Genomic DNA, 57,671 nt, shown 5'->3' with positions numbered 1-57,671 from the left:
CTGCAAAAAATATCTGACCAGTCAGAAACACAAGCTGCTCCGCTTAACAAGACGGCTCCGCTTCTTTCCGCTGCGCCATCCGATATCAAGGATTTTGCCGCTTCCCTGCGTAATGCTTTGTCTCAGAGTGGCTTGTTCTATGAGTCGCACCAGGCGCAATGGGTCGCCGGAGAAAGGCGACTGACAGATTTGATGCAGGAGCCGCAGGGCAAGCTTCCGGTTTTGATTCCAGGGTCGGGAGCTGAGGTTGCGCAGAAGAATGCTCCTGCATTGATGCAATCAGAGGGACTTCTTGCACAAAGCGCCTCCAGGATGCCCGTTCATGCCGAGGCCGTTACCCTGGTTCAGCAGCAGTTGCAAACGCTCGACTCCCGTCAGCTGATATGGCAGGGGCAGGTGTGGCAGGGACAGCCGATGGAGTGGCGGGTGGAAGAGCGGGGCGCACGCGAAGGGGGTGTTGGAGAGGCAGAAATGCCGCACTGGCAGACCAGTTTGCGCCTTCAACTACCTAGATTGGGCGATGTGCAGGCATCGCTGGCCTTTACCCAGCAGGGCTTGCGTGTCGAACTAAAGGCAGTAGATGCGGGTACAGCGGAAGCGATGAGAGGGGCGCAGGACAGGCTGCGTAACTCGATGGAGGCTGCCGGCCTGAATGTGCTGGCCATGTCGGTGGAGCGGCATGAAAAAACCTGATAGCCAGCAACTTGCTGTCGCGCTGGCTTACAGCGCCGGCAAGGCGGCGCCCCAGGTGGTGGCGAAGGGCCGGGGTTTGCTGGCCGAGGCGATTATCGAGCGTGCCCGGGATGCCGGCGTCTATGTGCACGAATCGCCCGAACTGGTTTCGTTGTTGATGCAGGTGGATCTGGATCAGCATATTCCGCCGGAGCTTTATTTCGCGGTGGCGGAACTACTTGCCTGGCTTTACCAGCTGGAGCATGGTGGCGTGGACAACAAGCCACCACCCATATAACAGACATCCTGTCATTCAGAATCCAGCAGTGTGGCACGCATGTTTTTTTCCAAAGACTTCAACGACCCGCCAGCAAAATAGCGGAAGCTTATCTGGATCACGTCGCCGGCTTTGACTTCCAACGGTTCGGCCAAGGGCAGCACAAGATGGCCGCCTAGCCAATCTATCGTGGTGTCTTGCTCAAGTACTACCGCCAGAATGTTTTTTGTCACGAAGCGCAGGGCGTTGACCGTCCCGTCCCTTTCCATGGAGAAAGTGCCTACCCATTGGATCTCTGGAGAAGTGGGCAGGGTGAAGTCGAGCGTGCTGTAAACCACTGGTGCCGCCATCTCAAGCGTACCGGGCAGGATGGCATGCGGTGACTGGAACTGAACGATGGGCGCGTGAAAGCCGAAAAAATCATAAGTTTGCTGTAGTGGCTGGACTGCCATGATGATGGCTTCCGGCACGAAAACAGGCAGTGGGGTGCCGAAGCGACGCTGGTAGCGATCCTTGAAAGCGTTGATGACCGCGACCTGTTTTTCCCGCAACATCGCCGAGTGGATCATTTCGCAGATCACCACGTCTACAGGCTCTGGGGGCAGGTAATGAAAGGCATCGGCGTGGATTACTTTCACTTTGTGCCCATCCGGATTGTGCGCCAGCAGACGTCGTGACTCCGCTACCAGATCAGGGTTGAATTCCACGCACCAGACCTTGCTCGCTTTGGATGCTGCAAAACAGGACAAGACGCCGGTTCCCCCTCCCAGCTCCAGGACCTTGGCGCCCTCAAAAACCGTGTGGTTGATAGCTGCCTTGAAACGACCCATGCGGTATTCGTCCATCAGCATGTTGTGGTGGTAGTGCAGGGGGATGAACTGCCCGAGGTAGTGGCACTCGTTTTCGTCCTCGCTTCCCTGGCTTCCGATGGCGATATTTTTAAAATAATTATTTTTCACAAGCATCGCGATTTTGTCTAGTGCCGCCATCGCCCTCGCGATGACGATGGCGGTATTGCGCCCACCGTCTGATGTCGCCTCGACGATGAGACGCGAGCTGACGCATAGTCGCAACGCGCTGACCAAGATACCGTTACGGTTGCCGCATGCAACCGGCTGTCCCAACTGGCAGCGTAATCTGGCACTATCATTGTTTATCCCGGCGTGTCCTGAGCCGGGATGGTTGGACAGGTCGGCTTGCAACAGTCGGTAGACCTGCGCTGTTTCTTCGCGGTTAAAAGGTTGCTTCCCGTCAGGGGTTTCGGGATGAAAGAGCAGGAACGGGAAGATCGTCGGGATATCATCCCAGCTTGATGCTTCGATCAAGGGGTGACGATCAAGCTCAGGAACGGGCAAGGGTTCGAAGGCCAGATCGCGCGTCAGTCGATCCTGGACAGCGCTGGCAAAAGCCTGGAGAAAGCCTGCGGCTTTTGACTCAGGCACCGAGCGAAATGCGCGCAACTCCTCCAAAGCCGCTTCCCAGCGCAACAGAAGCCCAAAATTGGCAACATTTTCGAGGTAACCCGCGGTGTCCCAGCCTTGAGGCCAATCTCCCTGGGTGGAATAGGCTCCCAGTGCGGGAGGGAAAGGCCGTTTCCGCAGCCGCAGCGCGACTGCCGGGGGGATGAGTAGCGCGCCGGAAAAGGTCGGGCCGGTCACGAATTTCGATCCAGTCAGCGCCACCATGAAATCATGTTTCAGATAGGCGAGCAGGGTAGAGGGGGCGATCCGGAACTGGCAGGCATCGACGAGGACATCCATTGTTCCCGGCAGCCTATGCTGTAGTCGCGAAACGCAGGCCGGACTGGGCGCGATCAGTCCGGTTTTGGAGACGTCGACAAGCACCAGGAGTACGCGTCTCCCCATTTCGGCCGCTCCGGTTACCAGGGATTCGAAGTCGGCGTCTACGTCAGTTGTCGCTCGTGGGGTACCATCATCATGGCGAATGGGCACGGTCACGACTTCAACTGTACTACCGCTAAAGATGGATGCCCCTTCGATGACCGATTCACCCAATGAGGCTCGGCTACTGAAGTGGCGACCGGCCAGTGCTGCCGGTACATAGCTGCCCGTCTCCGCAGCGTTCACCATGACGATGAGAGTGGGCATGGATTCGGTACCGCCAGCAAGCTGGGCGGCAATCAAGTGAAGATCAGTGCCTGATGAGGCAAAGACCACCTCGATACCGGCGAGGTCGGATACTCCGCACAAGCGAAGCAATTCCTGGCGAATCAGATTGAGTTCCCGGGTATAAGTGACTGCTTCGGACTCGGCTCCGGCTGTGAGGAAGATGCGATGACGCAGTTTGTCGGCTGCGGCGAAGCTCTCAGCAGAAATGACCGATGCTGTCGATGATCCGAAAGCGGCTAGATCTGGATCCGGGAATGGCTGGCAACCATATTTGTTCAAAACGTCGTCAGGTTCAAGCGCAATGCGCGCATCGCCGCCCTCCACCAGTAGCTGCTCTGTGGACGGGATATCTCCTGGGGAAGTGACAGGCTTCCTTCTCATGGTTGACGGCTTCTCTTAAGGATGGCTGCGCTGTATCGCATTTAACAGCATCTCGCGAAATGCAGAGAATACTTTTTTCATCTGAGGCTGTTTGTAGGGAAATACGTCGACCGGATCGATTGCGTGGACGATCATGCAGCTGTCAATCTCGAAAATCAGTAATTTTCCATCGGCGGTCTCGCCGCAGTCGATGCCGAGGTAATCGAGACCAACCCGCTCGTTGATGGCGCGGAAGGCCTGTTCGTGCCGGCGTGCGAAGCCGGTGTCGAAATCGGCCATGAAATGTGCTTCTTCATCTCGTTTTTCGGCGCTGTCGGCCATCCCTGCATTCAGGTAATGAATCATCCAGTGGTCAGAGATGCCCATATGACTGACAAACGGGCGGCCTTCGATGAGCACGATTCGGTATTTTCGGAACTGCCCATCCGGGCTTCGATAATCGACAAAACGCGCCACATAGAACTCGCTGTTCGGCGACTTATTCAGGTAGTCCGCAATGGCGGCCGGATACGCTATTTTATCCAGGCCTTGGCCTGCATGGGAGTCGACTGGCCGGACGATGATGGGGTAATCGCCATCTTCAAGGATGGCGGTGATCGATAGCGCTTCGCGGCCGATTTGTTCCAGAGTTTGTCTGGATATTCGTGCCGTGACCGGCATGACTACCTCTGGCACGGATTTTAGCAGCGCACAAGCGTCATCGCGCGACATCAAGCCAATTCGATCCGGCATATTGAGTACCGGGCGTGGCCAGGACTTTATGGCGCGCGTTGTTTCCTTTAACAGGGGAAGATTCTGGTCAGACTGGGCAATGGCAACGAACAACACGTCATGATCGGGCAAGGCCGGCGGCAAAGGCAGGCCCGGAGTAATATAGAGCAGGTCAAGCACAACATCGGCGTCTTCTAGCAGAAACTCCAGCGGCGAGTTTGACATCAAGTCCCCAGGCCCCATGATGGCGAGTAGATGGATGCCAGGTTTTTCGCTAGCTGTCGGCGGGCGATAAAGCTGCTGAATTGACAGTGCCTGGGCTTGTACGCCCAGTGCCATTTCGCGATTCCCCCTGAGCTGCAGTACCGTAGACAAATCCATCAACGCATTGGCATCGTTCGGATTGCGCTCTGCGCGAGCGATTAGCTGAGCTCCCAACGGCGCGAGGCCAACGCCGGAGTAGGCCATACGCATTAAGGCAGCCAGGCCGATGAGCGGCTCTTGCCCATTTTCATTAGACATGGCAGTTTCCTAGTCTTGCATGGGTTTGGCGTGAACCTGACCGAAGGCAATCGTTGCATTGATCAAGGCGTCGATGTCATCTGAGCAGGTGCGGTGATTGACGATGGCGGCTCGAATGGCGAGGTGCCCATCGATGGTGGTCGTTGACGGTGCGGCTATCCCCGACTCCTGCAGGGCAACAACAATGTTCGCATTCACCCGGTCGGCATCTTCGCTGCGGTAGCGAAAGCAGACGATGTTCAGCGAGACCGGTGCAAGGAGTTCAAGTTCCGGTGATGTCTCGATGCGCTGCTTCATGTATTGGGCAAGCGTGCAGGTGTTTGAAATCATTTGACCGAGCTTTTCAGCGCCATATACTTTAATCGTGAACCACGTTTTGAGAGCGCGGAAGCCACGCGAGAGATCGGGCCCAAAATCGCAAGGCCAGGGCGATCCAGCCGCCAATCCCCGGGTTTCACGTCGCAGGTAAGCAGCTGGTGAGGCGAAGGTGTCGTAATGCAGATGGCCATCTCTAACCAGGATAAAGCCGGCATCGTACGGAACTTGTCCCCACTTATGGAAATCCAGTGCGATGGAATCTGCTCGACCGATGCCTTTCAGGCGTGGTGCAATATCCGGTGCCAATATGCCCAGAGCACCGTAGGCGCCATCAACATGAAACCACAGCCCTTCCCTATGGGCGATATCGGCTAAGGCGGTGAGATTGTCGATCGCGCCGACATCGACCGTACCGGCGGTTCCGGCAATGAAGAATGGGCTAAATCCGGCGTTTCTGTCCGCTGCGATGGAACGTTCAAGCGCAGCAATATCCATCTGGTATTGATCGTTCATCGGAATGACTCGCAAGGCGTCGATTCCAAGACCGGAAAGATCCATCGCCTGCGCAATGCAACCGTGTGCACCCGCTGAGGTGTAGGCAGTCAATTGTTTGTCGCTGGCTGCGAGTCCTTCATGGCGCACGCCGGTGCCGAGGGCAGCGGTGCGGGCAACCAGAACACCGATCAGATTCGCCATGGAGGTGCCGGTTACAAACAGCCCGCTAGCACTTTCCGGAAAACTGAAGAGTTCGCGAACCCACTGCACCACCTGTTGCTCAACCTCAACCGGCATCTGGTCACGACCACCGAGATTCGCGTTCAGTCCGGCGGCCAGCATCTCCGCCAGCATGCCTACGGGTGTTCCTCCGCCATGGACCCAACCCATGAAGCCCGGATGGGCGTTGCCGACGGTGTAGGGTAGAACATCCTGCATGAAGGATTTATGGACTGCGGCAAGATCGCTTGGTTTCTGGGGAAGATTTTGCTGGAACAGGTTGCGCACATCCTGCGGGATCGGCTGCCAGACCGGACGCTCGCGGATATGCTCGAGGTAGTCCAGCATGTCGTCGAGCATGCGATGGCCTTGAGCCCGGAGGTCTTGCCAGTCGGAGGGATCAAGCGAGTCTGGAGATGTCACTCTAGCTCCTGCTTTCTTAAATTGAGTCTATATGAATCCGACATGACAAATTATCAGTGGGTTGCCTGTAATTGCTGCCGCAAATCGGCTTCGAGACGCAGCACTTCTTTCGGGTTTTCCAGTTCCGCACCGGTAATCAGGAAGGTATCCTCGGCGCGCTCACCCAGCGTTGCGATTTTTGCTGTATGCAAATGAATACGGTGCTTCAGAAGTACCTGGGCAATACGTGAAAGCAAGCCGGGACGGTCGCCTGCAACGATTGACAACACATGGTAGACCCTTTTTTCGTCAGGTTTGACTGAAATTTCCGGCGTAATCGGGAAATGCTTGAGGTGGCGGCTCAGGCGCCCTTGCAAGGGTGGTTCCGGTGCCTTGTCCGGGGTCAGTCGTTGTGATAATTCATATTCGATAAAACTCAGCAAATCGCGATAATGGGCAGCGCGGTTAGCCTCATCCAGGACCACGTAGCTGTCAAGGGCGTAGCCATGGCGGCTGGTGTGGATTTTGGCTTCGACGATGTTGAAGTCGTTGCGCTCGAAAAAACTGCAAATACGGGTGAATAGATCGTCCTTGTCCGGCGTGTAGATCATCACCTGGATGCCTTCCCCTGCGGGGCTTAAACGTGCCTTGACAACGGGTTGCCCGGAGTTGACCTTGGCATGGAGGTTGCGGACGTGCCAGGCAATTTCCTGTGCCTCATGCCGAAGGAAATAGCCCGATTCCAGTTGCGCCCATAACGCCTGGTGCGCGTCGTTAGCGAAGGCATAAAGGCGGAGAATGGACAGGGCTTCGGTTTGCCTTGTCTGAAGGTGCGTATCCAGCGGGGTGCTGCCACTCGCCAGGTAACGTTGTGTTGCCCTGAACAGATCCTCCAGCAGCTTTCCTTTCCAGCCATTCCAGACTTTCGGGCTGGTGCCTCGAATATCGGCGACGGTGAGTAAATAAAGTGCGACGAGGTGGCGTTGATCGCGAACCCGATTGGCGAAGGATTCGATTACTTCTGGGTCGCTGGTATCCTGTTTTTGAGCTGTGGCTGACATGACCAAGTGGTTCTCCACCAGCCAGGTAACCATGTCGGTGCTCTCCTCGCTCAGGCCATGCTGTCGGCAGAAGCGGCGCGCATCCACCGTGCCCAGCGTCGAGTGGTCACCCCCCCTTCCTTTGGCGATGTCGTGGAACAGGCCTGCCAGATAAAGCACTTCCGGGCGTTCGAAATTGTTGATGAGGCCACTGGCCAGCGGAAACTCATGGGCGAATTCCGGTACGGTAAAACGCCTCAGATTGCGCACCACCATCATGATGTGCTCGTCCACTGTGTAGACATGGAACAGGTCATGCTGCATCTGGCCGACAATCCGGCCAAAGGCTGGAATGTAGCGTCCCAGGATGCCAAGCTGGTTCATCAGGCGCAGTTCGTGGGTGAGCCCGCGCGGCTGCCGGATGATTTGCATGAACAGTGCCTGATTGCTGGGCTGGCGCCGGAAGGCGGCATTGATTTTTGGCGTCGAACGCCACAATGCGCGCAGCGTGGTCGCACTCATGCCGCTCAATTCAGGGTGTTGCTGCAGCAGTAGAAAACTTTCCAGGATGATGCTCGGTTCACGCTGAAATGCGTCTGTATCAGTGATTTCGAGCAGCCCATTGCGAGCCTGAAAGGTTTCGTTGATAGGGTCAACCTGCCTTAAGGCAGCAGGGGAGGTGCGCTCGCGCAGATTTTTTAGCAGGATTTCGTTGAGCAGGCTGACCGCCTTGGCGGTGCGGTAATAGCGCTGCATCAATTGTTCGCTGGCTCTGTGTTGGGCTTTGTCCGTATATCCGCATTGCTCGGCAAGCAGCGTCTGGTGGTCGAACAGGAGGCGGTCTTCGCGCCGCCGGGCGAGATAGTGAAGGCGAATGCGCAGATTTTCCAGAAAGCGTTCGTGGCTACGGATTTGACGGGCTTCCTGGACGGTAATGATGGATCCAAGCGCCAGCTTGTTCCAGTTATCCCCTAAACCCAGCGCACGGCTGACCCACAGGATATTTTGCAAATCCCGCAGGCCGCCCGGACTTTCCTTCAGGTTGGGTTCCAGGTTGTAGGCGGTATCGTGGAAGCGAGCATAGCGCCGCTGTTGTTCCAGCAGTTTCGCTTCGAAAAAATCCTGGGCATTCAGGTTTTCCTGTGCCGCAACAGTAAATCTTTGAAACAGCGTGCGGTTCCCGGCCAGGAAGCGCGCTTCGAGCAGATTGGTCTGGACCGTGATGTCCTTCGCTTCCTCCAGACATTCGGGCAGGGTACGCACGCTGTGGCCGACTTCCAGGCCGGTGTCCCATAGCAAACCGATGAGCTGTTCCAGTTTCTGCCCGAGCATCTCATCCGGGTTTGATGGGAGAAGGATCAGCAGATCGGTGTCTGAACCGGGAAAAAGTTGTTGGCGGCCGTAACCGCCAACGGCGATAAGCACGCTAGAGGAAGGTAAGGATAAGTGACGCCAGATGGTCTGAAGCAGCTTATCCACCAGCCTGCTGTGGCCGTGCAGGAGAGCAGCGGCATTACCGTTCTTCAGATAGGTATGCCGCAGCTTACTCCTGCCGATCTGGAGGGTTTCTCGCCACCGCTTCGTGTCCATGGAGGGAGGAACCATCTGGGTCAGCTGATGAAATCGGGTTTCTTGGGCGAACCGGCGGACAGCGTCAAGACTTCATAACCGGTTTCGGTGACCAGGATGGTATGTTCCCATTGTGCCGACAGGCTGTGATCTTTGGTCACGATGGACCAACCGTCACCAAGCTGGCGAATGTCGCGCCGACCGGCATTGATCATCGGTTCGACGGTGAAGATCATGCCGGGAACCAGTTCTACGCCGGTTCCAGCCTTGCCGTAGTGTACGACCTGGGGTTCTTCGTGGAAGTTTGCGCCGATACCGTGGCCGCAAAACTCGCGGACTACACTGTATCCATTGCTCTCGGCACGCTGCTGTATGACATTTCCAATGTCGCCCAGGCGGGCGCCGGGTTTGATAACGGCAATGCCGAGCCACATGCACTCGTAGGTGATTTCACACAGGCGCTTTGCCTGGATAGAGGGCTCGCCGACGTAGAACATGCGGCTGCTATCCCCATGATAGCCATCCTTGATGGTGGTGACGTCGATGTTAATGATGTCGCCGGATTTGAGTTTTTTATCGCTGGGAACGCCATGGCAAACCTGATGGTTGACGGACGTGCATATGGATTTCGGGTAAGGGTGGTGGCCGGAAGGCGCGTAATTCAGCGGGGCGGGTATGGCATGCTGCACATCTACGGTGTAATCGTGGCAGAGCTTGTCCAGGTCACCTGTGGTGACGCCTGCTTTGACGAATGGCCCGATATAGTCGAGCAGTTCGGCCGCCAGTTTGCCGACGATGCGCATTTTTTCAATTTCTTCCGGGGTTTTGATTATGATGGACATGGCGCCGCTGATAGAATTAAATTGCGGTCAGTATATCAAATTACTGTGAGTCCCAAGATTTGTTGGAGGAGGTCTTAATGAGCCTGATAAAAGCATTTTTGCTCTCTGCGCTGTTGCTGCAAGTGATTTTTCCAGCCCATGCCGGCGGATCTTCTGCAAAACCTGTTCACAAGGTGATTTTCCAGGTGAGCGACAACGAGCCTCAGAAATGGTATCTCACTCTCAGCAATGCAAAAAATGTGCAGTTAGAGTTAGGTATGAAAAATGTGCAAATCGAAGTGTTGGCCTATGGCCCGGGCTTGGACATGGTGCTGCTGGAAACCGAGATAGCCGAAAAAATCGATGAAGCTGTCCGTCGTGGCGTGAAAATCGTGGCCTGCGAAAATACCATGATCGGCCGCAAGCTGTCTCGTGAGGACATGTACCCGTCGGTTGGCTACGTCAAGACGGGAGTGGTGGAGCTGATGAAACGGCAGAGAGAGGGCTGGGCTTACATTCGTCCTTGAGGAAATCCTTGCAGGCATGTTAGAATTGCAAGTTAAGTTTTATGGCCAATGGCTTGAAAACTTAAAACTTCGCACATCCGCTTAACGTACAGGGTGCCCGGCTTGCCGGGTGGTATCGGGCGGGTGGAGGCATAACCCTTACTAGGAGCAGCAAAATGTCAGTGACCATGCGTCAGATGTTGGAAGCGGGCGTCCATTTCGGACACCAAACCCGTTACTGGAACCCCAAGATGGCGCCATATATTTTCGGCGACCGTAACAAGATTCACATTATCAACCTGGAAAAAACCCTGCCGATGTACCAGGATGCGATGAAGTTCATGCGCAAACTGGCTTCGAACAAGGGCAACATCCTGTTTGTCGGCACCAAGCGCCAAGCTCGTGAAATCCTTAAGGAAGAAGCAGAGCGCGCGGGTTGCCATTTCGTGAATTTCCGCTGGCTCGGCGGCATGCTGACCAACTTCAAGACGGTCAAGCAATCCATCAAGCGTCTTCAGGAAGTGCAGACCATGCTGTCGGAAGAAAATATCAGCAAGCTGGCCAAGAAAGAAGCTTTGCTTCTTCGTCGCGAACTGGACAAGCTGGAACGCAGCCTGGGCGGGATCAAGGACATGGGCGGCCTGCCGGATATGATTTTCGTGATCGACGTCGGCCACGAGAAGGGCGCGATCACTGAAGCCAACAAGCTGGGCATTCCGGTGGTTGGCGTGGTGGATACCAATAACTCCCCGATTGGCATCAATTACGTTATTCCCGGTAATGACGACTCTACTCAGGCCATCCGTTTGTACGTCAGGGGCGCTGCCGATGCAATTCTGGAAGGGCGTAGTCAGTCGCTGCAGGAGATCGTCGGCGAGGAGTTTGTCGAGGTTGAAGAGCAGGTGGCTGAGTAATCAGCCTGCAAAAAAGGGGCCTTTGAGCCCCTTTTTTATGTCTGAATTTGAATTTTAATGGCGCGCGTGCCGTAAAAAGCGCTAGCTGCGACAGCTTAAATATATCTTAGCAAGGAGTTTTAACATGGCGGAAATCACCGCAAGCATGGTCAAGGACCTGCGTGAATTGACCGGCCTCGGCATGATGGAGTGCAAGAAGGCACTGGTTGAGGCAAACGGCGATATCAAGGCAGCTGAAGATGCGATGCGCATCAAGAGCGGCGCCAAGGCTGGCAAGGCAGCCAGCCGCATTGCTGCGGAAGGCATGGTGGGCAGCTTTATCAGTGCCGACCGCAAGACTGGCGCCCTGATCGAAGTCAACTGCGAAACCGATTTCGTCGCCAAGAACGACGATTTCAACAACTTTGCCAAGGAATTGGCCCAGGTCGTGGCGCAGCAGAATCCAGCGGATGTTGCTGCTCTGTCCGCGATGAAGCTGGCTTCGGGCAGCACCATTGAGGAAGCACGCCAAGGTCTGGTGATGAAGCTGGGCGAAAATATTGCGGCGCGCCGTTTTGTTCGCTTCAGTTCGGCTGGCCAAATGGCGGCCTACCTGCATGGCACCAAGATCGGCGTTCTGGTGGATTACACCGGCGGCGAAGAGTCGCTGGGCAAGGATATCGCCATGCACATCGCTGCCAGCAAACCGGTTTGCGTTTCCAAGGAACAAGTACCTGCTGATCTGCTCGCCAAGGAACGTGAGATTTATACCGCCCAGGCAGCCGAAAGCGGCAAGCCTGCCAACATCGTCGAGAAGATGGTGGAAGGCCGGGTTACCAAGTATCTCGCCGAAGTGACCCTGGTTGGCCAGCCCTTCGTCAAGGACCCCGACATGACCGTGGAAAAATTGCTGGCTTCCAAAGGTGCCCAGGTCAATGCCTTCCAGATGTTCGTGGTGGGCGAGGGTATCGAGAAGCGTAGTACCGATTTTGCCGCGGAAGTGGCGGCTGCCGCAAAGGTGTAATGACTATGCCCACTCCCAAGTACAAACGCATTCTGATCAAGCTTTCTGGCGAAGCGCTGATGGGCGATGACAGCTACGGTATCAACCGCGATGTCATCGATCGCATCGTTTCCGAAATCGGCGATGTGATTCAACTTGGGGTGGAAGTCGCGGTAGTGGTCGGAGGCGGCAACATTTTCCGTGGTGTGGCACCCGCATCCGCGGGTATGGATCGCGCCACCGCCGACTATATGGGTATGCTGGCTACCGTGATGAACGCATTGGCGCTACAGGATGCCATGCGACGCGCAGGCCTCATCGCGCGAGTGCAATCGGCGCTGACTATTCAACAGGTAGCGGAACCTTATATTCGTGGCAAGGCATTGCGCTATCTGGAAGAAGGTAAAGTGGTGATTTTCGGTGCAGGAACCGGGAATCCCTTTTTTACCACCGACACCGCTGCTGCGCTGCGCGCCTCCGAGATGGCTGCGCAGGTAGTGCTCAAGGCGACCAAAGTGGATGGCGTTTACACTGCGGACCCGAAGACCGATCCGGAAGCAACACGCTATGACCGTCTCAGCTTCGACGAGGCAATTTCGAAAAACCTCAAAGTCATGGACGCTACCGCGCTAGCGTTGTGCCGCGATCAAAAAATGCCGCTGTGTGTTTTCAGCATTTTCAAGCATGGCGCGTTGAAACGTGTAGTGATGGGCGAAGATGAAGGAACGCTGGTTGAGTGTTGAAAGCTCACTAATAAAGTGGGTTGAGTCTGGACAGGAAGGATTCTTGACATGATTGCAGACGTAAAAAAATCAGCCGAGCAAAGAATGCAGAAGAGCATCGAGGCTCTGAAGTTGGATCTGGGCAAGGTGCGCACCGGGCGCGCTCATACCGGGATACTCGATCACGTGATGGTCGATTACTACGGTTCTCTAGTGCCGATCAGCACGGTTGCCAACATCAACTTGATCGATTCGCGCAACATCGGCGTGACACCATGGGAAAAGAAAATGGTGGGCGCTGTTGAGAAAGCGATCCGTGACTCCGATCTGGGTCTTAATCCATCCAGCCAGGGCGATCTGATCCGGGTGCCGACGCCGGCGCTGACAGAAGAGCGCCGCCGGGAATTGATCAAGGTCGTCAAGAACGAGGCTGAAAACGCCAAAGTGGCTGTGCGCAATGTGCGACGCGACGCCAATGCAACGCTCAAGGATCTGCTGAAAGATAAAGCGATCAGCGAGGATGATGAGCGTCGCTCCCAGGAAGAAATTCAGAAGCTGACTGACCGGTATATTGCTGAAGTCGATAAGGTCCTTCAAGCTAAAGAAACCGACCTGATGGCAATTTAGAGTCGCGAAAGTGGCCCTGTTTACCAGCTCCACTCGCAGCATTCCCGAAATCGGGGATGTGCCGCATCATATCGCCATCATTATGGATGGCAACGGCAGATGGGCCAAGAAGCGCTTCATGCCACGTATCGCCGGCCACAAGCGCGGTGTTGAAGTTGTCAGAACCACGGTAAAGGCCTGTTCCGAACTTGGGGTCAAATACCTGACACTGTTCGCTTTCAGCAGCGAAAATTGGCGCCGCCCGGCGGAGGAAGTGTCGTTTTTGATGCAGTTGTTCATGCTCGCACTAGAGCGGGAAGTCACTAAACTCCATAACAACAACATTCGGCTGAAAGTTATCGGCGACCGCTCCCGTTTTGAGGGCAAACTGGTCGAGATGATAGATCACGCTGAATCGCTCACGCAAAACAACACCGGGTTGAGCCTGACCATCGCCGCCAATTACGGTGGCCGATGGGACTTGGTTCAGGCAACACACAGGATGCTGGAGGCTAATCCTGACTGTGGCCAGACTTTCAAGGAAGAGGATCTGGAGCCCTATCTTTCCACCAGCTATGCACCGGAGCCGGATCTGTTTATACGCACAGGCGGGGAGAAGCGCATCAGTAACTTCATGCTTTGGCAGTTGGCCTATGCCGAGCTGTATTTTACCGACACCTTGTGGCCGGATTTCAATAGTACAGCCTTAAAACGCGCGATCGAATCCTTCCAGCAAAGAGAGCGCCGCTTCGGGCGCACCAGCGAGCAGCTTAAGTCAAATGCTTAAGACACGCGTTCTGACCGTTCTGTTGCTGTTACCTTTATTTTTAGCCGCACTGTTTCTTCTCCCGGAAATGGGTTGGGCGCTACTGATGCTGGGGGTGGTGCTGCTGATCGGCGCCCGTGAGTGGTCGAGAATTTCCGCCTTCTCGGATTTTCAGGGATGGGTTTATGTGCTGCTGACGCTGTTCATCGGTCTGGCACTGCTGGTCGAATCTTCTCGGTCAGTCAATTTCATGTTGTATGGCATTGCCTTCCTTTTCTGGGTGCTCCTGGTTCCGCTGTGGCTACGCAATCAATGGCGTGCCATGCACTGGACTATCCTGGCGTTGATCGGTTGGATTGTTTTGATTCCCACATGGCTTGCCCTGGTGGAACTGCGAAATTTCGGCCCCGGACTGCTTCTGGGTTTGCTGGCGGTGGTGTGGATCGCCGATACCGCCGCCTATTTTGCTGGTCGCAAATTTGGCCGGCACAAGCTTGCTCCGTCAATCAGCCCGGGTAAAACCTGGGAGGGCGTTGCAGGTGCTTTCCTGGGTGTTGGCTTGTATGGGTTGGCGTGGGGAATGTGGGACGATTCCGCCGTGCTGTTCAGTTCGGGTTTGTGGCTGGGAATACTGTTACTGTGGCTGCTGACACTGTTCAGTATCCTGGGAGATTTGTTCGAATCCTGGATGAAGCGCGTGGCCGGGCTTAAGGATAGTGGTCAGATTCTTCCCGGCCATGGCGGTGTGCTGGACCGCATTGACGCCCTGACTGCGGCGATGCCCATAGCCGCTTTCGGGTTGCTGCTCATCAAAAATTATAATGTATTAAACTGATGCCAAAAATTCAAAATATTACTGTGCTCGGTTCGACCGGGACAATCGGCATGAATACCCTGGATGTCGTTGCGCGCCATGCCGAGCTTTTCCGGGTGGTTGCGCTGACCGCGAATCGCCAGGTCGACCGCCTGTTTGAGCAATGCCGGCAATTTCAGCCCGATTATGCAGTCATGCTGGATCCGGATTGCGCAGAAGTGCTGCATGGCAAGATCAAACTGGCTGGCCTTGATGTTGAGGTGCTTAGCGGTATCGAGGCGCTGGAGAGGGTGGCATCCCTACCCCAGGTTGATAGCGTGATGGCGGCGATTGTCGGTAGTGCCGGATTGCGCCCTTCGCTGGCTGCGGCCAAGGCAGGCAAGCGTATTCTGCTTGCCAACAAGGAAACGCTGGTGATGTCGGGTAGCGTGTTCATGGATGCGGTCAGGCAGCACAAAGCCACGCTGTTGCCGATCGACAGTGAGCATAATGCGATTTTCCAGTCTCTGCCACGAGATTTTTCGGGTGATCTGGATGGTTCTGGGGTCAAGCGTATCCTGCTCACCGCGTCGGGCGGGCCTTTCCGTACCGTGCCGTTGAGCGACTTGGATAATGTAACGCCTCAGCAGGCTTGCGCCCATCCGAACTGGGTCATGGGGCGGAAAATCTCCGTTGATTCGGCAACCATGATGAACAAGGGCCTGGAAGTCATTGAGGCGCACTGGCTGTTTAACGCAGACGCGGACAAAATCCAGGTGGTGATTCATCCCCAGAGTGTGATTCATTCCATGGTGGAGTATATTGATGGCTCGGTGCTGGCGCAGCTAGGCAACCCTGACATGCGCACGCCGATTGCGTATGCGCTGGGTTTTCCAGAACGGATCGATGCAGGGGTCTCCTCGCTGGATCTGTTCAAGATCGCGCGTCTAGATTTCGAGGCGCCAGACATGGTGCGTTTTCCCTGTCTGGATCTGGCCTACCAGGCTTTGCGTCAGGGAGGCACCACTCCTGCTACATTGAATGCGGCGAACGAAGTGGCGGTAGATGCGTTTCTCGATGAACGCGTTCCCTTCAAACTGATCCCTGCCATGATCGAAAGCGTGCTACAAAAAAATAGTTCCAAACCGGTCGTGGCACTGGAAGATGTGATCGATGCAGATGCCGTGGCGCGTGAATCGGCACTCGAGTGGATGCGCGTGATGGGATACGCATGAGCCTGTTGTTTACCCTTGCGGCATTTGCCGTGACACTCGGGATTCTGATCGTCGTTCACGAATACGGCCATTACATCGTGGCACGCTGGTGTGGTGTCAGAGTGTTGCGTTTTTCTGTAGGCTTCGGTAAGCCGATGATAACCAAAAAATTTGCATCGGCCGGTACAGAATGGGTGTTGGCCGCTTTTCCGCTGGGCGGCTACGTCAAGATGCTGGACGAGCGGGAAGGGCCGATTGAGCCTGTCGACATGCCCTTTGCCTTCAATAGCCAATCCATTTACCGCCGCAGCGCTATCGTGCTGGCCGGGCCGGTAGCGAACCTTCTTCTTGCCGTGCTGTTGTACTGGTTCCTTTTCATTTACGGTGTGCCTGGTATCAAGCCGGTTCTGGGTGAGGTGCCGTTGGCCACTCCCGCTGCAGCTGCGACCTTTCATCGCGGCGATACTATTACCCAGGTCGGCAGCGAGCCGACTGCGACCTGGCAGGATGTGAACTGGATATTGCTGCAGCACGCTGTCCAGAAAGCCATTGTGGAAATTGAAACTCGCAACGAGCGTGGAGAAATCGCTACGCATCAGCTTGACTTGAGCGGCCTTTCATCCGACGAGTTGGACAAGGATTTCATGGGCAAGCTCGGGTTAATGCGCTTTCAGCCCGACTTGCCGGCCAAAATCGGCAGGATTCTGCCGGACGGGGTTGCGGCCAAGGCAGGGCTGAGGGTCGGGGATGAAATACTCTCCGTGAATCAGTCTCCGCTTGATCGCTGGGATGAGCTTGTGCAATGGGTCAGGCAGAATCCTGGTCTGCCCCTGACGCTGGACATAAAAAGAGGCGGCGAGTCTTTCCAGGTAAGAGCGACTCCCGATTCTGTAAAGGAAAATGGGAATTCCCCCGTAGGCAAGATCGGTGCGTCGCCGATGGTGGATCCAGCCTTGTTCGCAAAACTGGTTACGGAAGTGCGTTATCCTGTCGGCAGGGCATTTGTTCAGGCGCTGCGGAAAACCTGGGATACCTCATTGTTCAGTCTGAAAATGCTGGGCAAGATGGTCACTGGCCAGGTTTCCTGGAAAAATATCAGCGGCCCGATTACCATCGCCGATTATGCCGGTCAATCCGCACGCTTCGGCTGGGTTCCGTATATCAGCTTTCTGGCACTGATCAGCATCAGCCTCGGAGTGCTCAATTTATTGCCCATCCCCTTATTGGATGGGGGGCATTTGATGTATTATATGGTCGAAATGATCAAGGGGAGCCCGGTTTCCGAGAAGACCATGGAAATCGGGCAGCAGATTGGCATTGCGGTCCTGCTGACATTAATGCTTTTCGCTTTCTATAACGATATTAACCGTCTGGTTGTTGGCTAAACAATAATGAAATTAAAACTCCTGCCGATGTTGTTGATGAGCTTGTATGGTGCTTCCGCCTGGGCATTTCAACCGTTTGTCATCAAGGATATTCGGGTTGAGGGAATTCAGCGTACAGAGGCCGGGACTGTATTCAGCTACCTGCCGGTCAAAGTGGGCGAGAAACTTGACGACGAGAAAGCCGCTGTAGCCATCAAGGCATTGTATGGAACCGGTTTTTTCAAGGATGTTCGGCTGGAAGTTGAAGGTGAGGTGCTGATCGTCATGGTGCAGGAACGGCCGGCGATTTCCCAGATCGATTTCGTGGGGCTCAAGGAATTCGACAAAAAACAACTTATCGATGGTTTGAAACAAGTCGGGCTGGCCGAGGGGCGAATTTTCGACAAATCCCTACTGGACAAGGCTGAGCAGGAGCTCAAACGTCAATATCTCAGCCGCGGAAAATATGCGGTGGCGATCACCACCACCGTTACGCCGCTGGAGCGCAACCGCACCGCCATCAGCTTCAATATCAGCGAAGGCGAAGTGGCGAAGATTCAACAGATCAACATCGTTGGCAACCAGGCTTTCCCGGAAAAGGATCTCCTCGAACTGTTCGCACTTTCTACACCCGGATGGATGTCATGGTGGAGCAAGAGCGATCAGTATTCAAAGCAGAAACTGGCGGCTGACATCGAAACGATGCGCTCTTATTACCTGAATCGTGGCTATCTCGAGTTCAATCTGGATTCCACTCAGGTTTCTATTTCCCCAGACAAGCAATCTATCTATATCACTATCAACATAACCGAAGGCCAGAAATATACCGTTTCTGACGTCAAACTGGCAGGGGAGATGCTGGTCCCTGAAGAGGAATTGCGCAAGCTGATCAAGATCCAGCCGGGCGATGTTTTCTCGCGGGAAAAGCTGACAGAAACCACCAAGTTGATCGGTGACCGACTGGGTAATGACGGCTACGCATTCGCCAACGTCAACGCGGTTCCGGAACTCAACAAGGAAAAACAGGAGGCAAAATTCACCTTCTTCATCGATCCGGGTCGGCGGGTTTATGTGCGCCGCATCAACGTAACCGGCAATACCAAAACACGTGACGAAGTCGTCCGCCGCGAGATGCGCCAGATGGAAGGTGCCTGGTATGCTGCCGATAAAGTCACCCGGTCACGCGAACGGATTAACCGCCTAGGATATTTTTCCGATGTCAACCTTGAAACTCCAGCCGTGGCCGGCACGACCGACCAGGTGGACATGAATGTCAGCGTGACGGAAAAACCCACGGGAAGCATCATGGCGGGCGCGGGGTTTTCCAGTTCGGAAGGCTTCATTCTTAGCGGCTCCATTTCACAGGCTAACGTATTCGGTAGCGGCAATTATCTTTCCACGCAATTCAACAGCGGCAAGATCAATACGGTGTACTCACTGTCCTACACCAACCCTTACTACACCGACGATGGCATCAGCCGCGGTTTCGACATCTATCAGCGCAAAGTAAACTCATCCTCTTTGTCAGTTTCCAGGTACGATTCCGATTCCATCGGTGGCGGGGTGCGCTTCGGGGTGCCGTTGAACGAAATGGATACAGTCAATTTCGGTTTGTCGGTCGAGAGAACCAAGCTGACTACTTACGATACAACTCCGACACGGTATCTCGACTATGTCAGGGATTTTGGTTCCAGCAACACCACATTGCGTGGAGATGCCGGCTGGGCAAGGGATACTCGCGACAGCATTATCTATCCGACAAAAGGTAGTCTGCAAAGGGTGTTTGCCGAGATGGGGCTGCCTGGCGGAACAGTTAAATATTACAAGCTTTCCTATCAGCATCAGTGGCTCCGGCCTTTGTTTCAGGATTTCACCCTGATGCTAAACGGTGAAGCCGGATACGCTAACGGTTACGGTGGCAAACCGTTGCCCTTCTTCAAAAGCTTCTTCGCTGGCGGCAATACTTCGGTGCGCGGTTTCAAGTCTTCTTCTCTCGGGCCTAAAGACATTGATGGCAATGCGCTGGGTGGCAATCGTCGTCTGGTGGGCAATGCAGAAATACTGTTCCCATTCCCTGGCATGAAAAAGGACCAATCTCTGCGCATGAGCCTGTTCCTTGATGCAGGATCGGTTTTTGGCGATGGCGATATTGCTGGGCAATATTCCAAGATCAGCTTTGCCGATATGCGGTATTCCACCGGTCTTGCCGTTAGCTGGCAGTCCCCGATGGGGCCGATGAAATTCAGTATTGCCGCTCCGCTCAATTCCAAAGAAACAGACAGGTTGGAGAGGTTCCAGTTTATTTTGGGTTCCACGTTCTAATCGCGATTTCAGGAGATCAAGTTGAACAAGATTATTGCTGTATTAATTGCCGCCATTTTATTGCCGATTGCGGCAGGGGCATCCGCCGCCGAAATGAAGATCGGATTCGTCAACACCGAGCGGGTTTTTCGGGAAGCAGCACCGGCCATGAAGGCACAGAAAAAACTCGAGAAGGAATTCGCTGCACGCGAGCAGGAACTGCAAAAAATGGCGAAACAGGCCAAGGAACTGCAGGCTCATCTGGAGCGGGAAGGCGTGACGATCAGTGAATCAGATCGACGCAACAAGGAGCGCGACCTCGCCAATCTGAATCGCGATTTCCAGCGTGCTCAACGGGAGTTTCGGGAAGACCTTAACCTGAGGCGCAACGAAGAGTTGGGCTCTGTGCATGATCGTGCTAGAAAAACGATCATGGAGATAGCCGAGAAGGAGAAGTTCGATCTGGTACTGGAAGAAGCTGTTTATTTCAGTCCGCGGATCGATATCACCGACAGGGTATTGAAGGCGCTGTCCGAGAAATAAAACTATTTTGCTGATGCGAATGGCGGGTGCTGCCTGTTGATTTCATGATGCGGACTGATACGGGCTACACGCTAGGTGCTATCGTTGAACGCTTTGGCGGTGAGCTGATTGGCGACGCGGATATCGTGGTCAATCAGGTCGCGCCGCTTTCCTCTGCACTATCCGGTCATATCAGCTTTCTCACCAATCCGAAATACCGTCGGCAGCTGCAAGACTGCAAAGCTAGCGCCGTAATCCTGAGTGTTGCAGAGCATGATGCGACAGACATGCCGCGTATCTTGAGCGACAACCCATATGCCTATTTTGCCAAGGTTTCCGGATTGCTTAATCCCAAGCGTGCTGAGGCACCCGGCATCCATTCAACGGCGGTAATCGATCAAACTGCAAGCATTCCAGCGTCTGTCACCATTGGAGCATTCGCGTTTGTAGGAGCGAGTGTGAAGGTCGGTGAACACGCGGTTATCGGGTCCGGTTGTCACCTCGGCGAGGGCGTTGAGGTTGGGGATGATTCGCTGTTTTATCCACAAGTGGTGGTCTACCAAGGCTGTGTCATCGGTAAGCGTGCCATCCTGCATTCCGGCGTGGTGATCGGGGCGGACGGATTTGGCATTGCCATGGAAAACGGGTGTTGGATCAAGGTTCCACAAATCGGTCGGGTGGTCATCGGAGATGACGTTGAAATTGGCGCCAATACCACGGTTGATCGGGGAGCACTGGACGACACTATTATTGAGGACGGCGTCAAGCTGGATAACCAGATTCAGGTCGCACATAACGTGCGTATCGGCGCTCATACTGCGATGGCGGGTTGTGTCGGAATTGCGGGCAGTGCAAAAATAGGAAAGCATTGCACGGTGGGGGGCGGTGCGGTCATTTTGGGGCATCTTGAAATTGTTGATCGGGTCAATATATCCGCCGGCACCCTGGTCACCAAATCGATCACCAAGGTGGGAACGTACACCTCTGTGATGCCATTTTCCATGCATCAGGACTGGCTCAAAAATGCGGCTCATCTGCGCCATCTAGATAAGATGGCGGAGAAGCTGAGCGAACTGGAAAAGAAAATCAGCGAACTGGAAAGGAAAAACCTTGAATAGCATGGATATCCACGAAATATTGCAGTACTTGCCGCATCGTTACCCCTTTCTGCTGGTTGATCGTGTGATTTCGTGTGAACCGGGGAAGAATATCGTGGCGCTGAAAAATGTGACGATCAACGAGCCTTTTTTCGGCGGTCATTTTCCGCACCACCCGGTGATGCCAGGCGTGCTTATCGTCGAAGCATTGGCCCAGGCGGCGGCGATTCTGTCTTTCAAGACCATGGGTACCCGGCCTGACGACAAATCGGTGTACTACTTTGTCGGCATCGACGGAGCGCGCTTCAAGAAACCCGTTTCTGCCGGTGACCAGTTGACGCTTGAAGTGGAAATTACCCGGTCGGTCAAGGGGATCTGGAAATACGCGGCGCGCGCCAAAGTCGATGGCGTCGTGGTGACAGAAGCAGAGCTGATGTGCACGGTGAAAGCCCTGTAAATGATCCATCCGACAGCAATCGTCCATGAGGGTGCCAAACTGGCTTCCGATGTCAGTGTCGGGCCTTATTCGATTATCGGCGAGCACGTCGAAATCGGCGCCGGGACATCGGTTGGCCCTCATGTGGTGATCAATGGCCATACCCGGATCGGCACGGACAACCGGATTTTTCAGTTTTCGTCACTGGGAGAAATGCCGCAGGACAAGAAGTATCAGGGAGAAGAAACCCGTCTTGAAATCGGCGACCGTAATGTGATTCGTGAATTCTGCACGTTCAACCGGGGTACTTCGCAGGACGTGGGTGTGACGCGGGTAGGCGACGACAACTGGATCATGGCCTACGTGCATTTAGCGCATGACTGTCAGATTGGTAATCACACTATCTTTGCCAATAACGCCCAGCTGGCAGGTCACGTGCAGGTCGGAGATTATGCCATTCTCGGCGGTTTTACCGTGGTTCACCAGTTTTGCCATATCGGCGGGCACAGCATCACCGGGATGGGCACCATCCTGTTCAAGGATGTTCCTCCCTATGTCACAGCGGCCGGTCATGATGCACAACCTCATGGCATCAACTCGGAAGGGCTGAAGCGCAGGGGGTTCTCCAGCGAAGCCATATTGGCGATCAAGCGCGCCTACAAGACGCTATACAAGTCAGGGCTTACCCTGGAACAGGCTAAGCTGGCTCTGGCCGAGCAGACGCATGCCTGCCTCGAAATTCAGATTCTGACCGATTTCCTCGCTCATTCCACGCGCGGCATCATTCGTTAACAGGGTTTTAGATCAATTGAAAGTCGGAATTGTCGCGGGCGAAGCATCAGGTGATTTGCTGGGCGCCCACCTGGTCAATGCGCTGAAGAACCGTGTTCCAGGTGTCGAATTTGTAGGCATTGGCGGGCCAAAAATGCAGGCTGCCGGCGTAAACTCGCTGTTTCCCATGGAAAAGCTGGCCGTTCGTGGCTATGTCGAGGTGCTGCGACATTATCGCGAAATCGTCAAAATCCGGCACAAGCTGCTGCGACATTTCATGGAAAATCCACCAGATGTATTCATCGGCGTGGATGCGCCTGACTTCAATCTTGACCTGGAACTCAGGCTGAAGAAGACGGGAATCCCCACCGTCCATTATGTCAGTCCGTCAATCTGGGCCTGGCGCGGAGAGCGTATACACAAAATTGCGCGGGCGGTGTCCCATATGCTGGTGCTGTTCCCGTTCGAAAAGAGAATCTATGATGCGGCGGGTATCCCGGCCACCTATGTCGGCCATCCATCGGCTGACGTGTTGCCGGAACAACCCAACCGTTATGCCGCGCGCGAACAGCTGAGACTTCCTCAGAACGATCACGTCATCGCGCTTTTGCCCGGTAGTCGGCAGAGCGAAGTGCATTACATGGCCAAGCTGTTTGTGGAGACTGCGCGCATGATTACTGCCGTCACTCCAAATGTGCATTTTCTGGTGCCGCTGCTGAGCCGGGAAACGCGTAACATGTTCGAGACTGAATTGTATCGCGTGGGGGGGGGCGACTTGCCGCTAAAAATATTGTTCGGCCACGCCCATGATGCCATGACAGCCGCAGATGCGGTTCTGGTGGCCTCGGGCACCGCGACACTGGAAGCGGCTTTGCTGAAATGCCCGATGGTGATTACATACAAAATGTCGCCCTTGACCTGGCGCATGATGCAGAGCAAGAAATACCTGCCCTATGTCGGGTTGCCGAACATTCTCGCCGGGCGCTTCATTGTGCCTGAACTGTTGCAGGATGAGGCCACGCCGGAAAACCTGTCCCAAGCGGTGCTGAACCTGGTCAATGATGGGCCGGTCAGGGAGAAGTTGACTCGCGCCTTCTCCAGGATGCATCTCGATCTCAAGCAAAATTCCGCAGAAAAAGCTGTGGACGCTATTCTGCCGTTTCTGACGACATAAATGAGCACGCGTTCAAACTGGCTCATTTGCGGTGTTGACGAAGCGGGTCGTGGGCCGCTGGCTGGGGCCGTTTTCGCGGCTGCGGTGATACTCGATGGGGAGCGGCCGATAGCAGGGCTGGCCGACTCGAAAAAATTGAGTGAAAAAAAGCGCGTGTACCTGGCCGAGCAAATCAGGGAACGTGCTCTGGCTTGGGCTATCGCCAAAGCTGAAGCCGCTGAAATTGACAGCATTAACATCCTCCAGGCAAGCCTGCTCGCAATGCGGCGCGCAGTGGAAACACTGTTGCCCGTCCCATCGGAGGCGCTGATCGATGGCCTGCATTGCCCAAAACTGGTTATGCCCTGTCGCGCTATCGTCAAGGGTGACAGCAGCGTAGCGGAAATTTCGGCGGCCTCCATTTTAGCCAAAACTGCACGGGACGCAGAAATGCTTCGATTGCATCAAGAATATCCGCAATATGGCTTCGACCGACATAAAGGCTATCCGACCGCAATGCACCTTGAAGCTTTGCGGCGTCATGGTGCAAGCGAAATTCACCGCAGAAGCTTTGCTCCAGTTAAACTGGCGATTGCCCTCAAATTGAGATAACAGGAGAACTCATGGCCTTTGCGATCTTTTTACATATTTTGGGTGTGGTTATTTGGGTAGGCGGTATGTACTTTGCTCACCAGATGTTGCGCCCGGTTGCCGCCGACCTGCTCGCTCCGCCTCAGCGGTTGCCATTGTGGGCTGGGGTATTCAAGCGTTTTTTTCCTGTGGTGTGGATATCCGTGGCGCTAATCCTGTTCAGTGGTCTGTATATGATCATGCTTCTGGGTGGATTCAAGGCCATCGCATTGGGCGCTCACGCAATGTTCGGAATCGGACTGGTGATGATGCTGGTTTTCTGCTTCGTTTATTTTATTCCCTATGGCAAACTAGTACGTGCCGTCGCCGTCCAGGAATGGAAGCAGGCTGGTGATGCGCTGGCTATGATCCGCAAGCTGATCGGTTTTAATTTGATTCTGGGATTGATCAACATTGCTGTTGCCACCATCAGTCACATTGCGTTCTGAGAAGAACACTGTTTTCATATGTTGTTGCAATACGGTTAGTCTGTGATTGAACCGTTTTTTGTCTGGGAGCGGCGAACAAGATGCTTGTAATTTTAGGATACGTGGTAGTTTCTGCTTCAGTTTTTGGTGGCTTCGCGCTGGGCGGGGGACATCTTGCCGCGCTGTTCCAGCCGTTGGAGTTATTGATGATCGGCGGTGGGGCAGGAGGAGCCTTTCTTGTCGGCAATAACGGCAAAGCGATCAAGGCAACCTTGAAGGCATTGCCAAGCATCCTCAAGGGATCCAAATTCAGCAAAGCACTGTATATGGAATTATTCGCACTGCTCTACGAGATATTGGCCAAGGTGCGCAAGGAAGGGCTGATGGCGATCGAATCCGATGTCGATTCACCGCATGAAAGTCCGGTATTTTCGAAATATCCTTCAATTGTCAGTGACCACCATGTCGTCGAATTCATTACCGATTACTTACGCATCATGGTGGGCGGCAACCTCAACGCTTTCGAAATCGAAAACCTGATGGACAATGAGATCGAGACACACCACCATGAGGGTGCGGTTCCAGCCGGCGTGGTCGCCAAGCTCGGCGATGGTTTACCTGCTTTCGGTATCGTGGCTGCGGTAATGGGGGTGGTGCATACCATGGAGTCGGTTGGTATCCCCCCAGCCGAACTGGGTATCCTGATAGCTCACGCCTTGGTCGGCACCTTTCTGGGTATTTTGCTGGCCTATGGGTTTGTCGGACCTTTGTCTTCGTTACTGGAACAGAAACATGAAGAAAGCACCAAACTGTACAATGTCATCAAGGTAACTTTGCTGGCCAGCCTGAATGGTTACGCACCGCAGGTAGCGGTGGAATTCGGACGCAAGGTACTGTATTCAACCGAGCGTCCTACTTTCGGCGAGTTGGAAGAACACATCAAGCAAAGTAAGTCAAAATGAGTTTTTGCCGTTAGACACCATTAGGGATTAGGAAATAGGCATGAGCGACGATTCGCAACGTCCGATAATCGTTAAGCGCATCAAGAAGAGTGCGCACGGCCACCATGGTGGCGCCTGGAAAATCGCCTACGCTGATTTCGTGACCGCGATGATGGCATTCTTTCTGCTGATGTGGCTCCTCGGGTCAACGGCGAAGGGAGATCTTGCCGGCATTTCAGAGTATTTCAAGACGCCTTTGAAAGTTGCCATGCAGGGAGGGAGTGGCAGTGGTGACAGTTCGAGCGTGATCAAGGGAGGGGGCAAGGATCTGACTCGTAAAGATGGCCAGGTGCAGAAAAGCATGGATCCGCGTGAGAAAAAAACGATCAATTTACAAGCCGCAAAAGCGGAATTTGAACGGCAGGAGCTGAAGAAGCTCCAGGGGTTGAAGGAAAGAATGGAGAAGGCCATTGAATCCAACCCGATGCTGAAACAGTTCAAGGACCAGATTCTGATCGACCTTACCACCGAAGGCCTGCGCATCCAGATCGTGGATGAGAAAAACCGTCCGATGTTCGATCTGGGCGGCTCCCACATGAAAAATTACACCGTACAGATTTTGCAGGAAATCGGCAAAATGCTGAATGAAGTGCCGAACCGGGTCAGCCTGTCAGGACATACTGATGCGACGCCTTATTCTTCAGGCGAAAAGGGTTACAGTAACTGGGAACTCTCTGCCGACCGGGCCAACTCATCGAGGCGCGAGCTGATTGCTGGTGGTATGGCGGAGAGCAAGATGTTGCGCGTTGTCGGTCTTGCTTCGGCGATCATGCTTGATAGCAACGATCCCAACAATCCAATCAATCGGCGCATCAGCCTGATCGTCCTGAACAAGGACACGGAAGATGCCATCAGTAGCGGCGGAAAGCCGCTTGAGGTGAAAAGCCAGGAACAGGTTACACCCGCTCTGCAACAGGTGGCGCCGAAAGAAAAAACCAGTGCAGCCGAAGGTAAGAATCAGTAATTTCACTTTTTTCAGCAAGCACGCCTTCTTGCGAGGGCGAAAGCAGTGTGCTGTATCGGATCGGCACCATTCCTTTTCTCCTTCCCTGGTTGCGTTGTTTTCACAGGTTGTCGCAACACTGATTTCCCTGATGCTGGTGGCGCCCGTGCTCGCCTCATTCGAGCTTGAAATCCCGCTCATTGTCGCCGCATTGATTCAGGGTAGCATTGCCGCATTTCTCGGCTCTCGCCTCGGTCTGGCGTCATGGTGGCTGCCTATCAATCTGCTGTTTTCGCCGGCGCTGGTGTCGGCCCTGTCGTTCGACGTTGCACCGTCGTGGTTCCTGGCAGCCTTTGTTCTGTTGTTCCTTATCTACTGGAGCGTGTTCCGTAGCCAGATCCCGCTTTACCTGTCCAGCCGCAAGGCTTGGGCGGCAGTTGCAGGCTTGCTGCCCGGCAAAGAGGGCGCCCGTTTTCTGGATTTGGGAGCCGGCCTGGGTGGAATGCTGAGCTATCTCGATGCACAGCATCCAAACGGAAAGTTCTCCGGGATGGAAATTGCCCCCTTGCCGTTTGCCTTGGGTTGGACCAGAAAAATAGCGACCAGAGGCAATTATTCTCTACTATGGGGTGATTTCTGGCAGTACAGCCTGGCCGGTCAGGATGTGGTTTACGCCTATCTCTCCCCAGTGCCGATGGCTCGACTCTGGCGCAAGGTATGCGAGGAAATGCCATCCGGCAGCCGCTTTATCAGCAATACATTCTCTGTTCCCGGCGTCGAACCGGAAAAGGTTGTTGAACTGGATGACTTCCATCATTCCAGGCTTTACGTTTACCGGGTTCCGGCAAGGCAAGAAATGGATGCTGGAGCATGAACATGAAAACTCTGAACGAATGGGTTGAAGAGCTGAAATCCTGGGAGATGCCCGTGCTGCAGCGCAGCGTCAGGGAGATAAGCAAACTTGCCGGAAGGGCGGAGAAGGTTACTGCCGGAGAAATTGCGGAAGTGGTGCTACGCGATCCGCTGATGACTTTGAAAGTGTTGCGCCTGGTCAATGGCATGTCACGTAGCCGCCTCAGCAATGAAATCACGACGGTGGAACATGCCGTGATGATGCTGGGGGTCGGCCCTTTTTTCAATCGGCTCTCCAATCTAAAGGCCGTCGAGGAGGACCTGAAGACATTGGACGGCGCATTGCCAGGATTGATGCAGGCCATGAGCCGGGCTCACCATGCCGCATGGCAGGCGCGCGACTGGGCAAATTTTCGAGCCGACATGAAATCTGAGGAAGTGTATATTGGCGCACTGCTCTACGATATGGGAGAAATTCTGCTCTGGGCTTATGCACCGGAGCAGGCACTGCAAATTCGCAGGCTGGTGCGGCGAAATAAAATCGGCCTGGCCCAGGCGCAGAAAGAAATCCTCGGGTTCGATTCGCGTGAACTGCAATTTGCGCTTGCGGAAGTGTGGCGCCTGCCGGAACTGATGCAGTTATTCATGCACAGCGAAAATAGCGTCCAGCCGCGTGTTCTAGGGGTGACCTTGGCAGCGTCGGTCGCGCGGCTTGCCGAAACCGGCTGGCATGGCCCTGCTTTGCTTGCCGATTACGAAGTGATCGCAGGGATGCTCCACATGCACCTAGATGAAGTAGTGCACATGGTGTATCGCAATGCCGTAGTGGAAGCTCGCCACTGGAACTGGTACGGCGTGCCACCGGCTGCAGCATTGCTGCCCATGCTGCCAGGAGATTGGCCGGAGGAACCGGGCGACACAGAAGCATCACCACAGCCCATCGAGGTGCCTGAAGTCAGTCTGACGCCGCACCCTGATGTGCTGAGCCAAATCATGGCCGAGATTGCGGCGCATCTGGATGGTACACTGGATCTGCACGACATGATGGCGCTGGTGTTGAAAGGAATGCACGAAGGAATCGGGTTGAACCGCGTGGTGTTCGCCCTGATGTCGGCGGATCGCAGTGCCTTGAAAGCCAAGTACGTGGTTGGGGCAGAGCCGGATTCACCATTGCGTCAATTTCAGATCGACATGACGACCCGGCATCTATTTAGTCGGTTAATGGAGAAGGCACAGGGCATTTGGCTTAGCGAAAGCAATCGAAAGACGTTGGAGCCGATGATCCCATTCGGGATCAGGCAGTTGCTTGGACATGGCGAATTTTTCGCCATGTCGGTTTTTTTGCATGGCAAGTCGGTCGGTCTGTTCTACGCCGACAGTAAGCATGATGGGGGTGCGCTCGACGAGAAACGTTACCTGGAATTCAAGCAGCTTTGCCTGCGCGCGGCGCAGGGATTGGCCCATCTGGCAAAGAAGAAGTAGCCGATGCGGTCGCGATAAGCTGTTCCAGTCCGGCAAGTTCTTGACCGGGTTCAACCAGAGGTTTTCGCTTGGCGCACTGAGCCTTGAGCAGGTCATAAAATTTCGGCGATGTTTCCGCATGCAGTAACAGGCTGGCCAAGGCTCGTTCATTTCCGCAAGGGTAAAAGCCGGCATAGTCGGCACCGAGCATGCCGATATTGCCTGATATGTCCGAGGCGATTACCGGCACACCGACCGCCAGCGCCTCTGATACAACATTTGCACCGCCTTCCATGATGGAGGTGATCACCATCAGCCGGCAGCGGGCCAGCCTGTTTCTTACCTTCCAATGGGGCAGTTCACCCAACCAGTGGTAACGCGGATTTTTCTCCATCAGGACCTGCGCCTGCCGCGCCATGTCGTCATTCAGGGCGCGTCCCATATGGGTAATATGAACTTCAGAATTCTCCGGCAATAGGGCGGCTGCGAGCGCACTGCGGAAAGGGTCTTTTTCTTCGCGCAAGTTGCCGATGACACAGGCTTCGAAGCATCTTTTGAACGGCTGCACCGATTTGACAGGGCGAGCGGATTGATAAATGACGTGGGTTTTTTCCCGCAATGCCGGGGCAAGCTCGTTGAGCCCCATTTCCTGCAGCACAACCAGGTGCGTGGCCAGTTGCATGGACTCCTGCGCACTGCAGTCGTTCCTGATGTCGCGATACAAGTCGGTGCCGGTCAGGGCCACGATTAGCGGCAATTCCGGCCAGCATTCGGCAAAACGCTTGATCGAAGCATGGCTGCGTCGTGCATGCAGTGCCAGCATCAGGTCAACGCCGCTGCCATCCCACTCGACCTGCACGCAGACGCGATGCCCCAGTTGACGCAAGAAGGTGGCCCAGCGCTGTGCCGTGTTGCGGTTGCCATTCCTGACGCGGCTGGCGGCTGGTGTTACGATGACGATTTTCATAGATTGATGAGCGAACTATAGCAGGAGCGGGCCGGCTACAAAACCACCATGAAAACGATCACTTCAAGAGAAAATCCATTGCTTAAAAGCGCCAGAAAACTTGCCGCTTCGTCGAAAGAGCGCAAGAAAGCAGGCAAAACCCTGCTGGATGGCATCCATCTGGTCACCGCCTATCATCAGGCGGGCGGAGTGCCCGAGGCGATCCTGGTTTCTGTCTCAGCACAGGATCATCCGGAAATACGGGATTTTATCCATAATCAGCCGCCGGAAAATTTGATCGTCCTGAGCGATGAATTGTTTCGGGAAATCTCGACCGTGGACACGCCGACAGGGATAGTTGCGTTGATCCGGATTCCGCAGCCAGTCGATGGGAAGGTCAATTGCTGTGTGCTGCTTGAAGATATTCAGGATCCCGGCAATCTGGGTTCTATCCTGCGATCCGCTGCTGCTGCCGGAATCGGGCAGATTTATTTGTCGACGGGGTGTGTCGATGCCTGGTCTCCCAAGGTACTCAGAGCCGGCATGGGTGCTCATTTTCATTTGTCTATTCATGAAAGCAGTGATTTGGTGGCCGTTGCGCGAAATTTTCAGGGGCAAGTAGTTGCAACGACCTTAGGCACTGAAAAGACACTGTTTAGCCTTGATTTGAGCGGCCAGACGGCATTTGTTATCGGCAATGAAGGGGCGGGGGTTTCGGAAAGCTTGCTCGAAGCTGCCGACAGCAGGGTCATGATCCCCATGCCGGGGGCGGCCGAGTCGTTGAATGCCGCAGCCGCGGCGGCTATCTGTTTTTTTGAGCGGGTTCGCCAGATCGGTTAATAACCCAATGCCCTGGCGGTCTGGTAAAAGGCGAAACTCAACAGCCATGCCAGCCCCAGGGGAAAGCCAACGGCGAACAAGGTGTAGGGCATGCTCTTCGATTCGCTGCGGATCGTGGCGATGGTGGACAGGCAGGGCGTATAAATCAGGGTGAACAGCATGAAGCTGTATGCCTGCACCCAATCCAGTTGCTGCGCCATCATGCCAGTCAGCGCCGAACCTTCGAGGCCGTAGATCACCGCCAGCGAGCCGACAACGATTTCCTTGGCGACAAAACCGAAAATCAGGGCGATAGCAAGATGCTGGTCGATGCCGATGGGCGCGAGTACCGGTTCCATGAACTGGCCGATCATCCCGGCCCAAGTGTCGAGGCTGCCCGGTGCCACATTCTGGGGAAAATGCGTCAGCAGCCATACCAGCACCACGCCGGCGATGATGAACTTGCTGGCGCGATTAAGGAAATGGCGGACTTCGTGCCAGCCGCGCAGAACCATCTGGCGGAGGGTAGGGAAGCGGTAGGGCGGCAATTCGAGGATGAACGGCTCGTTGTTCTGGAAACGATTTTTGAACAGCAGCGCGGTGATGAAGGCAGCGGCGAAACTGAACAGGTACAAGCTGAAAAGCACCAGCGGCGCTGCCTTGGGCGAAAAAATCGCCGCAGTGATGAAAACGAAGACCTGTAGCCGCGCCGAACACAGCGAAAACGGGATTACCAGCATGGTCAGCAGGCGCAGGCTGCGCGAGCGCATGACCCGTGTGCCCATCAGCGCGGGAACGTTGCAGCCGAAACCGAGCAGCATCATGACGAAGCTGCGCCCATCCAGTCCCAGCTTGGCCATCAGCGCGTCCATCAGGAACGCGGCGCGCGACAGGTAGCCGCTATCCTCAACCAGCGCCATGAACAGGAAGAACAGAACGATAATGGGGACGAAAGTGGCGACGGTGCCCACGCCATTGTAGATGCCCTCAATCAGCAGGCCATGCAGTGCCGCTGGCAACCCCGCCAGCAAAGGCTCCAGCGCACCCTGTTTGAAAGCTTCTAGCAGCCACGCGACGCCATCCTGCAAAGGTTTTCCGAGCAGGAAGATGGCCTGGAACAGCAGATACATGATCAAAAAGAAGAGCGGCAACCCGAGCCAGGGGTGAAGCATGAGGCGATCAAGCTGGGTGGTCAGATTATCCGACATCTGAACCGGCACCTGGACGGTTTGCTTGAGCACGGTCTCCATGTCAGTTTCGATCTGGTCATCAGCCGCCAGCAGGAGTTGCAGTTTTTCGGGCGGGATCGGCGCACTGTTTTGAATGGCCTGGGTAATGATCTGGTGCGCGTCCTGATAGCCGTTGCCATATTTGGCACTAAGCATGACAACTGGCATGTCCAGTGAGCTCGACATTTTTTTGGCATCGATGGTGATGCCAAATTTTTTGGCTTCGTCGACCATGTTCAGCAGCAACACGGCAGGTAGGCACAACTGCTTGAGTTGCAGGGCAAGACTGAGCTGGCGCTCGATCTGAGTGGCGTTGAGGATGATGACGACCAGATCGACTGGATTGTTTTCCAGGAAATGGCGAACTACCTGTTCGTCGTCGGAGAAGCCGTGCAAGTCGTAGATGCCGGGCAGGTCAACCAGCTCGACCATCTCGCCGGCGAGCAGCAACTTGGCGCCGAGCAGATCGACAGTGATACCCGGCCAGTTGCCGACCCGGGCCGAAGCGCCTGTGGCACGGTTGAAGAACGTGGATTTGCCGGTGTTTGGCATGCCCACCAAGGCGACGCGTTTCATCAGACTAGCGTTTGAACCTCTATTTTCTGCGCTTCTTTTTTTGCGCAGCATGATGTCGGTAGCGCCGATGCGGACGTGCAGTGGGCCGGAAAAACGACCATGGCGGATGACTTCGATACGTTTTCCGATGCGGAAGCCCAGTGCCGCAAGACGATAAGAAAGCGCGCGATCAGTGTGCACTGCCGCGATAGTGGCAAATTCGCCGACTTTGAGAGTTTCCAGATTAACGGTAGTCATGCTTTTTAGACTTGGTTTAATGAGAATTGTTCTTATTATGCCACACCCCCTGAAGTTTGCAAATCGTTTTGTGAAACTTGTTTAACTGATGTTTAGCTTTAAGTGAAGCCCGTTTTAGGCTACAATTTGAACCCGTCTTGTGCTCAATTCTGCTCCCAAATGACCAAATTCGTTTTCATCACAGGCGGGGTCGTTTCCTCACTTGGAAAAGGCATCGCAGCCGCCTCTCTTGCCGCGATTCTCGAAACCCGCGGCATCAAGGTTACCCTACTCAAGCTTGACCCCTATATCAACGTCGATCCGGGCACCATGAGTCCGTTTCAGCACGGCGAGGTATTCGTCACCGAGGACGGTGCCGAAACCGATCTCGATCTGGGTCACTACGAGCGCTTCTCCCAGGCGAAGATGAGGAAGAGCAACAACTTCACTACCGGCCAGATTTATGAAAGCGTGATCAAGAAAGAGCGTCGCGGCGATTATCTGGGCGGGACGGTGCAGGTGATTCCTCATATCACCGACGAAATCAAGAATTTCGTCCGTCTCGGGGCGGGTGATGCGGAAGTCGCAATTATCGAAATCGGCGGCACGGTTGGCGACATCGAGTCTCTGCCCTTCCTCGAAGCCATCCGTCAGATGGGCGTACAACTGGGGCGGAACAACACCTGCTACGTTCACCTCACGCTGGTGCCATACATCGCCTCGGCAGGGGAAATCAAGACCAAGCCGACCCAGCATTCGGTGAAGGAGCTACGCTCAATCGGTATCCAGCCCGACGTGCTGCTGTGCCGTGCCGACAGGCAACTGCCGGACGATGAACGGCGCAAGATCGCCCTGTTTACTAATGTTGAAGAAAAGGCGGTTATTTCCGCTGTAGATGCGGATAGCATCTATAAAATTCCCGGTCTGCTCCATCAGCAGGGACTGGACGAGATTGTCTGCAAGAAGCTTGAATTGACCCCGCCGCCGGCAAACCTGAGCAAATGGGAAAGCCTGGTGTTTGCCCTGGAACACCCGCAACACAGCGTGAACATCGCCCTGGTCGGCAAGTACGTGGATCTGACTGAGTCCTACAAGTCCCTGTCGGAATCGCTGATCCACGCTGGCATACACACCCTGAGCAAGATCAAGATTCATTACATTGATTCCGAGTCGCTGGAAACCGACGGCACCGGGGCACTGGAAGGCATGGACGCCATCCTGGTTCCAGGCGGCTTCGGCAAGCGCGGCGTGGAAGGCAAGATTACGGCGATCCGCTATGCCAGAGAAAAGCGTGTGCCTTACCTGGGCATATGCCTCGGCATGCAGTTGGCGGTGATCGAATACGCCCGTGACAAGGCCGGCATGGTTGGCGCGCACAGCACCGAGTTCGAGCCAGATACCCCGTTCCCGATAGTTGCGCTGATCAGCGAATGGCGCGCACGCGACGGCAATATCGAAATGCGCGATGCCAATTCCGATCTGGGAGGAACCATGCGTCTGGGTGGCCAGGAATGTCAGCTTCAGCCTGATTCCCTGGCGCGAAAAATTTATGGCGCCGAACGGATTATCGAGAGGCATCGCCATCGCTATGAGGTTAACAACAGCTTGCTGCCCAAGTTGGAGCAGGCAGGCATGCGGGTCAGCGGCCGGTCGATTGGCGGAGAAGACCTGTGCGAAATGATCGAACTGCCCGACCATCCCTGGTTCGTCGCCTGCCAGTTCCATCCTGAATTCACTTCCACGCCGCGAGATGGTCATCCGCTGTTCAAGTCCTACGTGGAAGCGGCGGTACGGCAGCATGAACTGAATGCCCTGAGCGGCACACAGAAGGAAGTAAAATGAAGTTATGTGGTTTTGAAGTCGGTCTGGACCAGCCCCTGTTCCTGATCGCCGGCCCCTGCGTGATCGAATCTAGGCAGATGGCGCTGGATACCGCCGGAGCGCTGAAGGAGATTTGCGCTGGCCTGGGGATCAATTTCATCTATAAATCGTCCTATGACAAGGCCAACAGAAGCTCATCAAAATCATTTCGTGGCAAAGGGATGGATGATGGACTTAAGATTCTGGATGAGGTTAAATGTCAGATCAAAGTGCCTGTCCTGACCGACGTGCATGCCATCGAGGAAATCGCGCCAGTTGCGGCGGTGGTGGACGTACTGCAAACCCCCGCTTTCCTGTGCCGCCAGACCGATTTCATCCACGCAGCGGCAAGCGCGGGCAAGCCGGTCAACATCAAAAAAGGGCAGTTCCTTGCCCCTTGGGACATGAAAAACGTTGTCGACAAAGCCCGGGAGGCGAGCGGCCAAGAAAACATCATGGTTTGCGAGCGTGGCGTGTCGTTCGGCTACAATAATCTGGTTTCCGACATGCGATCCCTGATGGTCATGCGTGAAACAGGCTGTCCGGTCGTGTTTGATGCGACCCATTCGGTGCAACTTCCCGGTGGGCAGGGTGATAAAAGCGGCGGGCAGCGCGAATTTGTGCCGGTGCTGGCCAGGGCAGCGGTTGCCAGCGGAATTTCCGGCCTATTCATGGAAACCCATCCCAATCCCGAGCAAGCCTTGTCCGACGGACCTAACGCCTGGCCGCTGGACAAAATTCGCGGCTTACTGGAAACCCTGAAGCAACTGGATGCGCTGGTAAAGAAACAAGGATTCGCCGAACAGGAATGCTGAAACCCACTGTCGGTGGCCAGTGTGTAAGTCATTAAATTAAGTTGTGATCTAAATAAATGTTAAGGAAAAGATAATGAGTGCAATTGTAGATGTAATCGCTAGAGAAATTCTGGATTCCCGTGGCAACCCGACCATAGAAACCGACGTATTGCTCGAGTCCGGCATCATCGGGCGGGCTGCCGTACCCTCCGGCGCGTCCACGGGGAGCAAGGAAGCGGTTGAGTTGCGTGATGGCGACAAGCAGCGCTATTTTGGCAAGGGCGTGCTGAAAGCCGTTGAAAATGTGAACACCGAAATCTGCGAAGCGATCATCGGTCTGGATGCCGAAGAACAGACGTTTATCGACCGAACTCTGATCGAACTCGACGGCACCGAAAACAAAGGTCGTCTGGGTGCCAATGCGTTGCTATCCGTGTCGCTGGCTGTAGCCAAGGCCGCCGCCGAGGAATCCGGTTTGCCGCTTTACCGTTACCTGGGCGGTGCAGGTCCGAAGAGGCTGCCCGTGCCGATGATCAACATCATCAACGGCGGCGCGCACGCCAGCAACAGCTCTGACATCCAGGAATTCATGATCATCCCGGTGGGTAGCACCAGTTTCCGTGAAGCGCTGCGTTGCGGCGCCGAAATCTTCCACACCCTGAAAAGCATCCTGGGCAAGCGCGGCCTGGCCACTACCGTGGGCGACGAAGGCGGCTTCGCACCACGCCTCTCCTCCAACGAGGAAGCACTGCAATTCATCATGGAAGCCATCGAAAAGGCGGGCTACCTGCCGGGCTCGGATGTGGTGATCGGTCTGGATTGCGCCAGTACGGAATTCTACAGGGACGGAAAATACATCCTCAAGGCCGACAACCTGGAACTGAGTGCAGCCCAGTTTACCGATTATCTTGCTGCCTGGACCGACAAGTATCCGATCCTCAGCGTCGAGGACGGCATGGCCGAGAATGACTGGGAAGGTTGGGGCATGCTGACCGAGCGCATGGGCAAATCGATTCAGCTGGTGGGAGACGACTTGTTCGTCACCAACACCAAAATCCTGCGCGAAGGCATCCAGAAGCACGTTGCCAATTCCGTCCTGATCAAGGTCAACCAGATCGGCACGCTGACCGAAACCTTCGCCGCCATCGAAATGGCCAAACACGCCGGTTACACCACCGTGATCTCGCATCGCTCCGGCGAAACCGAAGACACCACCATCGCTGATATCGCCGTGGCTACCAATGCCATGCAGATCAAAACTGGCTCGATCAGCCGCTCCGAACGTATCGCCAAGTACAACCAACTGCTGCGGATCGAGGAAGAACTGGGTGACGCAGCGAGCTACGCGGGTCGAGAGGCTTTTTACCAACTAAGTTAAAAACTGTCGCGAGATGCGCTGGCTGACCCTGATCTTCGTCGTGCTGATTGCCGCGCTTCAATATCCCTTGTGGTTGGGGAAGGGTAGTTGGCTGCGGGTATGGGAGGTCGACCGCGAATCCACGCAACAGAAGGAAGTCAACCTGAAACTGAGAGCGCGCAATGCCTCTCTCGATGCTGAAGTGCGCGACCTCAAGCAGGGTTACGACGCCATCGAGGAGCGCGCCCGCAGCGAACTGGGCATGATCAAGCGCGATGAGATTTTTTTTCAGGTGCTGGAAGAATCTAAGCCGGCGGCACGTGCACAGCCTGAGGTGGAGAAGAAAGCCTCGCCCCAGGTGGAGTCGGCCAAGCCCTAGGGAGCAGATGGTACTGGCTCGCCGGTTCGGATAAATCCGGGCACTGGGAAGTGTTGATTATATTGTCTTAACCTTCCGCTGTCGACTCTCATAGATACATTCAGCACCACGGCCTCGACCGTCCGATTCCGCCCTCTATACAGTCGCTCAAGCTTTCGAGTCATGAAACCGAATCAAATTTCTCCCTGACTTTTTGGCTTGATACATTGCCATATCAGCTCTCTTGAGAATGTCGCCCTGGCTGGCTTCATAGTTGAAAAACAAGGACACGCCGATGCTCGCCGTGCAATGATATTTCATGGTGGAATCAATTCCTCCCTCGTGCTTGATGGTCAACCAATAGGGTTCGGATAACGCAATACGGATTTTTTCCGCAACTATCTCAGCTTGGGAAGTCGATTCGGCTTCATCCGTATCCAGTCCATTGAGCATCACGACAAACTCATCACCACCAAAGCGCGCCACTGTGTCCATCTCGCGCACACATTTATTCAGGCGATCCGCAGCTTCAATCAACAGCAAGTCGCCGGCTATATGCCCATGCGTATCATTGAGGGGCTTGAAATTATCCAAATCAAGAAACATCAGTGCACTATAGTAACCACTGCGCTTACTGGCTGCCATGGCCTGACTCAAGCGGTCGTTAAGCAGATGCCGGTTCGGCAATTGGGTCAACGGATCATAGAAAGCCATGTTCTTGATCACGTCTTCCTTCGCCTTGCGAGTGGAGATGTCGGTGTGCGCACCGACGTAGTGGGTAATGGTTCCGTCATCCGATTTCACTGCCGTGATGGTCAGCCATTTCGGATAGATTTCACCATTCTTTCGCCGGTCCCAGATTTCACCCTGCCAACCCCCCGTGCACTTGATGCAGTCCCACATTTCGGCATAAAAGTCCGCATTGTGACGACCTGATTTGAACAGGCGCGGGGTCTGGCCCACAACTTCCTCTGTTGTGTAGCCCGAGATTTCGGTGAAGGCGCGGTTGACCTGTAGAATCACACTGTTGGCATCAGTGATCATCATGCCTTCCTGCGATTCAAAAGCCGCAGCGGCAATGCTGAGCGCTGCTTCTGTGTGTTTGCGTTCGGTGATGTCGCGAGTGATGCCGACAAAGTGGGTCAAATGCCCTTGCTCGTTGCGCACAGGAGAGATCGTCAGCTCATTCCAGAATGCGCTGCCGTCTTTGCGATAGTGGAGAATGTCGCCGGAGAATTCCGTGCCATTCTTAAAAGCCATGCGTATCCGATCGGCCTGCTGTGGATCTGTAAGCGGCCCTACCAATAAGCAGTAATCACTGCCAATGATTTCTGTCGGACTGTAGCCAGTGATCGAGGAAAAGGCATCATTCGCCGAGAGGATGCACTGGCCTGGATCCCTGATGACTACGCCTTGAGAGACCGCTTTCAGGGCCGCATCGCTAACCCGAAGCTGTTCTTGGCTCCGCTTGATCGCCGTAATGTCAGTGACCAACCCAAAAACACCCTGCACTTGGCCATTTACTTTGTGCGGTATGTATTGGGCCAAAACGTGCAGGGTTTCACTATCGGGCTTGGGCAGTTTGCCTTCAAACGAATTGGGTTCGCCACGCAATGCAGCGCGAATGTAGGGTTCGCGTTCCTTAAACAGTTCATCACCCACCAGATCCTGTATCCGGATACCCTGCATTTCCTCCTCTGTGTGGCCAAATAATTTAGTGTATTCTTTGCTCGCAAAGGTGTAACGAAGCTCCGGGGTCCAGTACCCCAGTAGGGCGGGAATATGGTCGGCAATTGCCTTTACGAAATCTTCGCTCTCCCTTAGCCCTGCCTCGGCTTGTTCGCACTCGGTGATGTCTTCAGCAATTCCGGCGATTCGATGAAAATTCCCTTCTGCATCAAAGAGGGGAAAGGTGCGCGCGCATATCCACCGTTCAGAGCCATCAGGTCGGCGTATTCGATACTCCGGGAAGGCGACATCAGACAGGTCTCCGGTGCTTTTTATGCTCATCATCGCAGCAATGACTTGTTCGCGGTCTGCATCAACGACGGAATCCTGCCAATACAGTGGTCTGGCATAGAGGCTCTCGCAAGACCGACCCCAGATTTTCTCGTAACCTGGACTGATATAGATGACCTCTTGCCAATCTGGGGAAACGATCCAGAAGACTTCCCGGATGCGCTCCGTCAGTTGTTGGAAAAGTGTCGCCAATGCTTCCTGCGTAAAATCAACTCCCTTTCTCTCAGGGATATTTGGTGTGATCATTTTGAATCTTCCTTGATCCGTGTCTTGTCGATACTCAAGCCGATCAGCGTGATCAGCAAGGCCATTGGACGAGCTAGGGCAATAAGGCATCAATTATTTTCTCATTAATACAATTGGAGGGGTGCATTGAACAATCAACGCAAATATCGCTGCCATCTATCTTGTCAAGCATGCATCATTCCCAGAATATTGCATTTTCAGTGCCATACTCTTTTCTGAACTTTTCAGAGTGATTAAATAAATACTCTGTGATTTTTGACTGAAGGCATTGATAGTTTTTGCGGCACCGTCACCAGAACGTGTGTTCCAGATGAATTCATCGGGCAGCATTTTAGTTACCGCTATTTCATTTGTGTAACCCAATACTCAGAAGAACTCATGAATAATGTTGATTCTGTCGTACACAACGCCATCAGCGAGAATACTGGGGTATTTATTTCTACTGGATATGTCGTATGAAAGGTGTGGGTCTTTATCGGTGGCAATTTATAATTTCTCCGAAAAAAGTTATGAATTCGACCTTACGCCCATTCTGATCATTTTCAATCGGGGATTCCCCTATTGTTGATAGGAGGGTTATTACTGTAACCGTATCTCAACGGCCGCAATTTGTATCTTGCCGCCACTGGCTGGTGAATGGCGAACGGCAGGAGCTGGCACGAGGCAGCCTTTACAGATTCAGACTTGATCCTGCGCAGCAGGCAAGACCTAGTCTGAATTTCTACAGATTACCCCAGCTCCTTCAGCAACCGCACAACCTCTTCCACCCTGTTTTTCACTTCCGGCATCTCGCGGCTGACTTTAAGCCGGTCAGGTCCAGCCAGCTTGCAGCCGGGCTTGCTCTGGATCATCTGAATGATTTTAACCGGGTCGATCGGCGGATTGGGGATGAATTGCAGCAGGATGCCGCTGCTGCTCGCATCGATTTTGGCGATGCCGAGCGGTTTGGCGAGGATGCGCAGGCGGTGCGTGTCGAGCAAGGCGCTGGCCTGCGACGGCAGCAGGCCGAAACGATCGATCAGTTCTTCGTGGAGCTGATCCAGTTCATCCAGGGTGGCGCAGTTTGCCAGGCGCTTGTACAGGGTCAGGCGCTCGTTGACATCGCCGCAATAGTCGTTGGGCAGCAATGCCGGGCTGTGCAGGTTGATTTCGGTGGTGATGCCGAGCGGCTCGGCAATGTCGGGCTCATTGCCTGCCTTGAGCGCTTTTACCGCCCGGTTGAGCATGTCGGCGTAGAGATTGAAGCCGATCTCCTGCATATCTCCGCTCTGTGATTCTCCGAGAACTTCTCCCGCGCCGCGGATTTCCAGGTCGTGCATGGAAAGATAAAAGCCAGCGCCCAGGTCTTCCAGGGACTGGATCGCGTCCAGGCGCTTTCTCGCCTGCGGCGTGATGCCATCCTCACCGGGAGGGGTGAGCAGGTAGGCGTAGGCCTGATGGTGGGAACGGCCGACGCGCCCGCGCAACTGGTGCAGCTGGGCGAGGCCGAACTTGTCGGCGCGGTGGATGATGATGGTGTTGGCGGTGGGAATATCGATGCCGGTTTCAATGATGGTGGTGCACAGTAGCAGGTTGAAGCGCTGCTGGTAGAAGTCGCGCATCACATGTTCCAGCTCGCGCTCGCGCAGCTGGCCGTGAGCCACTGCGATGCGCGCTTCGGGCAGGAGCTGGGTGAGTTTTTCCTGCACGTTGAGGATGGTTTCGACCTCGTTGTGCAGGAAATAAATCTGCCCGCCGCGCTTGAGCTCGCGTAGCACCGCTTCGCGGATGATGCCGTCGCTGTCGGGGCTGACGAAAGTCTTGATGGACAGGCGTCGCTGCGGCGCGGTGGCGATGACGGAAAAGTCGCGCAGTCCTTCCAGCGACATCGACAGGGTGCGAGGGATGGGCGTGGCGGTCAAAGTCAGCACGTCGACCTCGGCGCGCAGGGCTTTGAGCTGCTCCTTCTGGCGCACGCCGAAGCGATGTTCCTCGTCGACGATTACCAGCCCCAGATTATTGAACTTGATATCTTTCTGGATCAGCTTGTGGGTGCCGATAACGATGTCGATCTTGCCCTCCGCCATGCCCTTGAGCGCTTCGGTCTGTTCCTTGGCGGAGCGAAAGCGTGACAGTTCGGCGATTTTGATCGGCCACTCGGAAAAACGGTCGGTAAAGTTCTGGAAGTGCTGCTCGGCGAGGAGGGTGGTGGGTACCAGGATCGCCACCTGCTTGCCGTCAGCTACGGCAACGAAAGCGGCGCGCAGAGCCACCTCAGTCTTGCCGAAGCCGACGTCGCCGCAGACCAGCCGGTCCATCGGTTTGCCGGAGGTCATGTCCTCGATCACGGCCTGGATCGCGGCGGCCTGGTCCGGGGTCTCCTCGAACTCGAAACTGGCGGAGAACGCTTCGTAATCCTGCGGCTTGATCTGGAACACATGCCCCTGGCGCGCGGCTCGCTGGGCGTAAAGGTTGAGCAGTTCGGCGGCAGTGTCGCGTGCCTGCTTGAGCGCCTTCTTCTTGGCCTTTTCCCACTGGCCGCTGCCGAGCTTGTGCAGCGGCGCGGATTCCGGCGATGCGCCGCTGTAACGGCCGATCAGGTAGAGATGTGAAACCGGCACGTAAAGCTTGTCGCCACCGGCATACTCGAGGAGCAGAAACTCGGTCTCGCCTTCGCCCAGATCCAGGCTGACCAGCCCCAGGTAGCGGCCGATGCCGTGCTGTTCGTGCACTACCGGATCGTTGATGCGGACCTCGGACAGGTCGCGCAGCATGTTTTCCATGGTGGACTTGCGCGCTGCGTCGCGGCGCCGAGTCTGGCGCACCTGAGTGGCATACAGCTCGGTTTCGGTGATGAAAGCGAGCGAGAGGTGAGTCGGGGAGGCGGGAAGAACAAACCCGGTGCTCAAAGGCCCCGTGCCGAGCATGAACTTTTCCTGACTCCCCATGAAGTCGGCATAGGTTTCGCAGGGCACCGGCTTGAGGCCATGCTCCATCAGGTATTGCAGCATGGTTTCGCGCCGCCCCAGGCTTTCTGCCAGGATCAGGATGCGGCCGTCGAAATCGGCAACGAATTGCTGCAACCGGCTGACCGGGTTGTCGGCGCGGCGGTCCACCTGAACCGAGGGCAGCGGTAGTGATGAGCCCTGAGTGCTGAGTTCTGTGTCCTGATTATCGGTGCTCAATTCGATGCGCGGGTAGGGCTTGAGCGCGGTGAACAGCGCCTCCACAGGCAAGAACAGCTCCTGCGGCGGCAACAGCGGCCGGTTACGGTCGCCGCGCAGCAGTTGGTAGCGCGACTGGGTGTCTCGCCAGAAATTCTGTGCGGCTATTTCCAGTCCGTGGTACTGGCAGATCAGCGCATCCTGCGGCAGGTAATCGAACAGCGTGGCGGTGCTCTCGAAAAACAGCGGCAAATAATATTCGATACCGTGTGGCGCCAGGCCTTGGCTGACATCCTTGTAGAGGCGGCTCTTGGAAGGATCACCCTCGAATTTTTCGCGGAAGTTGCGGCGGAAAGTGTCCTGGCCGATTTTGTCCAGCGGAAACTCCCGCGCCGGCAGCAGGCGGACATCCTTGACCGGGTAGATGCTGCGCTGGGTGTCTGCGTCGAAGGTCCGTATGCTCTCGATCTCGTTGTCGAAGAGGTCGATGCGGTAAGGCAGCGGGCTGCCCATCGGGAACAGGTCGACGATGCCGCCGCGCACGCTGTATTCGCCGGGGCTTATTACCTGGGTGACGTGTGTATAGCCAGCCAGCGTCAATTGGCCGCGCAGGGCATCCAGATCGAGCTGGGTGCCCTGCTTCAGGAAAAAAGTATGCGCCGCCAGAAATTCGCGCGGCGGCAGGCGATAAAGTGCAGTGGTGGCGGGTATGATGGCGACATCGCAGGCGTTTTGCGAAATCTGGTAAAGTGTGGCCAGACGCTCCGAAATCAGGTCCTGGTGCGGGGAAAACTGGTCGTAAGGCAGGGTTTCCCAGTCTGGCAGCAGGTGAACCGAAAGATCCGGCGCGAAATAAGGGATTTCATCGTGCAGGCGCTGGGCATCCGCAGCCGTTTCTGTCAGGATGATCAGAGGCCGTTTTTGTATCGCCAGTTGCGCCAGCGCTAGGGCATCGCTCGAGCCTTGAAGGCTGGCGTAGCGCTTGCGTGATCCTGGAGCGGGAAGGGGTTGGCCTGATAGCATGGAATAGCAACGAAAACCACGCATTATAAAGCAATTTCTGCTAGATTTTAGAGCAAGACAATTCGAATAACGAGAAGGAGATCGTCATGAATGACAACAGCCCGAAACTACTTTCCTCCGAAGAAATCAAACAAGCGGTCAGCTCGTCGGTTGAGGGGGGCGTGGATGTTCGTGCCAGGGTTCGAGATTTGACGCTGCAGGCGCTGAGAACACGCAGGCTCGACTACGATGAGATCAAACCGGTGATCACCGCAGTGAGCGAGGGTATCAGTATGGGTGCGGCGAAGCATGCGGGCGAAGTGAAAGCTGCGCTGTCGGAAGGAATTGCCGGCCTGGACGAGGCGTTGACCAAGGCGGCCGAGGCGACGCGCTTGGCGCTGGAGCAGCTGACTTCGCAGGCCAAGGATTTTTCCCAAACCGACCTGAACTGGGCGCTGGTCAACCTCAAGCGACTGGAGGAGGAATTTCTCGACACCGTCAGCGTAGTAGCCGATTCTGCGGCAGGCAAAATCAAGCAGGAAATGAAGGATTTGATTGGTCATGCCCGACGCGCCGGCACGGACACGGGAGCCAAGGTCGCCGAAACGGTGGGCACCCTTAACAACAAGGTTTCTGCCACGCTGCATGAAGGCAAAGCGGCTGGCAAAGATGCGGCACGCGAGATGAGTGCGCGCCTGGCATCGCTGGCAAGCGGCATTCTCGCCGGCATGGCGGACGCGCTGCATGAAAAGGCCGAAAAACTGAAAAAGGTCGATTAAAAATAAAAGCAGCAATTTACCGCAGAGGACACGGATGACACAGAGGAAAGGCAAGAGTTTATCGGCTTGCACAGGAACTCTGTTTGGGTGTGCGCTGGAGGATGCGTACCCTCGCCAAATCACCCGCGGACAAGTGCTTTTGAATTCCTCCGCGTACTCTGCGGTTCAATGCTTTTTCTAGGATAATAAAAACAGACAATGATCTGGGAAACCATCAACGTCGTGCGTGACCTGCCGCGCCTGCATGAAATTACCACTACCCTGATTCGCTATGGCATGGCTGATCTCGTTCGCAAGCTGGGAATCGCCACCCTGCTCGAACGGGCGGGGCGTATTCTCCACTGGAAGGAACAAGGCGATGCCATGCACCTCGATACGCCGGTGAGGGTGCGGCGTGTGCTTGAGGATCTGGGTCCGACGTTCGTCAAGCTCGGGCAGGTGATGGCGACCCGGGTGGATGTGTTTCCACCCAACTGGATCGCCGAGTTTGAAAAGCTTCAAAGCGGCGTACCTCCGGTCCCTTTCGAAAGCCTGATGCCGCAGCTTGAAGCTGCACTGGGTTGCTCCCCACACGAAATTTTCCAGGAGTTGCAGACCGAGTCGGTTGCTGCCGCCTCCATCGCTCAGGTGCACCATGCCAAGCTTCAGGATGGCACTCCAGTGGTCCTGAAAATTCGCCGTCCCGGCATTCGCACCAAGATCGAGGCCGATCTGCGCATCCTGATGCACCTCGCACGCCTGATCGAGTTCGAGATGCCGGAAATGCGCCGCTATCAGCCGATCCAGATTGTCATGCAATTCGCCCGCTCGCTACGGCGTGAACTCGATTTTGTGGCCGAGGCGCGCAACATCGACCGATTTGCCGAGAATTTTGCCGGCTCCGATACTGTCGTGATCCCCAGGGTGTACTGGGAGTGGACTAGCGATGTCATGAACGTGCAGCAGTGGGTGGACGGCATCCCCGGCAACAATTTGGCGGCTGTCGAAGCTGCAGGGCTGGATCGCAAAGTGCTCGCTGCACATGGGGCCGATGCGGTGCTCAAGATGATCATGGTCGATGGCTTTTATCATGCCGATCCGCATCCCGGCAACGTGTTCTACCTGCCCGGCAACCGCATTGCCATGATCGATTTTGGCATGGTGGGCCGATTGATGGATGGGCGCCGCAACCAGATTGTCGACCTGCTCGCCGCCCTGGCGGGCAAGGACGATGAAGGGATGCTCGACGTATTATTGGAATGGACTGGCGATGCGGCGGTGGATGAGTCTAAGCTGGCGGCGGACGTCAACGAATTCGTCTTCAATTATGCCAACGTGCCGCTCAAGGATCTGCGCCTCGGCAAACTGCTGGGCGACCTGACCGTGATCATGCGCGACCACTTTCTGGTGATGCCTGCTGACCTAGCCATGCTATTCAAGGCGCTGATTACCCTGGAAGGTCTGGGCCGTCAGCTCGACCCGGATTTCGATATGGTGGCGCACCTCGATCCATTCGTACGGCGGGTGATCGCCGCGCGCTATATGCCGGATGCACTATTCAAACGTGGAAAGCGCAACCTTCATGACATTTTTTCCATCCTCTCCACGCTGCCGCGCGAGGTGGCTCACCTGATCAAGGAAGCGCGGCGCGGAAAGTTCAAGATCGACCTTGACCTTAAGCGTCTGGAACGTTTTTCCCACCAGCTGGATTCGAGTGTCAATCGGTTGACCCTGGGCATTCTGACTGCCTCGCTGGTGATCGGCTCTTCGATCGTGATGACGGTGCAAGGCGGGCCTACCCTGTTCGGCTTACCGTTGTTCGGCCTGATCGGCTTCATGGTGGCGTTCTTCAACAGCCTCTGGCTGATACTTTCGATCTGGCATTCCGGCCGCGATTAGTTACAAGCAGGAGGATCGTCCCCATGCAGCAGTTCGAGTTCCCTGACATTTCCCGAATCTTGACGCCGATTCTTGAACGGCATGGGGGCGATGCATCTCGTCTTCTGCAGGTTTTGCTCGAAGTTCAGGATGTCTGCCATTTTATTCCCTCCGAGGCCATCGATCTTATCGCCGCACATTTTGGCGTGCCACGGGTCAACGTGGAAGGCGTGGTCGGTTTCTATTCATTCCTTTCTACGCATTCGGTCGGAGAATACCGGCTTCTTTTCTCCGGCAACATCACTGACCAGATGCTCGGCAAGGATGAGCTGATGCAGTATTTGTGCAACAAGCTCTGGGTCGAGCCGGGCAAGGTGTCGGAGGATGGCCTTGTCAGCATAGGCAGTACTTCCTGCACGGGAATGTGCGACCAGGGACCGGCAGCGCTGATCAACGGCTGGCCACTGACCAAACTGGACCACAACCGGCTGGATTTGATTGCGGAACTGATTCGCTCGCGCAAGCCGGTGGCGGATTGGCCGGCCATGCTGTTCGAAGTGGTGGACAATATCCACCGCGGCGACGTCCTGCTGGGGCAGCCGTTCGAGCCGGGAGCAGCGATTCGCGCCACGCTGGCGCGCGGAGCAAAGGAAACTTTGGTCGAGGTGGATAAATCCAACCTGCGCGGGCGCGGCGGGGCAGGATTCAAAACTGCGTCGAAATGGTCGTTCTGTCATGCCACCATCGCCGAGGAAGAAGGCGGCGTGATCTGCGACATCGATGGCCATCCGGAGCGCTTCATTGTCTGCAATGCCGACGAAGGCGAACCGGGTACTTTCAAGGATCGCGTCCTGCTCAACAGCTACGCCGATCTGGTGTTCGAGGGCATGACTGTGGGTGCGCGGGTGGTCGGGGCCAGCAAGGGTTTTCTGTACCTGCGCGGCGAGTATCGTTACCTGCTGCAGCAGCTGGAAGCAGTGCTGAAATGCCGTCGCGAGGCCGGGTTGTTGGGCGAGACCATCCTCGGTCAGATGGATTTTTCATTCGATATCGAAATCCATCTGGGTGCCGGCGCCTACATTTGCGGCGAAGAGTCGGCGCTGATCGAATCGCTCGAAGGCAAACGCGGCCGCCCGCGCAACCGTCCGCCGTTCCCGGTGACGTACGGTTACAAGGGGAGGCCGACTGTGGTGGACAACGTCGAAACCTTCGCCTGTGCGGCTAAAATTGCGGAAAAAGGCGGCGCCTGGTTCGCGGCGATAGGCACGGCTCAGTCGACCGGTACCAAGTTGATTTCCGTTTCCGGCGATGTTGCCCGTCCAGGCATCTACGAATACCCGTTCGGCGTCACGGTGAGCCAGATTCTTGACGATTGCGGTGCAGAAGGGCGCCCCTACGCAGTGCAGGTAAGCGGCCCTTCCGGCACCACCATCTCATGGAAGGAGTTCGAGCGCAAAATCGCCTTCGAAGACTTGCCCACGGCGGGCGCTTTAATGGTGTTTCGGCGCAAGCGCGACCTGTTTCAGGTTGCGCAGAATTTTGCCGATTTTTTCGCCCACGAGAGTTGTGGCTTCTGTACACCGTGTCGGGTCGGCACCGAACTGCAGAAGAAGATCATGAGCAAGATCGCTAGTGGGTACGGCACCGCTTCCGATCTGGAAGAGTTGAAGCGCCTCGGCCATATTCTCAAGACCATGAGCCATTGTGGTCTGGGCAGCAGCGCCGCCAACCCGGTGCTGGATATTCTGGAAAAATTTCCCGATATGGTCGAGAGCAAACTCAAGGCATTTGCCTTCAAACCGGCCTTCGACCTGGATGGGGCGCTGGCGACGGCGCGCACGATCACCGGGCGGGATGACGATTGGGCGCACCTATGAGCAAAACGATTACGATAGACGGACTAGCGGTGCCGTTCCAGGAAGGCCAAACCATCATGGACGCGGCGCTGGCATCCGGGGTCTATATCCCGCACCTGTGCCACAACCCGGAATTCAAGCCTCACGGCAGCTGCAAACTGTGCACCGTCAACGTCAACGGTCGCAATGTTGCCTCCTGCACCATGCCTGCGGTGGAAGGCCAACAAGTGCTGAGCGACATCGCGGAACTCAATGCGGACCGGCTTGCTCTGACGCAAATGCTGTTCGTCGAGGGCAACCACCTCTGCCCGGCTTGCGAGAAAACCGGCAATTGCCAGCTCCAGGCCGTCGCCTACTATCTCGGCATGATGAGTCCGCACTACAACCATTTCTATCCGCAACGCGAGGCGGACGCCTCCCATCCCGACGTGATGCTCGATCGCAACCGCTGCATTTACTGCGAACTCTGCGTGCGCGCCAGTCGGGAGGTTGACGGCAAGAATGTGTTCGGACTTTCCGGACGTGGAATTAAAACTCTTTTGGTGGTCAATTCGGCTAGCGGCCTGCTGGGTGATACCGATCTCGCCGTCACCGACAAAGCCGCCCATGTGTGCCCGACCGGGGCGATTCTGATCAAACGCCATGGTTACGCCGTACCGATCGGCCAGCGCGTTTTTGACCACATCACCATCAAGGACGTGCAGACCGGAGGTGGCGATGAGTGAGAACAAAGTTCGCATTGCCACCTGTTCCCTGGCTGGCTGCTTCGGCTGCCATATGTCGTTACTCGATATCGACGAGCGCCTGTTCGGCCTGATCGAGCTGGTCGAGTTCGACCGCTCTCCGCTGACCGACATCAAGCGCTGCGGACCGTGCGACATTGGCATTGTTGAAGGAGGGGTATGCAACGCAGAAAATGTACATGTACTCAAAGAGTTCCGAAAGAATTGTAAAGTATTGGTTGCGATAGGCGCATGTGCCATCAACGGTGGTGTTCCCGCGATGCGCAACAACATCGACCTGTGGGACTGCTTCCAGGAAGTGTACTGCTACGAGGGTGGGCTGGAGTGTGGCCAGATACCCAACGATCCTGAACTGCCCCTGCCGTTCGACAAGGTGCATCCGATCTCCGAAGTGGTGAAGGTGGACTATTTTCTGCCCGGCTGCCCACCCTCTGGCGACGCAATCTGGAAGTTTTTGACCGATTTGTTGAACGGTCGGGAGCCGAAACTGGATTATGAGATGCTGCATTTTGACTGAGTGTAGAAAATGACTTTTGAACTTGAAACCGCCGCAAATCCCGAAGGACTCAAGCGCGTAGTGATTGAGCCGGTCTCCCGCGTGGAAGGCCACGGCAAGGTCACGCTCCTGCTCGACGACGACAACCGCGTGCACCAGGCACGGTTTCATATCGTCGAATTCCGCGGCTTCGAGAAATTCATTCAGGGCCGGCCCTACTGGGAAGTGCCGGTTATCGTGCAGCGCTTGTGCGGCATCTGCCCGGTAAGCCACAATTTGGGCGCTGCCAAGGCGATGGACATGATCGTTGGCGCGCAGTTGACGCCGACCGCCGAGAAGCTGCGCCGTCTGATGCACCTGGGCCAGGTACTCCAGTCCCATGCGCTGCATTTTTATTATCTGGCCTCGCCTGACTTGCTGTTCGGCTTCGGCAGCGACGTGGCCAGACGCAACATCGTCGGCGTGGCCGCCGCCTATCCGGATGTCGCCCGGCAGGGCGTGGCCCTGCGCAAATACGGGCAGGAGGTGATCCGGCTCACGTCCGGCAAGCGGATACATGGTACCGGGGCGATCCCCGGCGGCGTGAACAAGAACCTGTCGCCGGAAGAGCGGGACATTCTGTTGAAGGACATCGACCAGATGATTGCCTGGAGCCGGGATGCGGTGGAGCTGATAAAGAAAATCTACTGTGATCAAGCAGATTTCCACAACGGTTTCGGCTATTTCAAGTCCTGCTTCATGAGCCTGGTGCGGGATGATGGCGCACTGGATCTTTACCACGGCGGTTTAAGGGCCAGGGACGAGCACGGCCAGACGATTTTTGACCATGTCGATTACAGCAATTACTGGGATTATATCCACGAGGAAGTCAGATCCTGGTCCTACATGAAATTCCCGTTCATCCGGTCGAGGGGCAGGGAAGAAGGCTGGTACCGGGTCGGTCCGCTCGCCCGGATCAACAATTGCGACTTCATTCCGACGCCGCTGGCCGAGACCGAGAGGAAGACGTTCAAGGCATTCGGCGGCGGCAGCGCCACTCAATCCACGCTGGCCTATCACTGGGCGCGCATGATCGAAATGCTGCACTGCGCCGAGGGAATTCAGGGATTGCTGCATGACGCCGATTTGCTGGGTACTGACCTGGTCAGTCGGGGCGAGCGTGCTTTGCGGGGCGTGGGCGTGATCGAAGCGCCGCGCGGAACGTTGATCCACCACTACCGTATCAACGAGGACGAACTGATCGTCCGCGCCAACCTGATCGTTTCCACTACCCACAACAATCAGGCAATGAACGAAGCCGTGCGGCAAGTGGCCTTGCAGTACCTGGACGGCCAGAAACTGACCGAAGGTCTGCTTAACCACATCGAGGTAGCGATCCGCGCCTTCGACCCGTGTCTGTCCTGCGCCACCCATGCCGTGGGCAAGATGCCGCTGGAAGTGGAACTGGTGGACGCAGGCGGGAACATCATCGACCGCCTGAACAAGAACTCAGATGGCCGGTGCGACGCTTGACGGCGCCGCTGCTAGTCTTCGCCTACGGTAACCCGAGCCGGGGCGACGATGCCCTTGGGCCGCAGCTGCTCGAACTGCTTGCCGAGGGCCGGGCACAGCACCCAGAGTGGCCTGAATTAGAGCTGGTCACCGATTTTCAGCTGCAGGTCGAGCACTCGGTTGATCTGGAAGGGCACGATCTCGTCCTGTTCATCGACGCGAGCGTGTCCTGCCCATGCCCATTTCTGTTTTCCCCTCTTCAGCCTGCGCAGGATGCCAGATACACCACCCACGAAATGTCACCGCAAGCGGTGCTGCATGTGTTTGAGCAGGTTTACCAGAGGCCGGCCCCCGCATCATTTCTGCTGTCGGTACGTGGAGAAAATTTCCATTTAGGTGAACCACTAAGCCCGGCGGCGGTTGAGAACCGGGATGCGGCTTTGGCGTTGCTGGTACAATTGTGCTCTCAACCTAACCTCAAAGTTTGGCAAACCCTTCTTCATGTTTGATCTGGATTCTATTTTTGCCGAAGGCGGCGTGCTGGCACGCTCCTTCAAGGATTACCGCGTCCGCAGCCAGCAGCTCGAGATGGCGAGGACCATTTCAGATGCCATCGAAAAACACGAAATTCTGGTGGCCGAGGCCGGTACCGGCACCGGCAAGACCTACGCCTATTTGGCTCCGGCACTGCTCGCCGGCGGCAAGGTGATCATTTCTACCGGCACCAAGACCTTGCAGGACCAGCTTTTTTTCCGTGACATCCCGGCGATGCGCGAGGCACTGAAGGTGCCGGTGACGATAGCGATGCTCAAGGGTCGTGCCAATTACGTCTGTCATTTTCACCTGGAGCGCGCCAAGAACGAAGGGCGCTTCATGACCCGCGACGATTCGGTCTATCTGTCGAAAATCGAAAAATTCGCCAAGCTGAGCGATAGCGGCGACAAGAGCGCCCTGAGCGAGGTGCCGGAAAATGCCGGCATCTGGTCCTATGTGACCTCGACGCGGGAAAATTGCCTTGGTCAGGACTGTCCGCAACACAAAGAGTGTTTCGTGATGGAAGCGCGCAAGCGTGCGCAAGGCGCGGACGTGGTGGTGGTCAACCACCATCTGTTCTTTGCCGACGTGATGCTGCGCGACGAGGGCGTGGCTGAACTGCTGCCGGCCAGCAACACGGTGATTTTCGACGAGGCGCACCAGTTGCCGGAAACCGCCAGCCTGTTCTTCGGTGAGAACCTGAGTACTTCGCAACTGCTCGAATTGGCTCACGACGCCCACGCCGAGGGCATGGTTTCGGCCAAGGATTTCGCTCAGTTGCCCGAGGGTGCTGCGGCTCTGGAAAAGGCGGCACGCGATTTGCGCCTGGTTTTCCCGCAGGACAGCGTGCGTTTGCCACTGGCTGGTGCGCAGGCTGCGCACGGCTTCGCAGATTCCTTGGTCGAAACAAAGACCAGGCTTGATGCGCTTAATAAACTGCTCGAATCCCAGGCCGAACGTAGCCCCGGTCTGGAAAACTGCTGGCAGCGCGGCACCCAGTTCGCAGCGCAACTCAAGCGCTGGATGGACGAGGAGAACAACGGTAGCGTGCGCTGGGTAGAGGTGTTCAATCGCGCGATGCAACTCAACGCCACGCCGCTTTCTATCGCTGAGATTTTCCGCAAGCAGATCGACGATCATACCCGCGCCTGGATTTTTACCTCGGCCACGCTCGCCGTGAAAAAGGATTTCAGCCACTACCAGAGCCAGATGGGCTTGCTGGATGCGGCCACTGCCTTCTGGGACAGCCCTTTTGATTATGAAAACCAGGCGGTGCTTTACTCGCCCCAGGGCATGCCGGAGCCGAACAGCCGCGGCTATACCGAGGCGGTAGTGGCGGCTGCCTTGCCAGTGATTCGTGCCAGTGGCGGTCGCGCGTTCCTGCTCTGCACCAGCTTGCGTGCGATGCGCGAGGCGCATGAACTGCTGAAAGAGGCCTTCGACAAGGAAGGGCTGGAATTCCCCCTGCTGCTGCAAGGGGAGGGAACGCGTACCGAGCTGCTGGAGCGCTTTCGCCGCCTCGGCAACGCCGTACTGGTGGCGAGCCAGAGCTTCTGGGAAGGAGTCGACGTGCGCGGCGCGGCGCTGTCGCTGGTGATCATCGACAAGCTGCCATTCTCGCCGCCGGACGATCCGGTGCTGGCAGCGCGCATCGAAAAGATCAACCAGGAAGGGCGCAACGCCTTCATGGAATACCAGCTTCCCCATGCCGTCATCACTCTGAAACAGGGCGCCGGGCGCCTGATCCGCGACGAAACCGATCGCGGCGTGCTGATGATCTGCGACCCGCGCCTGCTTACCAAACAGTACGGCAAGCGCATCTGGCAGAGCCTGCCGCCGATGAAACGGACGCGGGAGGTGGTGGATGTGGAGAAATTTTTCGAGCAGCGGGCAGTATAGCTTTCTCGGCCTTTGGGGAGAGGGCAGGGGTGAGGGGGAGAAAAGGTAAGCTTATGTCCAGTTACAGATTACCCCTGATCCCTGTCGCGGCCTTGCTGCTGGCGCTGCTCACCGTGCCGGCCAGCGCCGAGCCCGGTACAAACGCCAAAATCCTGCTGCAAAGCTCACCTCTGGCCGGATTTCGCTACTATGAAGGCAAGAAGTTGTGGAGCGAAATGAAGGTGGGGGACGCCCTTCATCTCGTCCGTGAACCCGGCAATACTTACGACGCCAAAGCGGTGCGTGTCGAGTGGCAAGGTCACAAGCTCGGCTACGTACCACGCGCCGACAACGAGGCGCTGGCGCGCTTCATGGATCGCGGTTCTAAAGCGGAAGCGCGTATCACCCGTTTGAAGAAAAGCAGCAACCCGTGGCAGCGGATGGAATTCGAGGTCTATCTGGGTTTATGAATCGGCGCGGTATAATGCGCCTTATCACTTTCTGTTTATTTGCATCATGAAAATTCTCGCTCTCGACTCTTCTACCGAGCTTTGTTCCGTCGCCTTGTGGCTGGACGGTGTAATGACCGTGCGCGAGGAACTGGCAGGACAGCGCCATTCCGAGCTGCTGCTGCCGATGGTGCAGGATGTGCTCACCGAGGCGGGGCTGGATTTGAAGGCGCTGGACGGCATTGCTTTCGGTGAAGGGCCGGGGTCGTTCACTGGTCTGCGCATCGGTTGTGGGGTGGCGCAGGGTTTGGCATTCGGTGCGGATTTGCCGGTGGCGGGGGTGTGTACTCTGCTTGCGCTGGCCGAAGCTTCGGGCGCAAGCCGCGTGATCGCCTGCCTGGATGCGCGCATGGGCGAGGTTTACCATGGGGTGTACGAAAAAACCGAAGGTGAGTGGCGTACCCTGATAGCGCCTGGATTGAGTTCGCCGCAGCAGACGCCGGACGTCGCAGGCGAACACTGGACCGGTTGCGGGAATGGCTTTGCGGCTCATGGCGAGATATTGCGCAGCCGTTATGCCGGGCAGCTAATCGAGGTGATGCCTGATGTCTTGCCCCATGCGGCGCAGATCGCTGTGCTGGGTGCTGTGCAATTCAAACGCGGCTTGGGTATGGATGCGGCTGAAGCTGCGCCGTTGTATATCCGGAATAAAGTCGCGTTGAAGACGAGTGAGCGATGAGCGCCCAGTTTCAGGAAATTGTCTCTATCCGCCCCATGTGCCACGAAGATATCGAGGCGGTGGTTGCGATTGAATACGAGATTTATCCTTTTCCTTGGACCTACGGTAACTTCCGAGACTCGCTCAATGCCGGCTACAGTTGCTGGGTGTACGAGCTCAGCGGGTTCGTGATTGGCTATAGCGTGATGATGGTGGCTGTGGGCGAAGCGCATCTGCTCAACCTGGGTGTTGCACCGGATTGGCAGGGCAGGGGGCTGGGGAGGCGCTTCCTTCACCAACTGATCAATCGGGCGCGCGATTATCATGCCGAAATCATGTTGCTGGAGGTGCGTCCTTCCAACATTGCGGCGCGCCAGCTTTATCTGAGCACCGGTTTCTCGGAAATCGCCGTGCGCAAGAAATACTATCCGGCCGAAAATGGGCGCGAGGATGCGGTTCTGATGGAATTGTCGTTATGACGGGCAGGCGCGAGCTCTTTCTGCAAGAAATGGGGCTGGGGCCGGTGTGGCGCGCTCGCGGAGAGGTGGCTGATGCGCCTGGTCTAGTTGACGCAGGCGCCATGGATTGGTCTGAGCTTAAAGCCGCAGTGGCAGGATGTACCGCCTGCGAACTCCACAAGAGCCGCACTCGGGGCGTGTTCGGCGTCGGCGACGAGAATGCCGACTGGCTGTTTATCGGCGAGGCGCCCGGCGTGGACGAGGATGCTCAGGGGGAACCCTTCGTCGGCCAGGCCGGCAAGCTGCTCGATAACATGCTGAGAAGCATCGGACTGAAGCGAGGTGTTAATGTGTATATCGCCAACGTGGTGAAGTCGCACCCGCCCAACAACCGTAACCCTAACTCAGTTGAGGTTGCTGCATGCTTGCCCTACCTCAAGCGCCAGATCGAGCTGATCCAGCCGAAGCTGATCGTGACACTGGGTAAAGTCGCCTCCGAAGCGCTGCTGGGACACGAGGCGACAATCGCCAGCCTTCGCGCCAAGGTGCACGCCTACCAGGGTATTCCGTTGATCGTGACCTATCATCCCGCGTACTTGCTGCGCACACTGCAAGACAAGGCCAGGGCATGGGAAGATTTGTGCCTGGCGAAACAGACCATGCAGGACTTGTGCTCCAAGGAATCAGCTACTATATAAATAAGCATTGTTGTCCACTCAGGAGATCGTTATGCGTAACTGGCTATTAATCATGATGCTGTTGCTGTCCTTGTTCCTGAGCGGTTGCGGCTACAACACGCTGCAATCCACTGACGAGCAGATCAAGGCGAGCTGGTCCGAAGTGCTTAATCAGTACCAGCGCCGAGCCGATCTGGTGCCCAATCTGGTGAACGTGGTCAAGGGCTATGCCGCGCACGAGAAAGAGGTGCTGACGCAGGTCACCGATGCGCGTGCCAGGGTGGGGTCAATTCAGGCGACCCCCGAGCTGATTAACGACGAGCAGGCTTTCGCCAAATTTCAGCAGGCGCAGGCTCAGATGAGCAGCGCGCTTTCCCGCCTGTTGGTGGTATCGGAGAACTACCCGCAACTCAAGGCCGACGGGGTGTTTCGCGACTTGCAGGCGCAACTAGAGGGCACTGAAAATCGCATCACCGTCGCACGTAACCGCTATATCAAGGCGGTACAGGATTACAACGTGACGGTGCGCTCCTTCCCCAGCAATCTCACAGCGATGATGTTCGGTTTCAAGACCAAGCCCAACTTCAGCGTGGAAAACGAGAAAGAAATTTCCACCGCACCCAAGGTGGATTTTGGTGTTGCAGCGACCGTCAAGTAAGGTCTGGCTGACCAGCCTGGTCGCCGTTCTGTGGCTGCTTTGCGCACCAGGGGCGGCGGCAGAGGTGGCGGTGCCGCCCCTCAACGCGCGTGTCACTGATCTGACCGGGACGCTGCAACCCGAACAGCAGGCAGCGCTTGAGCAAACCCTGCAAGTCTTTGAAAACAGAAAAGGCAGCCAGATCGCCGTTCTGATCATTCCCACTACCCAACCTGAAACCATCGAGCAATACGCTATCCGTGTGGCAGACGCCTGGAAGCTCGGGCGCAAGGGTGTGGATGATGGCGCGCTGCTCCTGATCGCGAGGAACGATCGAAAATTGCGCATCGAAGTGGGTTACGGTCTTGAGGGTGCGATTCCCGATGCGGTGGCGAAGCGCATCGTCAGTGAAATAATCACGCCCCATTTCAAGCAGGATGATTATTTCGGCGGCATCCAGGCTGGGGTCGATCGCATCATCAAGGTCATCGAAGGCGAGCCGTTACCAGAGAAGAAATCCTCTCGATCACAAGACGGAAGCGGGGGAGATTGGCTGGCCATCGGTTTCGTTCTTGCAGTCGTTGTGGGGGGCGCAATGCGCGCCCTGCTCGGCCCGTTTGTCGGTGGGCTTGTTGCCGGTTCGATCGCAGTCGTCATTGCCTGGCTATTGTTCGCCTCGCTGATGATGGCGCTGGTGGCCGGTTTATTCGTTTTCATCTTTACACTACTCGGTCGTCACGGTGGCGGGGGTTGGTCCAGCGGCGGTGGCGGCTGGCCGAGGGGTGGCGGTGGCGGTTTTAGTGGCGGCGGAGGTGGTTTTGGTGGCGGCGGCGCATCGGGAAATTGGTGAAAAAAATGATGATCAAACGTCTATTCAGGCATTTGTTGACACCCCCATGGCGGATGAAGCGGGCATTTCCTCCGGACACGATGCGAGCCATCGAAGCGGCGATCGGGGAATCCGAAACGACCCATTATGGAGAGATTCGCTTCGCCGTCGAGGCGGCGCTCGACCCAATGGCGCTTCTTTATGGTCGCAGCGCCCGTGAGCGCGCCGTCGAGGTGTTTTCGCAGCTACGGGTGTGGGATACCGAGCGTAATAATGGCGTGCTGATTTATCTTCTGCTTGCTGACCACCGGGTGGAAATTGTTGCCGACAGAGGCATCCATCGCGATGTAGGGCAGCCGGGCTGGGAAGCGATTTGTCGGGAGATGGAACATTCGTTCCGTCAGGGGCTTTTCGGACAAGGCGTGGTGGAGGGGATTCGTGCAGTGGCCAGCCATCTGGTTCGGCATTATCCGGCGAGCGGGGTCAATGAGAACGAACTGCCGGACAAGCCCATCGTGCTATAAATAACAAGGCGTTAGTTCCGGGTGTCGTCGAGCAGCGCGACATCGTCAAACTGGCGCTGATTGTTCTCGTGCCGCTTTTTCAGGTAATACATCATGCCGCTCACGAATAGCCCAAATAGTGCGATGATTGCATAGAGTGACAAATTCAAATGGATCAGCAAC

At 55.8% G+C, this 57,671-nt stretch carries 53 protein-coding genes (2 of these 53 cut by a window edge); 43 read left to right on the top strand and 10 right to left on the bottom strand.

Going from position 1 to position 57,671, the window contains the following annotated elements:
- On the top strand, positions 1–693 hold the 3' portion of the coding sequence (gene fliK, locus SCD_RS08135; RefSeq protein WP_009205579.1) for a flagellar hook-length control protein FliK. Its footprint begins 369 nt before the window's first position; 693 of the gene's 1,062 nt are visible here — the last part of the coding sequence; the start codon falls outside the window, past its left edge; it ends in the stop codon at positions 691–693.
- Positions 680–970, top strand: a complete 291-nt coding sequence (locus SCD_RS08130) for an EscU/YscU/HrcU family type III secretion system export apparatus switch protein (RefSeq protein WP_009205580.1) — start codon at positions 680–682, stop codon at positions 968–970. Before fliK ends, SCD_RS08130 begins: the two co-directional genes overlap by 14 nt.
- 11 nt (positions 971–981) lie before the next feature.
- Here the strand turns inward: SCD_RS08130 and SCD_RS16855 are convergent, their stop codons facing one another.
- From SCD_RS16855 to map, 5 genes are read right to left on the bottom strand one after another with little or no spacing between them, the layout of a single operon-like run.
- On the bottom strand, positions 982–3,459 hold the full coding sequence (locus SCD_RS16855; RefSeq protein WP_009205581.1) for a methyltransferase domain-containing protein: 2,478 nt from the start codon (positions 3,457–3,459) through the stop codon (positions 982–984).
- A gap of 15 nt (positions 3,460–3,474) precedes the next feature.
- Positions 3,475–4,692, bottom strand: a complete 1,218-nt coding sequence (locus tag SCD_RS08120; protein WP_009205582.1) for an ATP-grasp domain-containing protein — start codon at positions 4,690–4,692, stop codon at positions 3,475–3,477.
- Between the two features lie 9 nt (positions 4,693–4,701).
- Positions 4,702–6,147, bottom strand: coding sequence for a pyridoxal phosphate-dependent decarboxylase family protein (locus SCD_RS08115; RefSeq protein ID WP_009205583.1), 1,446 nt, complete (start codon positions 6,145–6,147; stop codon positions 4,702–4,704).
- 53 nt (positions 6,148–6,200) lie between these two features.
- Positions 6,201–8,756, bottom strand: a complete 2,556-nt coding sequence (locus SCD_RS08110; RefSeq protein ID WP_232504395.1) for a [protein-PII] uridylyltransferase — start codon at positions 8,754–8,756, stop codon at positions 6,201–6,203.
- 20 nt (positions 8,757–8,776) lie between these two features.
- Positions 8,777–9,577, bottom strand: coding sequence for a type I methionyl aminopeptidase (gene map, locus SCD_RS08105; protein WP_009205585.1), 801 nt, complete (start codon positions 9,575–9,577; stop codon positions 8,777–8,779).
- 77 nt (positions 9,578–9,654) lie between these two features.
- On the opposite strand from map, the gene SCD_RS08100 reads away from it, so the two are divergent.
- The 21 genes from SCD_RS08100 (at position 9,655) to SCD_RS08000 (ending at position 29,039) form a co-directional block, all read left to right on the top strand.
- Complete coding sequence (locus SCD_RS08100) at positions 9,655–10,083, top strand: DsrE family protein (RefSeq protein ID WP_009205586.1); 429 nt, start codon at positions 9,655–9,657, stop codon at positions 10,081–10,083.
- Between the two features lie 155 nt (positions 10,084–10,238).
- Positions 10,239–10,976: a 30S ribosomal protein S2 gene (gene rpsB, locus SCD_RS08095; protein ID WP_009205587.1), complete on the top strand. Its 738-nt coding sequence runs from the start codon at positions 10,239–10,241 to the stop codon at positions 10,974–10,976.
- Positions 10,977–11,100: 124 nt separating this feature from the next.
- Positions 11,101–11,979, top strand: coding sequence for a translation elongation factor Ts (tsf, locus tag SCD_RS08090; RefSeq protein WP_009205588.1), 879 nt, complete (start codon positions 11,101–11,103; stop codon positions 11,977–11,979).
- Positions 11,980–11,984: 5 nt separating this feature from the next.
- Entirely contained in the window at positions 11,985–12,701 is a 717-nt protein-coding gene (gene pyrH / locus SCD_RS08085; RefSeq protein ID WP_023506899.1) for a UMP kinase, read from the top strand.
- 48 nt (positions 12,702–12,749) lie between these two features.
- Positions 12,750–13,307, top strand: a complete 558-nt coding sequence (frr, locus tag SCD_RS08080; RefSeq protein WP_009205590.1) for a ribosome recycling factor — start codon at positions 12,750–12,752, stop codon at positions 13,305–13,307.
- Positions 13,308–13,317: 10 nt separating this feature from the next.
- Entirely contained in the window at positions 13,318–14,073 is a 756-nt protein-coding gene (locus SCD_RS08075; RefSeq protein WP_009205591.1) for an isoprenyl transferase, read from the top strand.
- Positions 14,066–14,887: a phosphatidate cytidylyltransferase gene (locus SCD_RS08070; RefSeq protein WP_009205592.1), complete on the top strand. Its 822-nt coding sequence runs from the start codon at positions 14,066–14,068 to the stop codon at positions 14,885–14,887. The genes SCD_RS08075 and SCD_RS08070 overlap by 8 nt, the downstream gene beginning before the upstream one ends.
- Entirely contained in the window at positions 14,887–16,080 is a 1,194-nt protein-coding gene (gene ispC / locus SCD_RS08065) for a 1-deoxy-D-xylulose-5-phosphate reductoisomerase (RefSeq protein ID WP_009205593.1), read from the top strand. Before SCD_RS08070 ends, ispC begins: the two co-directional genes overlap by 1 nt.
- Positions 16,077–17,444, top strand: coding sequence for an RIP metalloprotease RseP (rseP, locus tag SCD_RS08060; RefSeq protein ID WP_009205594.1), 1,368 nt, complete (start codon positions 16,077–16,079; stop codon positions 17,442–17,444). Before ispC ends, rseP begins: the two co-directional genes overlap by 4 nt.
- 6 nt (positions 17,445–17,450) lie before the next feature.
- The gene (gene bamA / locus SCD_RS08055) at positions 17,451–19,745 is read left to right on the top strand and encodes an outer membrane protein assembly factor BamA (protein ID WP_009205595.1); all 2,295 of its coding nucleotides are present in this window, start codon (positions 17,451–17,453) and stop codon (positions 19,743–19,745) included.
- Between the two features lie 21 nt (positions 19,746–19,766).
- Entirely contained in the window at positions 19,767–20,267 is a 501-nt protein-coding gene (locus SCD_RS08050) for an OmpH family outer membrane protein (protein ID WP_009205596.1), read from the top strand.
- A 44-nt stretch (positions 20,268–20,311) separates the two neighbouring features.
- A complete protein-coding gene (lpxD, locus tag SCD_RS08045) occupies positions 20,312–21,364 on the top strand; it encodes a UDP-3-O-(3-hydroxymyristoyl)glucosamine N-acyltransferase (RefSeq protein ID WP_023506898.1) in 1,053 nt (350 codons plus the stop codon).
- A gap of 1 nt (position 21,365) precedes the next feature.
- A complete protein-coding gene (gene fabZ / locus SCD_RS16405) occupies positions 21,366–21,800 on the top strand; it encodes a 3-hydroxyacyl-ACP dehydratase FabZ (protein ID WP_023506897.1) in 435 nt (144 codons plus the stop codon).
- Positions 21,801–22,571: an acyl-ACP--UDP-N-acetylglucosamine O-acyltransferase gene (gene lpxA, locus SCD_RS16400; RefSeq protein WP_009205599.1), complete on the top strand. Its 771-nt coding sequence runs from the start codon at positions 21,801–21,803 to the stop codon at positions 22,569–22,571. It begins immediately after the preceding gene.
- A 16-nt stretch (positions 22,572–22,587) separates the two neighbouring features.
- Entirely contained in the window at positions 22,588–23,724 is a 1,137-nt protein-coding gene (lpxB, locus tag SCD_RS08030) for a lipid-A-disaccharide synthase (protein ID WP_009205600.1), read from the top strand.
- Entirely contained in the window at positions 23,725–24,315 is a 591-nt protein-coding gene (gene rnhB, locus SCD_RS08025) for a ribonuclease HII (RefSeq protein WP_009205601.1), read from the top strand. It begins immediately after the preceding gene.
- Between the two features lie 11 nt (positions 24,316–24,326).
- Positions 24,327–24,782, top strand: coding sequence for a CopD family protein (locus tag SCD_RS08020; RefSeq protein ID WP_009205602.1), 456 nt, complete (start codon positions 24,327–24,329; stop codon positions 24,780–24,782).
- Positions 24,783–24,862: 80 nt separating this feature from the next.
- Positions 24,863–25,723, top strand: a complete 861-nt coding sequence (gene motA, locus SCD_RS08015) for a flagellar motor stator protein MotA (protein ID WP_009205603.1) — start codon at positions 24,863–24,865, stop codon at positions 25,721–25,723.
- Positions 25,724–25,763: 40 nt separating this feature from the next.
- The gene (gene motB, locus SCD_RS08010; RefSeq protein WP_009205604.1) at positions 25,764–26,726 is read left to right on the top strand and encodes a flagellar motor protein MotB; all 963 of its coding nucleotides are present in this window, start codon (positions 25,764–25,766) and stop codon (positions 26,724–26,726) included.
- A 94-nt stretch (positions 26,727–26,820) separates the two neighbouring features.
- On the top strand, positions 26,821–27,579 hold the full coding sequence (locus SCD_RS08005; protein ID WP_009205605.1) for a hypothetical protein: 759 nt from the start codon (positions 26,821–26,823) through the stop codon (positions 27,577–27,579).
- 2 nt (positions 27,580–27,581) lie between these two features.
- A complete protein-coding gene (locus tag SCD_RS08000; protein ID WP_041673398.1) occupies positions 27,582–29,039 on the top strand; it encodes an HDOD domain-containing protein in 1,458 nt (485 codons plus the stop codon).
- Here SCD_RS08000 and senB read toward each other — a convergent pair.
- On the bottom strand, positions 28,981–29,985 hold the full coding sequence (gene senB / locus SCD_RS07995; protein ID WP_009205607.1) for a selenoneine biosynthesis selenosugar synthase SenB: 1,005 nt from the start codon (positions 29,983–29,985) through the stop codon (positions 28,981–28,983). The genes SCD_RS08000 and senB overlap by 59 nt on opposite strands.
- A 48-nt stretch (positions 29,986–30,033) precedes the next feature.
- On the opposite strand from senB, the gene SCD_RS07990 reads away from it, so the two are divergent.
- Positions 30,034–30,804, top strand: a complete 771-nt coding sequence (locus SCD_RS07990; RefSeq protein ID WP_041673397.1) for a TrmH family RNA methyltransferase — start codon at positions 30,034–30,036, stop codon at positions 30,802–30,804.
- Here the strand turns inward: SCD_RS07990 and feoB are convergent.
- Positions 30,801–32,825, bottom strand: coding sequence for a ferrous iron transport protein B (feoB, locus tag SCD_RS07985; RefSeq protein WP_009205609.1), 2,025 nt, complete (start codon positions 32,823–32,825; stop codon positions 30,801–30,803). The two genes, SCD_RS07990 and feoB, sit on opposite strands and share 4 nt — an antisense overlap.
- Before the next feature lie 159 nt (positions 32,826–32,984).
- On the opposite strand from feoB, the gene SCD_RS07980 reads away from it, so the two are divergent.
- The 4 genes from SCD_RS07980 to ftsB all read left to right on the top strand — a co-directional run bounded on the left by SCD_RS07980 (position 32,985) and on the right by ftsB (position 37,194).
- Positions 32,985–34,646: a CTP synthase gene (locus SCD_RS07980; RefSeq protein WP_009205610.1), complete on the top strand. Its 1,662-nt coding sequence runs from the start codon at positions 32,985–32,987 to the stop codon at positions 34,644–34,646.
- Entirely contained in the window at positions 34,643–35,479 is an 837-nt protein-coding gene (gene kdsA, locus SCD_RS07975; RefSeq protein ID WP_009205611.1) for a 3-deoxy-8-phosphooctulonate synthase, read from the top strand. Before SCD_RS07980 ends, kdsA begins: the two co-directional genes overlap by 4 nt.
- A gap of 73 nt (positions 35,480–35,552) precedes the next feature.
- Positions 35,553–36,836, top strand: coding sequence for a phosphopyruvate hydratase (gene eno, locus SCD_RS07970; protein ID WP_009205612.1), 1,284 nt, complete (start codon positions 35,553–35,555; stop codon positions 36,834–36,836).
- A gap of 13 nt (positions 36,837–36,849) precedes the next feature.
- On the top strand, positions 36,850–37,194 hold the full coding sequence (gene ftsB, locus SCD_RS07965; protein ID WP_009205613.1) for a cell division protein FtsB: 345 nt from the start codon (positions 36,850–36,852) through the stop codon (positions 37,192–37,194).
- A gap of 147 nt (positions 37,195–37,341) precedes the next feature.
- Here ftsB and SCD_RS07960 read toward each other — a convergent pair whose 3' ends face one another.
- Together SCD_RS07960 and mfd are read right to left on the bottom strand one after the other, a co-directional pair.
- Entirely contained in the window at positions 37,342–39,438 is a 2,097-nt protein-coding gene (locus SCD_RS07960; protein WP_009205614.1) for a sensor domain-containing protein, read from the bottom strand.
- Between the two features lie 728 nt (positions 39,439–40,166).
- Positions 40,167–43,604, bottom strand: coding sequence for a transcription-repair coupling factor (gene mfd / locus SCD_RS07950; RefSeq protein ID WP_041673393.1), 3,438 nt, complete (start codon positions 43,602–43,604; stop codon positions 40,167–40,169).
- 86 nt (positions 43,605–43,690) lie between these two features.
- Between mfd and SCD_RS07945 the strand changes: the two genes are divergently transcribed.
- The 15 genes from SCD_RS07945 (at position 43,691) to SCD_RS07875 (ending at position 57,509) form a co-directional block, all read left to right on the top strand.
- Positions 43,691–44,362, top strand: coding sequence for a DUF6781 family protein (locus tag SCD_RS07945; protein ID WP_009205617.1), 672 nt, complete (start codon positions 43,691–43,693; stop codon positions 44,360–44,362).
- Positions 44,363–44,560: 198 nt separating this feature from the next.
- Positions 44,561–46,240 carry an ABC1 kinase family protein gene (locus SCD_RS07940; protein ID WP_009205618.1) on the top strand — a complete coding sequence of 560 codons (1,680 nt, stop codon included), beginning with the start codon at positions 44,561–44,563 and terminating at the stop codon, positions 46,238–46,240.
- A 23-nt stretch (positions 46,241–46,263) separates the two neighbouring features.
- Positions 46,264–48,096 carry an NAD(P)H-dependent oxidoreductase subunit E gene (locus SCD_RS07935; RefSeq protein WP_009205619.1) on the top strand — a complete coding sequence of 611 codons (1,833 nt, stop codon included), beginning with the start codon at positions 46,264–46,266 and terminating at the stop codon, positions 48,094–48,096.
- Positions 48,093–48,800 carry a 2Fe-2S iron-sulfur cluster-binding protein gene (locus SCD_RS07930; RefSeq protein ID WP_009205620.1) on the top strand — a complete coding sequence of 236 codons (708 nt, stop codon included), beginning with the start codon at positions 48,093–48,095 and terminating at the stop codon, positions 48,798–48,800. Before SCD_RS07935 ends, SCD_RS07930 begins: the two co-directional genes overlap by 4 nt.
- Complete coding sequence (locus tag SCD_RS07925; protein ID WP_009205621.1) at positions 48,793–49,335, top strand: NADH-quinone oxidoreductase subunit B family protein; 543 nt, start codon at positions 48,793–48,795, stop codon at positions 49,333–49,335. The genes SCD_RS07930 and SCD_RS07925 overlap by 8 nt, the downstream gene beginning before the upstream one ends.
- Before the next feature lie 9 nt (positions 49,336–49,344).
- Positions 49,345–50,826, top strand: a complete 1,482-nt coding sequence (locus SCD_RS07920; RefSeq protein ID WP_009205622.1) for a Ni/Fe hydrogenase subunit alpha — start codon at positions 49,345–49,347, stop codon at positions 50,824–50,826.
- Positions 50,814–51,314, top strand: a complete 501-nt coding sequence (locus SCD_RS07915; RefSeq protein WP_232504394.1) for a hydrogenase maturation protease — start codon at positions 50,814–50,816, stop codon at positions 51,312–51,314. The genes SCD_RS07920 and SCD_RS07915 overlap by 13 nt, the downstream gene beginning before the upstream one ends.
- Positions 51,307–53,238 carry an ATP-dependent DNA helicase gene (locus SCD_RS07910; protein WP_009205624.1) on the top strand — a complete coding sequence of 644 codons (1,932 nt, stop codon included), beginning with the start codon at positions 51,307–51,309 and terminating at the stop codon, positions 53,236–53,238. The genes SCD_RS07915 and SCD_RS07910 overlap by 8 nt, the downstream gene beginning before the upstream one ends.
- A gap of 53 nt (positions 53,239–53,291) precedes the next feature.
- Entirely contained in the window at positions 53,292–53,687 is a 396-nt protein-coding gene (locus SCD_RS07905) for an HIRAN domain-containing protein (RefSeq protein WP_009205625.1), read from the top strand.
- 46 nt (positions 53,688–53,733) lie between these two features.
- Complete coding sequence (gene tsaB / locus SCD_RS07900) at positions 53,734–54,405, top strand: tRNA (adenosine(37)-N6)-threonylcarbamoyltransferase complex dimerization subunit type 1 TsaB (RefSeq protein WP_009205626.1); 672 nt, start codon at positions 53,734–53,736, stop codon at positions 54,403–54,405.
- Positions 54,402–54,863, top strand: a complete 462-nt coding sequence (gene rimI / locus SCD_RS07895; protein ID WP_009205627.1) for a ribosomal protein S18-alanine N-acetyltransferase — start codon at positions 54,402–54,404, stop codon at positions 54,861–54,863. The genes tsaB and rimI overlap by 4 nt, the downstream gene beginning before the upstream one ends.
- Positions 54,860–55,540: a uracil-DNA glycosylase gene (locus SCD_RS07890; RefSeq protein ID WP_009205628.1), complete on the top strand. Its 681-nt coding sequence runs from the start codon at positions 54,860–54,862 to the stop codon at positions 55,538–55,540. Before rimI ends, SCD_RS07890 begins: the two co-directional genes overlap by 4 nt.
- Before the next feature lie 31 nt (positions 55,541–55,571).
- The gene (locus SCD_RS07885; RefSeq protein WP_009205629.1) at positions 55,572–56,177 is read left to right on the top strand and encodes a LemA family protein; all 606 of its coding nucleotides are present in this window, start codon (positions 55,572–55,574) and stop codon (positions 56,175–56,177) included.
- Positions 56,155–57,006, top strand: coding sequence for a TPM domain-containing protein (locus tag SCD_RS07880; protein WP_009205630.1), 852 nt, complete (start codon positions 56,155–56,157; stop codon positions 57,004–57,006). Before SCD_RS07885 ends, SCD_RS07880 begins: the two co-directional genes overlap by 23 nt.
- A 5-nt stretch (positions 57,007–57,011) precedes the next feature.
- A complete protein-coding gene (locus SCD_RS07875; RefSeq protein ID WP_041673838.1) occupies positions 57,012–57,509 on the top strand; it encodes a TPM domain-containing protein in 498 nt (165 codons plus the stop codon).
- A gap of 11 nt (positions 57,510–57,520) precedes the next feature.
- On the opposite strand, the gene lplT is transcribed toward SCD_RS07875, so the two are convergent.
- Positions 57,521–57,671, bottom strand: the 3' portion of a protein-coding gene (gene lplT / locus SCD_RS07870; RefSeq protein ID WP_023506893.1) for a lysophospholipid transporter LplT. 1,112 nt of this gene lie beyond the right edge of the window; 151 of the gene's 1,263 nt are visible here — the last part of the coding sequence; its start codon lies off the right edge, out of view — the gene reads right to left on this strand; the stop codon is at positions 57,521–57,523.

The sequence above is a fragment of the Sulfuricella denitrificans skB26 genome (assembly GCF_000297055.2).
Classification (GTDB): domain Bacteria; phylum Pseudomonadota; class Gammaproteobacteria; order Burkholderiales; family Sulfuricellaceae; genus Sulfuricella; species Sulfuricella denitrificans.
Note: the sequence above shows the minus strand (reverse complement) of the source record. Positions and strands in the feature narration are given on the sequence as shown.

Coding starts and splice junctions, on each gene's coding strand:
- SCD_RS08130 (WP_009205580.1), top strand. CDS start 680: ATGAAAAAACCTGATAGCCAGCAACTTGCTGTCGCGCTGGCTTACAGC.
- SCD_RS16855 (WP_009205581.1), bottom strand. CDS start 3,459: ATGAGAAGGAAGCCTGTCACTTCCCCAGGAGATATCCCGTCCACAGAG.
- SCD_RS08120 (WP_009205582.1), bottom strand. CDS start 4,692: ATGTCTAATGAAAATGGGCAAGAGCCGCTCATCGGCCTGGCTGCCTTA.
- SCD_RS08110 (WP_232504395.1), bottom strand. CDS start 8,756: ATGGACACGAAGCGGTGGCGAGAAACCCTCCAGATCGGCAGGAGTAAG.
- map (WP_009205585.1), bottom strand. CDS start 9,577: ATGTCCATCATAATCAAAACCCCGGAAGAAATTGAAAAAATGCGCATC.
- SCD_RS08100 (WP_009205586.1), top strand. CDS start 9,655: ATGAGCCTGATAAAAGCATTTTTGCTCTCTGCGCTGTTGCTGCAAGTG.
- rpsB (WP_009205587.1), top strand. CDS start 10,239: ATGTCAGTGACCATGCGTCAGATGTTGGAAGCGGGCGTCCATTTCGGA.
- tsf (WP_009205588.1), top strand. CDS start 11,101: ATGGCGGAAATCACCGCAAGCATGGTCAAGGACCTGCGTGAATTGACC.
- pyrH (WP_023506899.1), top strand. CDS start 11,985: ATGCCCACTCCCAAGTACAAACGCATTCTGATCAAGCTTTCTGGCGAA.
- frr (WP_009205590.1), top strand. CDS start 12,750: ATGATTGCAGACGTAAAAAAATCAGCCGAGCAAAGAATGCAGAAGAGC.
- SCD_RS08070 (WP_009205592.1), top strand. CDS start 14,066: ATGCTTAAGACACGCGTTCTGACCGTTCTGTTGCTGTTACCTTTATTT.
- ispC (WP_009205593.1), top strand. CDS start 14,887: ATGCCAAAAATTCAAAATATTACTGTGCTCGGTTCGACCGGGACAATC.
- rseP (WP_009205594.1), top strand. CDS start 16,077: ATGAGCCTGTTGTTTACCCTTGCGGCATTTGCCGTGACACTCGGGATT.
- bamA (WP_009205595.1), top strand. CDS start 17,451: ATGAAATTAAAACTCCTGCCGATGTTGTTGATGAGCTTGTATGGTGCT.
- lpxD (WP_023506898.1), top strand. CDS start 20,312: ATGATGCGGACTGATACGGGCTACACGCTAGGTGCTATCGTTGAACGC.
- fabZ (WP_023506897.1), top strand. CDS start 21,366: ATGGATATCCACGAAATATTGCAGTACTTGCCGCATCGTTACCCCTTT.
- lpxA (WP_009205599.1), top strand. CDS start 21,801: ATGATCCATCCGACAGCAATCGTCCATGAGGGTGCCAAACTGGCTTCC.
- rnhB (WP_009205601.1), top strand. CDS start 23,725: ATGAGCACGCGTTCAAACTGGCTCATTTGCGGTGTTGACGAAGCGGGT.
- SCD_RS08020 (WP_009205602.1), top strand. CDS start 24,327: ATGGCCTTTGCGATCTTTTTACATATTTTGGGTGTGGTTATTTGGGTA.
- motA (WP_009205603.1), top strand. CDS start 24,863: ATGCTTGTAATTTTAGGATACGTGGTAGTTTCTGCTTCAGTTTTTGGT.
- motB (WP_009205604.1), top strand. CDS start 25,764: ATGAGCGACGATTCGCAACGTCCGATAATCGTTAAGCGCATCAAGAAG.
- SCD_RS08000 (WP_041673398.1), top strand. CDS start 27,582: ATGAAAACTCTGAACGAATGGGTTGAAGAGCTGAAATCCTGGGAGATG.
- senB (WP_009205607.1), bottom strand. CDS start 29,985: ATGAAAATCGTCATCGTAACACCAGCCGCCAGCCGCGTCAGGAATGGC.
- SCD_RS07990 (WP_041673397.1), top strand. CDS start 30,034: ATGAAAACGATCACTTCAAGAGAAAATCCATTGCTTAAAAGCGCCAGA.
- feoB (WP_009205609.1), bottom strand. CDS start 32,825: ATGACTACCGTTAATCTGGAAACTCTCAAAGTCGGCGAATTTGCCACT.
- SCD_RS07980 (WP_009205610.1), top strand. CDS start 32,985: ATGACCAAATTCGTTTTCATCACAGGCGGGGTCGTTTCCTCACTTGGA.
- kdsA (WP_009205611.1), top strand. CDS start 34,643: ATGAAGTTATGTGGTTTTGAAGTCGGTCTGGACCAGCCCCTGTTCCTG.
- eno (WP_009205612.1), top strand. CDS start 35,553: ATGAGTGCAATTGTAGATGTAATCGCTAGAGAAATTCTGGATTCCCGT.
- ftsB (WP_009205613.1), top strand. CDS start 36,850: ATGCGCTGGCTGACCCTGATCTTCGTCGTGCTGATTGCCGCGCTTCAA.
- SCD_RS07960 (WP_009205614.1), bottom strand. CDS start 39,438: ATGATCACACCAAATATCCCTGAGAGAAAGGGAGTTGATTTTACGCAG.
- mfd (WP_041673393.1), bottom strand. CDS start 43,604: ATGCTATCAGGCCAACCCCTTCCCGCTCCAGGATCACGCAAGCGCTAC.
- SCD_RS07945 (WP_009205617.1), top strand. CDS start 43,691: ATGAATGACAACAGCCCGAAACTACTTTCCTCCGAAGAAATCAAACAA.
- SCD_RS07940 (WP_009205618.1), top strand. CDS start 44,561: ATGATCTGGGAAACCATCAACGTCGTGCGTGACCTGCCGCGCCTGCAT.
- SCD_RS07935 (WP_009205619.1), top strand. CDS start 46,264: ATGCAGCAGTTCGAGTTCCCTGACATTTCCCGAATCTTGACGCCGATT.
- SCD_RS07930 (WP_009205620.1), top strand. CDS start 48,093: ATGAGCAAAACGATTACGATAGACGGACTAGCGGTGCCGTTCCAGGAA.
- SCD_RS07925 (WP_009205621.1), top strand. CDS start 48,793: ATGAGTGAGAACAAAGTTCGCATTGCCACCTGTTCCCTGGCTGGCTGC.
- SCD_RS07920 (WP_009205622.1), top strand. CDS start 49,345: ATGACTTTTGAACTTGAAACCGCCGCAAATCCCGAAGGACTCAAGCGC.
- SCD_RS07910 (WP_009205624.1), top strand. CDS start 51,307: ATGTTTGATCTGGATTCTATTTTTGCCGAAGGCGGCGTGCTGGCACGC.
- SCD_RS07905 (WP_009205625.1), top strand. CDS start 53,292: ATGTCCAGTTACAGATTACCCCTGATCCCTGTCGCGGCCTTGCTGCTG.
- tsaB (WP_009205626.1), top strand. CDS start 53,734: ATGAAAATTCTCGCTCTCGACTCTTCTACCGAGCTTTGTTCCGTCGCC.
- rimI (WP_009205627.1), top strand. CDS start 54,402: ATGAGCGCCCAGTTTCAGGAAATTGTCTCTATCCGCCCCATGTGCCAC.
- SCD_RS07890 (WP_009205628.1), top strand. CDS start 54,860: ATGACGGGCAGGCGCGAGCTCTTTCTGCAAGAAATGGGGCTGGGGCCG.
- SCD_RS07885 (WP_009205629.1), top strand. CDS start 55,572: ATGCGTAACTGGCTATTAATCATGATGCTGTTGCTGTCCTTGTTCCTG.
- SCD_RS07875 (WP_041673838.1), top strand. CDS start 57,012: ATGATGATCAAACGTCTATTCAGGCATTTGTTGACACCCCCATGGCGG.